Below are 56731 nucleotides of genomic sequence, written 5' to 3' on the forward strand. Positions count from 1 at the left end.
GGCCTGACCTACAACCGCTTGATCCAGGGCCTGAAGGCTGCTGCGATCGAGGTTGACCGTCGCATGCTGGCCGACCTGGCCGTCAACGACGCCGCTGCTTTCGCCGCTCTGGTGAACATCGCCAAGGCTGCACTGCCTGCTGATACCTCAGCTCCGGTAGCAAAGTAATTCTAGAAATACCCTGAAGGAACTCTCCAGTTCCTTGTTCATGAGTAGTGACTGATAAAGTCCTAATTATGAGTGAAACCGGGCGCCCGCCAGCAGAAGCAATGACCAATCCTCGAGCAGATCGTGTGAGGGACGTTGCGAAGCTGACCGGGCGCTCGGGCCGTTTAAAGCGCCGTCAGTTCCTGGCTGAAGGCCCGCAGTCCGTCCGTGAAGCGTTGCGCGCCCACCGCGAATGCCTTGCCGCTGGCGGCACAGCAGTGGTGGAAGCGTTGTACGGCACTGTTGAGAGCTTGAGGAAGTACCCGGAGCTGGTGGAAGCTGCTTCGGCGCCAGGATCCCGTGTACAGGTTCGCGTTGCCAGCGAACTTGTGTTGTCCGCCATGACTGACACCGTAGCCCCTCAGGGCATTGTTGCTGTCTGTAACTTTGTGGACGTGCCGTTGGCGGAGGTCTTTGCTGCCAAGCCGAAATTGATCGCCATGTTGTGCCGCGTGCAGGACCCGGGAAACGCCGGCACTGTGCTGCGTGCCGCTGATGCTGCCGGTGCAGACGCCGTGATCTTCTCCAACTCCAGCGTGGATGTCTACAACCCCAAAACTGTCCGCTCCACAGCGGGATCGTTGTTCCACCTCCCGGTTGTTCTTGGCGCAGATCTAGCCGAAGTGGTTGCCGCCGCCAAGGCTGCCGGTGTGGGTATCCTCGCCGCCGACGGCTATGGACAGCTGAACCTGGACCTGCTGCAGGACGAGAGCGCGGCCCGTGCCTTCGATCAGGAAATCCCGGATTCCAGCTACGAGCTGGAGCGGCCCACCCTCTGGATGTTTGGCAACGAAGCACAAGGCCTCGCAGGCGAGGAAAAGGCTCTGGCCGATCACCGCGTGGCTGTGCCCGTCTACGGCGCAGCAGAGTCACTAAACCTGGGAACGGCCGCAACCGTGTGCCTGTACGCCAGCGCAAGGGCCCAGCACCGCGCATAGGTGCAAGGCGCGTAAGCGCAAGGGCCCAGCACGGCGCCCTAGCGCACCGGGCATCAGTGCACGGATACCCGGTCAGCTGACCGCATGAGACGCGCTGCTCTTGCTGCCGAAGAACCCCTGCAGAGTCGGCACTGCAGTTCAGCTCCTCCTGCCGAACCGGACGTGCCTCTGGAGAGTTCAAAGAGAACCGTCTCCTGGCAGGTTGAACCAGCCGGAACACAGCGTTAAACAAAGGATCCCGTACCTAGTAAAACTAGCTGCGGGATCCTTTTTGTCTGCCGCTTGGGTGCAGTTTGTCGGGGACGAGTTACTTCTTGCCGGCCTTATCAAGCAGCCCGCTGAGGAGTGCGATGCCCAAGCCCAGCACGGCCAAGACGGCGCCTACCAGAGCCGGGGCGGTGTAGCCCCATCCCCATGTGATGACGAGCCCACCCACGAAGGCGCCAAGCGCGTTGGCCATGTTCAGCGCCGAGTGATTCAAGGATGAGGCCAGCGTTGGCGCCCCGGGGGAGACGTCCAAGAGGCGAGTCTGGAGCGAAGGAATCAGCATGGCACCCGAGGCGCCAATGACGAAGATCATGAGTAGCGCCATCCACTGAATATGGACCGAGGCTGCGTACAGCACCAACATGGCAGCGATGAAGGACATGACAGCGTAGATGCTGCCCATGACGGACCAGTCGGCGAGCCGTCCGCCGATGTAGTTTCCCACCACCATGCCCACCCCGTACAGACCAACAATGACGGGCAGGAACCCTGAATTAAAGCCAGCCACATCCGTCATGGTGTTGGCAACGTAGGTGTAGACGGCAAAGAAGCCACCAAAACCAACCACGCCCACCAGCAGGGTCAGCCAGACTTGACCGCGACGCAAGGCGCCAAGTTCCTTGCGCAAGCTGGCACCGGGCTGAGCCCCTTGCGTCGGAATAAACGCCGTGATGCACACCATGGTGATGACGCCAATGATGGCTACCAGCACGAACAGCCAGCGCCACCCGAACTGTTGGCCTACATAGGTGGCCAGCGGGACGCCGAGTACGTTGGCGATGGACAGACCCATCATGACCATGGAAATGGCCCGTCCTCGTTTACTAGGCGCCACCAATGAGGCGGCCAGTACTGCGGCGACACCAAAGAAGGCGCCGTGTGGCAGACCCGCAATGAAGCGTGTGACCAACAAGGTGGTGTAGTCATGAGCGAACACGGAGAGCAAGTTGCCCACGGTAAAAAGCCCCATGAGGCCCAGAGCCAGGGTTTTGCGCGGCATCTTCGCACCGATAGCGACCAACAACGGTGCACCCACCACCACGCCGAGGGCATAGGCGGAGATGACGTGGCCTGCGGTCGGCACACTGACGCCCACACCCTCGGCAACATTGGGCAGCAAGCCCATCATCGCGAATTCGGTGGTGCCAATGCCGAAGCCGCCAATGGCCAGGGCCAGGATTGCCCAGGCAACGGCGTTGGGCGAGGACGGGGTGGGACCGCGCTGGGATTTAAGCAGGGACATGGAGAATAACTTTCACAAGGTGGGTTGTGTGGATCCGCCGTTGGCGGGAGGTGCCGGCGCCACAGTGCGCAGCGGCTGGGGGCACGAAGGTGCCATCATCATTCTAGTTCGCCCTAGACTTAGCTGGTGACGACCATGAAACAAATCGTAGGCGCAGCACTCGTTGACTCGCTCGAGAATCCCCGCACATTATTGGCAGCCCGGCGGACGGCTCCTCCCGAGTTTGCGGGCATGTGGGAGTTCCCCGGCGGAAAAATTGAGCCCGGTGAAGAACCGGCACAGGCCCTGCACCGAGAAGTCCTAGAAGAGTTAGGCATCACAGTAACGTTGGGTGCAGAGTTGGCAGGCACGACGCCGGATGGCTGGCCTTTGAATTCTGGCGCCGCCATGCGCGTGTGGCTGGCGCAGACAACAAATGGCACGCCTGAACCTTTGGAAGACCACGATGCGCTGCTTTGGGTTGAGCTAGCCGGGCCTCAAATCCTGGAATTGCCGTGGATTCCCGCTGACTTGCCCATAGTGCATGCCCTGATCGCCTTCACTAGCCAACCATAATTAGCCCAATGGGTGTTGAGAATCCAATGTCCTGTGCCAGACTGGGTCCTGAAGACCCCAAGGAGGTTGTGCCATGACGAGTAATCACCACGATGATCAAACCGCCGCAGGTGCCAGCGAAGAAACGAAGGAAAAGTTTCGGCAGGCGCTAGAGAACAAGAAGAACCAGCAGCACGGCAGCGTGTCTGCCAAGGGTGGGCCCAAGATCAATGCCTCCCACGGGGCTGCAGCAGCCAAGCGCGAGTTCCGCCGCAAGAGCGGATAACCCGTTTCGGTAGCTCTACTCATGCGCAAGGTGGCAGGAACGCCAGACGTTCCTGCCACCTTCACTGCTTAAAAAGCCGCCGAACTTGCCGTCAATTGCGGGCACGGGGCGTGGAAAACGACTAGATTGGTAACCACGGTTACTGACCAAGGAGAGAACACATGAGCGAGAATAATTCCCCCACACCGCCCGTTGGGCCAACGCCTCCGGGATACAACGCACCTGAGCCCACGGGCCCCGTCCCGTATCAGCAGCCCGGCTATAGCCAGCCCGCCCAGCAGGCTCCGGCGCAGTATCAGCAGCCCGCTACTGCGCCGCAGTATCCGCAGACCCCGGCCCAGCAGCCGTACCCGCAAGCTCCTAGCCAGCAGTACCAGCAGGGTGCTGTTGACCCCGCAGGTACCGTAGTTTTGAACTACTGGCTCTCCGTGTTCTTCAGCTGGATCCCTGCACTGATCTTCTTCCTCACGGAGAAGGGCAAGAACAGCCTTGCAGATGATTTCCACCGGCAGAACTTGAACTTCTCGATCCTGCGCGTCATTGCCTTTGTCCTGACGTTCATTCCCTACTTGGGTGTTGTCTTCGGAATTGCCGGAGTGGCGCTGTTCATCATCCACATCATCGCGGCTGTGAACGCACCTCAGCAGCTCCGCAACGGGCAGACATACAAGTTCCCGTTCAACGTCCAGTTCATCAAGTAAGGCTGCACAGCGACCAAGGCAGACAGTCAGATACAGCACCAACCGCGCACACGTTGGGTTCGGCCCCAGAGCTTAGAACAAGGTGGGCTCACGGTTGAACGAGGCGGGGATCCCAGTCGGGGTCCCCGCTTTTGTCATGCCTGCATTGGCACTCTCCCTATTTGCTCCGCTGTCTGGGGCTGTAGACGAGGGTATGCCGCGGAATCCGCCGCCCGCTAGGGCACGCAGACGCTCACCATCGGCACCCGGGACGCTGGGCATACTCCCGGCTGGATATTGGGCCTCTTCCTGCCGTGGATCGTGGATGAAGCCCTGCTTGCCAAAGCCGTTGCGTGCTTTGGCCTCGTTGACCCGGGCGGCCAGCCATTGCCGGTACTCCTTGGAGGCGTAGACCCCAGAGCCGTAGAGCCGCTGGTAGCGGCCGACCAATGATGGGTGCTCGCGGGCCAGCCACTGCATGAACCACTCACGGGTGCCTGGACGCAGGTACAGAGCTCCGGCGCTCACACCCGTTGCGCCAGCCTTGGCTAAGGCGGCAAAGAGCGTGTCCAGGGCCTCTTCAGAATCGGTGAGCCACGGCAGAATGGGCATGGCCATGACACCGCAAGGCAGACCGGCATCGCGCAGCTTGCTGATCAAGGACAGGCGGGCCTTGGGAGACGGGGTGCCAGGCTCCAAGGTCTGGGCCAGAGCCTCGTCTAATAACGCCAGAGAGATCCCCATCCCAACACTGACCTGGCGTCCGGCCTCGCGCAAGACGGGGATGTCTCGCGCCAGCAGCGTGCCCTTGGTCAGAATGGAAAACGGGGTCCCGGAATCGGCCAGAGCCCTAATGATGCCGGGCATGAGCTGATAACGCCCTTCCGCCCGTTGGTAAGGATCCGTATTGGTGCCCAGCGCAACGTGGTGATGCTGCCACGAGGCCTTGAACAATTCCTTGCGCAGCACCTGAGCCACATTGACCTTGACGACAACTTGAGAGTCAAAATCCACTCCGGGATCAAAGTCCAGATAGGTGTGGCTCTTGCGCGCAAAGCAGTACACGCAAGCGTGGGAGCAGCCCCGGTACGGATTGACAGTCCATTCAAACGGCATGGTGGAGCTGGGAGGAACCTTATTTAACGCGGACTTGGACAAAACCTCATGAAAGGTAATACCGGCAAACTCGGGAGTTTGAACACTCTTGACCAGTCCAGCCAAGGGGAGCAGTGGCGCGCCGGGAGGCAGCTCAGGTGCCACCTGAGCTGGCGAAACGGCCAGCTGTTCGGGAAAAAGTGGCTGGTTGATTTGCTGATTAGTCCACCGCATTCTCTGATTAGAACATATATTCTAATTCGCAGCAAGGTATTACATGGCGGGAAATGGCTACCGGCCAGTAGCCGTGTGGTGTAAATCACGCCTTTGCAGGTTATGGTGGTGGCATGGGACGACGGCGTCTCCTGGTGTTTGATTCCCGCCATCATTGCCGATGATGGACTCTGGACCCAAGCATCTCCAGCATTAAAGGAGCACCATGACGAATCTGGCCTCAATTGTCCCCGCCTCCGCCGCAAGGAATCCGGGCGGGATTGTCATCAAACTCGATGACATAGAAATCACCTATGGCGCCCTAGAAGTGCTCAGTGCCAAGGTTGCGGCGTTGCTGGCCCAACGTGGTGTCAACCCGGGGGACCGGGTGGCACTAATTTCACCCAACCTGCCGCAGATGCCGCCCATTTATTACGGCATTCTGCGCTACGGGGCCATTGTAGTTCCTCTGAATCCGCTCTTGAAAGCCCGCGAAGTGGCCTATCACTTACAAGATTCCGGCGCCACGCTGGCCTTCGCGTGGGAAGGCGTCATGGCTGAAGTTGCCACTGGAGCCGCTGAGACCGGAACTGACATCATTCCCATTGACGCGAACTTCATGGCCCTAGTGACCCCGCTGGAGCCGATCCATGAAGTAGCTGACGCAGCCAAGGACGACACGGCCGTCATTCTGTACACCTCCGGGACCACGGGCAAGCCTAAGGGTGCCGAGCTCACCCATGAGAACCTGCGCAGCAACGCCGAAGTATCCGTCAGCCTTTTCAAGAGCCGCGACGGGGACGTGATATTCGGCGGACTGCCGTTCTTCCACATCTTTGGGCAGACCTGCGCGCTGAACTCGGCCGTCATGGCGGGGGCTGCTGTGACCCTGCTGCCCCGCTTCGATCCGGTCAAGGCACTGGAGATCATTCAGCGAGACAAGGTCACCATCTTTGAAGGTGTCCCCAGCATGTACATTGCACTGTTGCGTGCCCCCGGCCGGGAAAACTATGACCTGAGCAGTCTGAGGCTGGCGGCCTCCGGTGGCTCGGCTCTGCCAGTGGAAATCCTGCACGAATTCGAATCCACTTTCAAAGCCACCTTGCTGGAAGGCTACGGCTTGTCTGAGACCTCACCCGTGGTCAGCTTCAATCAGACCGACGGCGTTCGCAAGCCAGGTTCCGTGGGCACCGCGGTTACCGGAGCGCAACTGAGGGTCATCGATGACCAAGGAGCCGACGTCGAACCTGGCGCGGTGGGAGAAATTGCCGTGGCCGGCCCCTACGTCATGAAGGGGTATTGGAATAACCCCGAGGCGACAGCGGCCGCCATCCCTGACGGATGGTTCCGCACCGGGGATCTGGGACGCCGGGATGAGGACGGCGTGTTCTTCATTGTGGACCGGAAGAAGGACATGATCCTGCGCGGTGGCTACAACATCTACCCGCGCGAGATTGAGGAAGTTCTGTACGAACACCCAGCCGTGGCCGAGGCTGCCGTTCTTGGCAAGCCCGACGACGTCCACGGTGAGGAAGTGTGCGCCGTGGTCGCGCTGAAAGACGGTGCTGCTGGTGCCGAGAACCCCGAGGCGCTGGCCGCGGAGATTCAAGAGTTCGTCAAGGCGCGGGTGGCCGCCTACAAGTATCCGCGCAAGGTCATGATTGTTGACGCACTGCCCAAGGGTCCCACGGGTAAGATCCTCAAGCGAGAGATCAACGTTTCCTAGCGGTCACGAGCCGGCGCCGCCGCCGTCGACAGGCAGGTGAAGAGGGGCACTCGGGACGTTGCTGTCCCACCTCTCCACGGGATGGGACAGGCTAGTTCAGCAGCCACGTGGCCTGGACGGCCATCGTGACGTCGCTTTGTCCGGGTGCGATCTCCATGGCGCTGTCGCTCATCAAGGCGGCGCGGGCCATCATGGGGCGCGGCCCGCCCTGCGCCGCATTCACCTCGACGACGCCGGAGACTTCACCCAGGGTGCGGCCAGCCAGGCCAGCGTACAGTTCTGCGGCCCGGAGTGCATCGGCCCAGGCGGCGGTGCGTGCGGCGTCCTGCGCTTGTGACGGGTCGCTGACTACCGGGGTGAGCCCGTTGAGGCGGACGTTGTTGTTGCCGGTGTCCACGATGGCGGCGATGATTTCCTCCGAGCCCTTCCCATAGCCCAGCGGGACTGTCAGTGTGCTGGAGACGGTGTATCCGGTGACGATGGTGCCGGCCCCTTCCTGCCAACGGGTGTCGACGCGCACATCAAGTGAGGTAGAGCTGATCGAATTCTGGGCAACACCCTTGGCGAGCAAAGTGGCTGTCACGGCGTTGACCGCGGCACTGGCCTGTGAGTAGGCGTCCCGGACTGTTGGCTGTGACGCCTCAACGCCAATGTTGATATTGAAGAGGTCGGGTGCGGCCTGAGCACTGCCCTGCCCCGTGACGGTGATGGAGTGGCTGGTTTCGCTCATAGTTATGTCTCTTTCTGGCTCTGTCCGGCGGAAATAGCTGGTGGTTTAACAAACGCAAGACGTCGCAATTGGTTCCTCAGGGCCGGAAGCCTGGCGATGGTGGGCAGTTCGCGGTAGCCGCCCAAGGCCAGACCCGCGTTGCGTTCGAAGAAGTTGCGGCTGCCTGGATCCCCGGTGCGCCAGAGCGAGTAGGCGGCGCAGGCTCCATAGAGGGGAAAGAACGGTAAACCAAGGCACCACGCGTACTGGGTGGCGTGCCTGGATTCGTGGGCCAGCAGATCAGGGCGCGCATCAATGTGGACACGGTCTGTTCGGTAGAAGATCACGTTGCCCACGGTGAACGCGCCAGCTAGCGGCAGCCTAGGCTGGTAGTTGGTGCCAAAGATCAACCCGTGCGGGCCCTTCTCGACCCGGGTGTGCGTCAGCTTCGCCAGCAGCAACCCGGCCGCCGTCGAAAGATTGATGGCATTGGCTGCGGCGCGAAGGCGAACAGGGAAACTCACGAAGCGCTATCTGTCTGAGAAACTGTCCGGCTCTCTCTGAGGGTAAGTGCTTCTAATGCCTTGGCCGTGGCAGGTTTCAGGTGTTCACAGTTATCTAACGGCCATGTCACGTTGATGGCTTGGCTGTTGGCATTCACAAGCCACAATTCAGGCGGGACATCTGCATAGTCAAGACAGCTCCTAGCGCCGCCGCGCTCGCTGGGCACCGCCAGTGCCTCCAGAAGCGGGGAGTAGTCCCCGGATAGATGGTCCTCACTTACCGTTCCGGCCGCGAAGTCTGGCGTGCACCGGACCACATCGACAGGGACAAAGTCCTCCGGAACCCGCCCTTTGGACGGAGCGGTTGCCTGAGCGCCTGCCGGCGCTGGCAATGTCGTGGAACAGATGGCGGCGGGCTGAAGCGCCGCCGGCTCCGGCAAGTAAGTAGTGGAGCCTCCAAGAGAACTGCCACACCCAGCTAAAAGGATCACGGCGCCGGCCCATGCCGCTATCGGCAACGGGCCTAGAGACTTATTCATGTTCGCGGTCCTCATTTACTCGGCATCGGAGCTGGAATTACCTTGACATCGACAATCTTCAACGCGTCAATGGCCTTTTGGGTATCCGGCTTCCCAAGCGTCATGCCACAGGTGTCCGTGGGCCATGCAACCTGCACGGCATCCCCTGCGGCATTGACCAGCCACAGGCCCAGCCGCAATTCCATCATTGCCGCGCAAACCGTGTTGGTTTCACCCTTGTCGCTTGGTACAGCCAGCGCGGCCAGCAACGCTGTAAAGTCCCCGGCCAGTTCCTCCTGTTGAACCTGGCGGGCGGATACTCCGTCAACTGCGACTTCGGCCGGACGGCAGATGAACACCTTGTCAGGCACAAACCCGTCCGGTACGGATCCCATCAATGTCGACGGTGACTGCGGGGTCTCGGGACCGTTGGGCCAGCTGGCGTCCATCGAAAGCAGGCAGTCGACGCGTTGCTGCACCCCGGCCGGTGACGGGGTGTAGTGAGTTACCTTGCCCGTATAGATGGTGCACCCAGCCAGCACCAAAGACAGCATCAGCGCAATGCAGGCCAGCAGCGCCAGGCGGGAAGCCGGCGTCGTACTTCTGCTGCGAAGGGTGACCATGAGCGTTAGCGTAACAAGACAGCAGAGGCATTGGGTCGCGAAGCGGTAAAGACTTGGGTTCAAAGCAGGCAGGTACCGTCAACTAGAATGGTTGCGGCGGGAGGAGCTACCCCGCCGCTTACTCGCACACGAGCTTAGGTAAAAACTGTAGATGTCTGAGATGCCCCACATGACGGCAGAGATGCCTGAACCAACCAACGAACCCGCAACGGTCCCGGACCCGCTGGACGAAGTCGCCATTGGCGCAGCCGTCCAGGAAGCGCTCGCAGCCATTGACGCCGCAGCCACCCTGGACGAGCTGAAGACCGCGCGCCTGGCGCACACCGGTGAAAAGTCGCCGCTGAGCCTTGCCAACCGTGAAATCGGAGGTCTCGCCAAAGAGTTTAAGGCTGCCGCCGGAAAGCTCATGGGCGGTTCCCGTGGCCGCGTTGCCAAAGCGCTCGCAGCCCGCACCGAGGTGCTCGAAGCCGAGGATGCCGCGCGTATTCTCATCGAGGAGACCGTGGATGTCACGGCCGCTCCGCGCCGCCGTCGCGCCGGTGCCCGCCACCCGTTGTCCACCCTGCAAGACCGCGTGAGCGATATCTTCGTGGGCATGGGTTGGGAAATTGCTGAAGGCCCCGAGCTGGAATCTGAATGGTTCAACTTTGATGCCTTGAACTTCAAACCGGACCACCCGGCCCGTGAAATGCAGGACACGTTCTTCGTGGAGCCGCCCGAGGCGCACCTGCTCATGCGCACACACACCTCCCCGGTCCAGGTCCGTTCCATGCTGGAACGCGAACTGCCCATTTACGTGCTGTGCCCCGGCAAGGTGTTCCGCACCGACGAGCTGGACGCCACCCACACCCCGGTGTTCCACCAGTTCGAGGGCCTGGCCATTGACAAGAACTTGTCCATGGCGGATCTGCGCGGCACCTTGGAGCACTTTGCTCGCCTGATGTTTGGTGAAGAAGCCAGCATCCGCCTGCGCCCGAACTTCTTCCCGTTCACCGAGCCATCGGCCGAGCTGGACATCTGGCACCCCGGTGCCAAGGGTGGCCCGCGCTGGATCGAGTGGGGCGGCTGCGGCATGGTCAACCCGAACGTGCTCCGCGCTGCCGGGATTGACCCGGAGGAGTACTCCGGATTTGCCTTCGGTATGGGCATTGAACGCACTCTCATGTTCCGCAATGAAGTGGGAGACATGCACGACATGATTGAGGGCGACGTACGATTCAGCGAACACTTTGGGATGGAGATCTAAGTAAGTGCGTATTCCACTGACTTGGCTGCGCGAGTACGCGCAGGTACCGGCTGAAGCAACAGCCGAAGACGTAATGACTGACCTGGTTAAGGTCGGTTTTGAAGAAGAAGACGTGCACCGCCCGCTCGATGAAATCAGCGGCCCCATTGTGGTGGGCCAGGTTTTGTCGAAGGAGCCGGAGGCACAGACCAACGGCAAAACCATCAACTGGTGCACCGTCCGCGTAGTGCCCGAAGGTGCCACCCAGACCCTGGATATTGACGGCATTGACCCCACAGGCGTGCAGGGCATTGTCTGCGGTGCGCACAACTTCGAGGTGGGGGACAAGGTTGTTGTCACCCTGCCCGGCGCCGTGCTGCCTGGAGACTTCCGCATCACCCCGCGGAAGACTTACGGTCACGTTTCCGCCGGCATGATCGCCTCCGTGCGTGAGCTCGGCATAGGAGACGACCATGACGGCATCCTGGTGCTCTCCACTCTGGGTCTTGACCCGGAACTGGGCACCGACGCCCTTGCCCTTTTGGGCCTGGACGATGAAGCCGCCGAAATCAACGTCACCCCGGACCGCGGCTACGCGTTCAGTATCCGTGGCGTGGCCCGCGAATACGCACACGCAACAGACAGTGTGTTCACGGATCCGGCGTCGCTGGTTTCGGTGACTGCCTCCACCGGTGAGGGACACGCCGTCGTCCTTGCCGACGAGGCTCCCATATACGGGATCCCGGGCTGCGACCGTTTTGTGGCACGCACCGTGAGTGGAATTAACACGGCTTTGCCAACTCCGCCGTGGATGTCCTCGCGCCTGCGCCTGGCCGGGATCCGTTCCATTTCCCTGCCCGTGGATATCTCCAACTACGTCATGTTGGAACTGGGGCAGCCGCTGCACTTCTACGATGCTGGCAAGCTCGACGGCGCCATCACGGTTCGACGTGCCGCCGCTGGTGAGACGCTGAAGACCCTGGACGGCAAGGTCCGCAAGCTCGACGCCGAGGACCTACTGATCACCGATGGCTCCGGTCCCATTGGCGTTGCCGGTGTTATGGGCGGGGCCTCCACCGAGGTCACCTCTGCTACCAGCACGGTGCTGATTGAGGCTGCGCACTTCGAAGAAGTCTCCATTGCCCGATCACGCCGCCGTCACAAGCTGCCGTCCGAGGCGTCCAAGCGCTTTGAGCGTGGTGTGGATCCGTTGGTGGCTGACATTGCCGCCCAGCGCGCCGTCAACCTGTTGGTTGAGCTCGCTGGTGGCACTGAAGAAACCACTGCCACCGATGTGTTCACCGTGGTGGCTTCAGCTCCCGTCTTCCTGCCCTCCGGCTACACCTCGGCCCGCATCGGCATCGAGTTCACGCAGGCCCAAATCATAGGTTCGCTGACTGATCTCGGAGCGGACGTGGAAAAGGTCGACGGCGGATATTCCGTCACAGCCCCTTCTTGGCGCCACGATTTGCTCACCAAGGAAGACCTGACGGAGGAAGTAGCCCGCTTGGTGGGCTTCGATCTGATCCCGTCCAGCCTTCCCACGGCACCTCCCGGACGCGGCTACTCGCGCAAGCAGCAGCAGCGCCGCCGCGTAGTTCAGGCACTGGCGGATTCCGGTTTGACCGAGATCATGGCTTACCCGTTCGTGTCTAAGGCGTCCAATGACGCCTTTGGCGTGGCCGAAGCCGGAGCCCCGCGCACTGCCGTGAAGCTGGCCAACCCGCTCAGCGAGGAATTCGGCTTCCTGCGCACCTCCGTGCTTCCGGGCTTGATTGAGATTGCCAAGCGCAACCACTCACGCGGTTTCCACGATCTGGCGCTGTTCGAATCCGGAATTGTCTTCCTGCCCTCGGACACTCTGGGCACGGCATCGATCCCGCCGCTCGGAGTGAAGCCCTCGGATGAGGTCCTCGATGCCCTCTACGACGGTATTCCCTACCAGCCGCTCACCATGGCTGCCGTGTTCACGGGCAAGGATTCACCGGCAGCCCCGTCCCACGCACCCCGTGCCTGGGACTGGGCCGACGCCATTGACGCCGCCCGTTTGGTAGCCGATGTGGTTGGTGTGGAACTGATCATCTCGCAGGGCTCGCACCAAGCCTTCCACCCGGGCCGCGCTGCCCAATTGACACTGCGGAGCGGTGAAGTTGTTGGCTACGCCGGCGAGCTTCACCCGAAGCTGTTGAGCGAGCTGAACATGCCTGCCCGCTCGGTAGCCATGGAAATCAACGCCGAGAAGGTCTTTGCCGCAGCGGCCGACATCATCGTGGCCAAGCCCATCTCCACCTTCCCGGTGGCCACACAGGATGTTGCTTTGGTTGTTCCGGCAGAGGTTGCTGCCGCGACAGTGCTGGAGACGCTGCGTGAAGGCGCCGGTGAATTGCTCGAAGACGTGGCGCTCTTCGACGAATACCAGGGCACTGGCATTCCCGAAGGCCGCAAGTCGCTGGCCTTCGGCCTGCGCTTCCGCGCCGCTGACAGGACCCTGACCTCCGATGAAGCATCGGCAGCCCGGGCATCCGCCGTGGAGCTTGCAGCAGAACGGTTCGGCGCCACCCAGCGCTGATCCCCACCCGCTCCCCAGCCTCGTACCTCGGTCGGGGCCCCTCGCGGGCGTGGGCCCATCCACCCGACTCCCAGCCTCGGCCGGGGCCCTCGCGGGCGTGGGCCCGAGAAGTGACCCGCAGCTAACGCCGTTAACTGCGGGTCATCTTCTTTAAAATGAGGTACCGGATCATAATGGGGCATGGCATCAATTCGCGTCCGGCACCGGTACACGATCCTAGCCGCCATGGCCGTCTGTGCTTCAGCGGCATTGACGGGGTGTGCATCCAGCACGCCCGTGGCAGGAAGCCCGCCGTCACAATCGCCCGAGTCCGGTGACCCAGGGGAGTGGAAGCTTCTTGCCCCGGATCAGGTCACCCCGGAGAGCACTACGCTTCAGCTCGGTGTCTCCCGGGCGAGCTGTGCCGGAGGCGTGACGGGTGAGGTGCTGATCCCGCAGCTGACTTATGAGGCCGGCAGGATTACCATCAGGACGGACGTTGCGCCGTTGCCTGATGGTGCCTACACATGCCAAAGCAATGACTTCGTTCCCATCACAGTGGAATTGCAGGAGGCTGTGGGTAGCAGGGAACTCTTCGATGCCCTCTGCCTTGATAGCAATAGGGCGGGCCATTCGTATTGCATGGACGGCGGGGTGCGCTGGGCTCCGTGAATCTTGAACTGGAGCCGACGCGCAGGATGGGGCGCCCACGGTCAAGCCCTGCTACCAATCTCCTTACTCACTATCGTGCTCGTGCTGTTGGTGGGGCTGGTGCACTCAACTCGGCGGGTTCCGCAGCCGGCAGTGCATTTCATGTAGTTCACCTGCCCCTGAGACGTTGAGTGGCTCGATTCAAGTTCCCACACGTGGTGGAGCTCTGACGAGATAGTGGTGGACGTGAGGTCTTTGAGCGACGTTGATGGGGTCATGCATTTCACTATGCTGTAATGGTCTTATGCAACTCAACCCTTACGGCGAATATGCGGTCCTGCTCGCTGGATCGCTCGCCAATGACTTCCCTGCGGACCGTACCGGCATTTTCGAGCGGACACGTGAGTTCGGTATGACCATGAGTTTCACACAAATGCAGGATGATCATGCCTTGGTCCGCCGGGTGATCGATGACTGGCTGGATGTGGTCGACGCCCCTGATCACGGCGCACGGGCATCCTTGCTCAACGCTCACATGGCCGCCGCGAGTGCCTACCCTCGCCTGACAGACCACAATGGTGAAGGTTGGCACCTGCACTACCGGGATGAGAGCCAGACCTTGCCGCACGTTTTGCGTGCGGTGATCAGCGTGGGGACGGCCCTGCATCTGAGCACCCGAGGCATGAATCGACTGTCGCGATGCGCGGCTGGGCAGGCGCCAGGGGATCCGTGTACCGCTGTGGTCGTTGATGTAACTCGCAATGGGCGTCAGCAATATTGTTCAGTGCGCTGCAATAACCGCGCTGCGGTCCGTCGGCACCGAGCCCGCGCCGGGTCTTCCGCTTGAGTTGGGACCGTGCAGCTTAGTGTGGGGAGATGACTGAAGAAAACCTGCCCAGCGAGTGCGGTTGGCTGCCTCGCGACAACGCCAAGATTTATTGGGAGTCCAGTGGAAACCTCGACGGCGTCCCTGTCCTCTATCTGCACGGTGGGCCCGGTGGATCCCTAGGTAAGGGCGGATACCGCAAGCGCCACGATGCGGCACAGTTCCGTACCATCGGCATCGACCAACGTGGTTGCGGAAACAGCACGCCCACCGTTCAAGACGATCTGGTTCATTTGGCGGACAACACCACGGCGACGCTGATCCAAGACATTGAAGCTGTGCGTGCGCATCTGGGCATCGAGCAGTGGATTGTGACAGGTATTTCTTGGGGAAGTACCCTCGCCCTGGCCTATGCGCTGGAACATCCTGACCGCGTCCTTGGCATTGCACTCATGGCCGTCACCACCACGAACCGTGATGAGGTGGATTGGATTACCGAGGGTGTGGGCCGGATTTTCCCGGAGGCCTGGGATGAGTTCGCTGCAGCTTCGGGAGCGCTGCCGGGGGAGCGGGTGGTGGAGGCTTATGCGCGCAGGCTTGCTGGCGCCGATCGTGAGGACGCTCGGCTAGCTGCGATGGACTGGGATCGATGGGAGGCGTGGCACATTTCGTTTAGCTCTTACTGGGAGCCGGGGCCCATGTTCAATGACGAACGGTTGCGCATGACCTTCGCGCTTTTGGTGACGCACTATTGGTCGAACGACGCATTTCTTACTGGCGATAAGGAGATCATTCCTCGAATCCATCAACTCAACGGGATTCCGGGTTATCTCATTCATGGCCGACGCGACGTCAGCGGACCCGCCATCACCCCGTGGAAACTTCACCAACAGTGGAGCACCAGCAAGCTAACAATTGTGGAGGATGAGGGTCATGGCGGCCCACATTCCGTCGCTGCGCTCATCGCCGCCGTCGAAGAAATAAAGAGCGGCCTCGGGGAAACGGCATCGCGAAGCTGACGTCCGGCTGCGGTTCGCGCTGCTGCTAGGGCTCGTGTAATCGGTTTCTCCGGACAATAGTCAATACGCCGCAGCACGTATAGGGTCCAAGTCTGCCTCTCACTAACTAAATGCTCTGACCTGCGGTGATACTCAGTCCTAGATGACCGTAATTCCCCGTTTCGTGTCACTTTTCTACGGCACACATCGTCGTCCATGAGAATGGCGGCTCAAGATTTCCAGCGAGACGACCAATCTGCTTGGAATCAGGAGAGCACTAGCGAGGGTTGGGCTGGCATTGTCAGAGCCAATTCAATGGGCTCATGTGGGCCTGACTTCCTGTCCCGTATATCGCCGAATAACACCGGGCTTTTTCGCGGGCAGGTATACGGGGGAATCTGATGCCTCGGAAACACGCAGTCTCGCAAAATGCCAGAGTCGTCTGCTCAAGTTGCCGTGAAGGACCGGCTAACTGGACGGTTGAGCATCGATCTCGAGGCCACAGTTGAGTTGGGTGGTTCAACGTCTTTGTGCCGGACCGGCTTACGAGGCAATCGAGTGTTACGTCTAGGCATGCGCTTTATATCCTGTAAACTACTTTCATGACTAAACCAATAGGAGCTGCCAATTCTCTCAATGCCGTCGACCTGGCACAGCAGCGCGCGCACGCCGACGTGCGCTGGTTCCCTTGGGCATGCATCCTCATGGGCCTGCTAGTCATCCCCGGAGGACTTGTTGTTCCTTGGGACTGGCCTATGCGGCTCTATGTGTTTGGCTCGACTCTTGCCCTCATGTTCATCGTCACTTGGTTGATGGGAAGAAGGCGAGCCATGCCACGTGGAGGCAAGAACGCCCTGAACGTATCAGTCGGCTGCTGGTTAGTTCTCAACGCGGCCATCGGTGCAGTCGGTGGCGACATTGAAAGCCTCGGACTTGGCCTAGTGTTCTCCACTGTGGCATCGGCACCATTTTTCATCACGGCCGCAAAATTCCATTCAGGCGCGAAGGCCAGTTAATGTCTCATGCGCGATTTGAGTTAGATGCTCTCATTCATTCACCGGTGCGCTTTTCAATCATGGGCTACCTGCGGTCCGTTGATGAGTGTGAATTCAACATCTTGCGTGATGCCGTGGATCTATCCGACTCCAGCCTTTCCCAGAACCTCACCCGACTGGCAGAGGCGGGCTTTGTGACGATCGAAAAACGCCAATCGGGCCGCAAGGTAAGAACCTGGATCGCCAGCACCGAAGACGGCGATCAGGCACTCGAAAGCAACTTGGTTATCCTCCGTGACATAGCGGGCGCAGCACTCGAGAAACATTCAAGGCCTTAGACCCGGCATATGTTCAGGTGCAACTCCAATTCCTACCCTTGAATGAGCGATCAACCCATGGGATTCTGTCCCGGTTAGCGTTCCCCTGTGGAAGCCTGGTGATACATATTTCAACAACAAACTGCACGCCATTGGCACTTGCCTCAACGAGGCCTTAGCGCACGATTTTTTCCATTTTTCTGTTCTGATCGCAATTTCATCTAATGCTCTATTGCGATCAGTTGTATTAGTCCAGGGTTTGGCGGCATTTATGCAGGTCAGGGCTGTACTTCAGGTCTGGAGTCCTGCTGGTGAGTGTCTCGGTTCGGACTCTGCGTGGCGGTGGAAGGCCTTCTGACCTGCACTCTTGCAATCAGATTGCATCTGATGAAAGATATGTTCATCGGATGTAAGTGGTGGAGGGGGTGGTTTTGGATGGTTGGGAACAGCTTTGCACCGGGGACTGTGGGTTTGCATTTGATCGGTGATCTGCCTTTGTTGCGGCCAGAGGAGCAGGTTTTCACGGCCATGTTGGATGGCTGGCGTAACCAGCAGTTGGCCCGCAATCTGGCGTTCTCCACGATCGAGGGCCGTGAGAAGGCGGTGCGGGCGTTTGTCCTCCATGCCGACGCTTTCCCGTGGGTCTGGACGCCGCAGATGGTTGATGAGTGGATGGGCGATTTGCGGTCGGTCCGGAACCTGCACCACTCCACGCTGCGGACCTACCAGGGGACCATTCGCGCTTTCTGCGGGTTCGTGACCGACCCGGGCTATGGTTGGGCAGCCATCTGCCAGGATCGCTTCGGCACCCACCCGGTACAGGTGATCCACGAGTGGAACGCGGCTGTGCATGTTCAGGAGGCAGAGGCGGGCCCGATCAAGCGTGCTTTCACCCGTGATGAGCTGCAGGCGTTCTTTGACTATGCCGATGAACAGGTCGGACAGGTGCGCGGGCGTGGACGCAAGGGCTGGCTGCCGGCGTTCCGTGACGCGATGCTCTTCAAGACTGCCTACGCCTTCGGGCTGCGCCGCAAAGAGGCGCGGATGCTTGATGTTGTGGACTTTGGCCGCAACCCTAGGGGTCCGGAGTTCGGGGACTACGGTGTCCTCTACGTCCGCCACGGCAAGGCCATGAAGGGATCCCCACCCAAGCGCCGCAGTGTGTTGACGGTCTTTGACTGGTCGGCAGAGATCTTGCAGCAGTGGAATGAAGAGGTCCGTCCCTTGTTCTCCACGGCCGGTTCCGGGGCACTGTGGCCGTCAGAACGTTCCCCACGGGTCGGATTTACCCAGATGAATACCCGCTTCAGTACCTATCGGGACAGTCTTGGCCTAGATAGGGGTCTGGATTTCCATTCCTTTCGGCGCTCCTACGTCACGCACCTGATCGAGGACGGCTGGGATGCGAGGTTCGTTCAGGAACAAGTCGGACACGAACACGCTTCCACGACCTCGATCTACACCTGTGTCTCTTCCGACTTCCGCACCAGAACGCTCCGTCGTGCCCTGGACACCACGCTTACTGCTGCCCTTCAGCTGGAAAGGAAACCTTAATGAAACGCCAGGTAAGTTACCAATGGAGGCTGCGGGAAGTCATGGCCACCCGGGGAATTTTCAACGCCACCGATCTATCCCCGTTACTATTCCGGCGCGGCATTGAGCTGTCCTCGGTGCAGGTCTGGCGGCTGGTCGCCCAGGTCCCGGAACGGCTCTCCCTGCCAGTTCTTGCCGCGCTTTGCGACATCTTAGACGTGACACCTACAGACCTGATCGCCACCAGGGCAGAGGCCGTGACCCCGCGCCGCACCGCCGACGGTGGTGCCGAGATCGTGGACCTCGCCACCACTATCAGGCCCAAGCGTGCCAGGATCACCCCCGAACGGTGAGTCCTTCCTACGACAGCCGTGAAAAGTATGAACGATGGCATGTACGCACGTGTGCTCGCTGCGGCCGACAGGCTGCCAAAGCGGCGAACTGGTCAGATGGGCCAATCTGTCGGAACTGCCTGGATAAGGCCACCCGCACCTACGGTTCCTGCCCCAGCTGCGGTACGGAGCGTCTGTTGCCGGGCCGGGACAGCACTGGCCACCCGGTTTGCCGGGATTGTGCAGGAATTACCCGCGATTTCTTCTGCGATCGTTGCCGCTTTGAAGGACGTTTGCTCGGTGGAAGGCTGTGCGAACGCTGCACCCTCACCGACCGCCTGCGGTCAGTGCTCGATGACGGGACCGGCCGGATTCATCCACAGTTGATCCCGCTGTTTGATCAATTGCGGACCATGCCGAAGCCAGTCTTGGGACTGAGCTGGCTCCAAAGCGCCCAACCCAACACGATGCTCAGAGATCTTGCCGCCGGACGACTCACCCTGACCCATGAAGCGTTCCAGCACCTACCCAATTGGAGAACTGCTGCCTACCTACGCGATCTGCTCATGCAAAGCGGTGTCTTGCCCCTCAAAGACAGACAACTCCTCCTCTTTGAACGATGGCTGGAGACCCACCTGGGTGCCGTGGCTAATCCCGAACACGCCAAGCTGCTGCACCGTTTCGCCACCTGGCACCAACTGCGCAAACTACGGGCCAAAGCAGCCAAAGCCCCTTTGTGCGATTCGACAACCCGGGAAGCCCACGAGCAACAGATCCAGGCTTTAGCGTTCCTGACCTGGCTCAACCACCGCGGCACCGCCGTCAACGACACCCGGCAAGCTGATCTAGACGCTTGGCAAAGCGAGAACTACTTCACGCGCCGGGCATCCCACGCATTCCTGACCTGGTGCATGAACACCGGCAATATGCCCGCCCTAACCATCCATTTCCGCCAGGCGGAGCGCCAGGCGCCGATGAGTCAACACCACAGAATCCGCGCCATTCAACGACTTCTCACCGAGGAGAGCATCCCGCTGCACGCCAGAATCGCGGGCCTGCTGGTCCTGCTCTACGCCCAACCGGCAACACGCATCGTCAGGCTCACGATCAGCGACATAATCGTCAACGACGGCACCACGACAATCTGTTTTGGCGATCCGCCGACACCGGTACCCGACCCGGTGGCCCGGCTCCTGCAGGACTACCTGACGAACCGCATCAACCTGGACGCGGCAACCAATCCCGGATCCCACTGGCTCTTCCCGGGACAACGCGCCGGTCAACCCATTCACCCGGTCACCCTCCGGGCCTTCCTGCGCAAACAAGGCATCCCACCCCAACGCGGACGAACCTCCGCACTACGACACTTGGTGCTCCAAGTCCCAGCCCCCGTGCTGGCCTTGGCGCTCGGCTACCACCACACCAGCACCACCAGAATCGCCGCAGAAGCCGGATCACCCTGGGCCGGCTACGCACCAGGGACCCACGACACACCAACCGCAGCCGTGGCCCCGACACAGCACGAAAAATGGCCACTTGAATGATGGCCGCTACCCGTACCCCTACTTGGGTAAGAAGAATTCCAGCGCGATGCCGTCTGGGTCCTTGAAGTTCAGTGCCGTGCCATACGGGGCTTCGATGAGACCGCTGTGGGCTACGCCGAGACTATCCAGATGCGCGGCCCATTCGATGAGTTCCGCTGGGCTGGCTACGGAAAACCCGACATGGTCCAGGCCCGGATTGTGTTCATCGAAGCGGCCCCCGCCGGAAGCTGTTCGATGCTCTGTCAGTCCCAGTGACGCCCCTCCACCGAGATCGAATTTACGTCGGATAAACGGGCCATCGAGCATCGTACCCGAGGGCTCTGTACCCCACAGACGGGAGTAAAAAGCGACGCTGACCTCAACGTCAGTCACGGTGAGAGCAAGATGGTCAATGGCGGGCAACGCAGGCATCAGAACTCCTAAAGGGGAAGGTTGGCACGTAGTAGGGAAGTCGGGCACGAGCCTGCCAAAGTGTAGATCCACATCGTCTCACAGGCCTACGGATGCAGATTTCATCCCGGCGGTCACAACTCCCCACAACGCACGCTTACCTGCGTCTGATCCACGCCACAGCCACCGCACGCCGGCGACCTGTTTAGCCGTCGGCCTTTGAAGAGGCACAAGTATCCAAGGAGCACGGGATTTATGCTCTGTCGCCTGAACCATCATTACCGTACGCGCCGATCTTATGAGTCGAATGCCTCACTTCATCTACGGCGGCCCGTGGGCCCTGGCAGCACTTTGCCAGCGTCGGATTCTTCGGTCAGGACGACCCGAGCTATTTCTCAGATGGACGCGCGCGTCTGGATATCCGAAGGAGGTCAGCGCGGCGCGGGCACGGGCCCAAACCGTTGCAGTATCCGAACCCGGGCAAGGATCGCCATCGCGTATCGGTTCCACACCCCCGTGAAGAACAAGACAGCGGCGGAGGCGGCAATAACGGAGGCCAGTACGTCTGTGGGGTAATGCACCCCGATATACAGTCGCGAGAGGCCGACCACCACCACCATGAAGATTCCGAATACCACGGCCAGCTTTTCCCGCCCGGTGCCCCAGGCCAGATAGTACAAGGCGAAAGCCAAGGCAACAGCGAGGCAGACATGACCGCTGGGGAAACTATCAGAAGCAGATTCCGGTGCCAATGGATTAGCCAAGAGGGCCGGGTCGGGGCGATGGCGTCCCACAATGACCTTGAAGATCTGGCAAGAAAGCCACCCCACAGCGGCGACCGCTCCGAACGCAATCGCGTTCACCGGGGCCCGGCGCACGAGTAACAGGAACAGACAAACCACGGCCACCAAGATCACCCCTCCCAGGGGTCCGAACACCGTATTCAAGGCAAGAGCCACCGTGTTCAGGAAGCCGTCATGGTGGGCGCTAATGTTTTGATCCACCACCAGTTCCGCGGGCGTGTACCCGGGAATGAATTTGGCACTGAATCCCAGCGCCAAGACGAAGACAGCCATCACCGCCGGCCAGAGCACCCAGGACCCCATCTGCGGCAGGTGGGCCATGCGCATGCGTGCCTGGGCCAGCGGATCGGCTGGCGGCTCGGGGGGAGGCTGTTCAGAGGTCATGGGTGGTCTCGTTTCTAGTTCAGTGGATGTCCGCAAAGTTCCGGGATGATCCTAGCGGGCGATTTGGAGTGTTTGCCGAGAATTCTTCCTGTAAGAACAACCCGGATGAAAGTAGTGCAGTATCCTTGACTTAGGATATCAACTTCCGATATCCATCTACGATACTTGGGGATGCTAATGCGTGAATTGATGCGTGCGGCGGTTCGGCTGCATATCTTGCACCATGCCGCCGAGGAAGACATCCACGGGGCCTGGATGTCGGCGGAACTGGCGAATCACGGATACACCATTTCCCCTGGAACCCTGTACCCGACGCTGCACCGGATGGAGGACGAGGGCTTGCTGCTCTCCCGACCAGAAGTGGTCGACGGGCGCCCGCGCCGGGTCTACCGGGCCACGGAGGCCGGCTTGAACGCACTGGATGAGGGCCGCCGGTCCATTGCCGAACTTGCCGCCGAAGTCCTCCCCAAACCTCCAGAAAGAGAACACCCATGAGCAACCCCCAAGCCCTGGCTCGCCGGCTGGGCACTTTCGACGCCGTCGTGATCGGCCTCGGATCCATGATCGGGGCCGGAGTGTTCGCAGCCTTCACCCCGGCCGCGGCCGCGGCCGGTTCTGGCCTGCTGATCGGGCTCGTCGTTGCGGCCGTAGTGGCCTTTTGCAACGCGACGTCTTCCGCGCAACTCGCAGCGATCTATCCGACCTCGGGCGGGACATACATCTACGGCCGCGAACGTCTGGGGCCCTGGTCCGGCTTTCTGGCCGGGTGGGGATTCGTGATCGGCAAGACCGCCAGTGCAGCAGCCATGGCGATGACGTTTGCCGCCTATGCCGCCCCAGCCGGCTGGGAACGGCCGGTGGCGATCGCCGCCGTCGTGCTATTAGCAACAGTCAACTACCACGGAGTTACACGGACCGCGGGGCTGACACGGATCCTGATCATTGGCGTCATCGTAGCCCTGGCCATAGCCGTTGCCGCCAGTTGGGGCGGCTCATCACCAGATCCAGGGAAAATGCTGGGGGACGGGTTACTGGCACACGGCTGGTACGGGATCCTACAGTCCGCCGGGCTGTTGTTCTTCGCGTTTGCCGGCTACGCGCGCATCGCAACGATGGGCGAGGAGGTCCGCAACCCCAAGCGCACCATCCCACGCGCGATCGGGATCGCCCTGGCCATCACAGTCGTCATCTACGCCATCATCGCGGTGACGCTCCTGGCAACCATCGGACCCGAGGGAGTGTCCGGGAACCCCACACCCCTGGCAGCGGCCGTCGCGAACGGGTCCTGGGCCTGGGCTGCACCCATCGTCCGCGTGGGTGCGGCAGTGGCCGCACTCGGGGCGTTGCTGGCCCTCATTGCCGGGCTTGGCCGGACCAGCCTGGCCATGGCCCGCGAGCACGACCTACCGCACTGGCTAGCCGCCGTCCACCCCCGCTACAAAGTCCCGCACCGGGCCGAAGCCGCCCTAGCCGTGGTGATCTGCGCAGTCATAGCCGTCGCAGACCTGCGCGGCGCGATCGGATTCTCCTCCTTCGGCGTGCTCATCTACTACCTAGTAGCCAACATCGCCGCCTTCACCCAGCCCACCACGGACCGCCGCTACCCCAAAGCCCTCCAAGTGATCGGCGCACTGGCCTGCGTGGTCCTCATCGCAACCCTTCCGGCACTGTCGGTAGGGCTGGGCATCCTCATGTTCGCCGCCGGCATCATCCTGCGCCTCATCAGGCTGCGCAAAAACCATCACCCAAACATCCAAGCCCCCTGAGAACGCCCAACGGCGCGGAGCCCGGCAACCAAGCGGCGTCCCAGGCAGGTCCCGATTAAGAACCAACCAAACCAAACCCCGCAAAACACCAACGAATACAGACCACTTGAATAACGGTCCCTACCAGTACGGCGACCCCATTTAGGAGGACAAGGCACATTCTTGACATTGATCATTATGTAAAGCACACTCGACATGTAAAGTGAGCTATACATTCTCAGAGGAGCCGGCCATGACGATCCAGCAGACACGCACAAAGTGGGGACGCACAAAATTTGGAACCGGGCGCACACCAGCTATGGCGATAGCTCTTCCGTGTGGCCTTGTCCTTGGCGCACCGGGAGGTTGGTTGTCCGTACTCGTCGGCATCACAGATTCGAATCCCATAGTCGGGTTCCTAGTTTTTTCCTTATGCCTCACCATGCCAGCACTCGCACTTGTCTATGCCGTTATCGTAGACAAAAACACGCTCGAAGGTGCAGCTGAACAGCCCGATGACTCGATTGAAGCCAAGTGGTACGACAAGGCCTCGTCAAGCTCCTTTACTGACCTCATTTTGGTTCTCGGAGCCGCCTCAATAGCTCTTGCATTCTTACCAACAAACGTCTCTGTTGACCTGAAGCTTGTCCTTCCCGCAGTCCTCGCAGTCTGCTTCACATCCTTCGGCGTCCGGTACCTAATGCTGCGATGCAAAGGCTGACGTGAAGAACTTGGTCAACGAATCGCGACTACGACTCGCATGGTCACAACAGCGGCTAGCTGACGAATTGGGAGTTTCGCGGCAAACCATCATCTCTATCGAACGCGGGAGGTTCGACCCGTCACTGCCCTTGGCCTTCCGGATATCAGCGGTCTTCAACAGCACAATCGAGGAACTGTTCTTTCCCGATAACCAGCCTTAGACACAACAGATCAGTGTCCGGGTAGTTTAGGGAAGATGCCCGGGTGAATAACACCCTATGTTCTGCAGGTTGGCAAAGCCCTGCGAAAGACAGCCATTTTCGATACGAGTCAGACCTTGAACCTTGGGGAACGTCGAAGCTGTCCCGCAGGAGGTTCCCCTTCGGGCATGGGGAGCGCGGTGCAAACGTCTTCCGAAATTCTGCGCAGAGCACTTCTGAAAAACAGACGAGTGAACACGACTCCTGGCATTTGTGCACTCGCCTTCTGAAAATGAAAGTTTTGAAAATTTCAGAGGTCGTCTGCACACGCTCCGATGACGGACCCGATACGGACATGGCGGAGCTGTGCAGGCCTGTACTGAAATCTGTGCAGACGATTTCGGAAAATGACACTGGCGCAGCTGAATGGCCCAAGGCCCTGAAGTTGCCCAGGCGCCCAGAATCATGCGTTCTATTCGACGAGTTTGCCGGCGACGGAGTCGTCGGCGTTGGCCTGTGCCAGGGCACGGAAGGAGTCAGGAGCCGGGGCCAGCGCTTCGAAGCTGACCCCCTCGGCTGGAGACCAGACGAAGTTGCCCTGCAGGGCGGGATCCGTCGCAGGGAAATCCGCACGGTTGTGAGCCCCTCGGGTCTCCCGGCGTTCGAGCGCACACTCCAACGTGGCTCGTGCGGCCAGCAGGGAGCCCAGCAGGTCGAAGGCGTGGGCCAAGTCATCGAACCCGGCGATGTCTGGATGAGCAGTGACGTGCTGAGCTCGGTCCTCCAGAGCGGCCAGCTTGTCCAGCCCCTCCTGCAGCCCCTGCCCGGTGCGCACCACACCGGCATGGTCGGTCATGAGGTTGCGCAGCTCGCGCTGTAGCCGCCGCACTGACTCGGTCCCGTTGTCGTTCAGCAGTGACTGCATTTCGGTGCGGGCCAGTCCGACGGCGGCGGGATCCCGGCGGACTTCGGTGCGGGAGGTTACGTACCCGGCGACGTGCTCTCCGGTGATGCGCCCATAGACGAGCAGTTCAATCAGCGAATTGCCACCCAACCGGTTGGCGCCGTGCAGGCCCGAGGAGGCCTCTCCGATCGCGTATAGTCCGGCTACTCCCGTGCCATGGTCTTCTGGTGCTACCCAGACCCCGCCCATCGAGTAGTGAGCGGTGGGGGCGATCTCCATTTTGGTCGTAGTGATGTCCAGCATCTGCAGATCGATCAGCGTGCGGTAGACCCGCGGCAGCTTCTCCAGGATGGTTTCGCGAGGCAGGTGGGAGACATCCAGGTAGACGCCGCCCTTCTTGGTTCCGCGGCCCTCGGCCACTTCAGTGAATGCGGCAAGGGCAACGCGGTCCCGGGTGGAGAGCTCCATGCGCTCGGGATCATAGCGTTCCATGAAGCGTTCACCGAGCGCGTTGGTGAGGATGCCGCCCTCCCCGCGTGCGGCTTCGGAGACGAGGGTGCCGGCGGCGTCGTCGGGCTCTAACAGGCCCGAGGGGTGGAATTGGACCAGTTCCGCGTCGCGTATCCGAGCACCAGCCAGAGCTGCCAGCCGGAAGGAGTCCCCGGTGTTCTCGTCACGGCGGGAGGAGGTGTGGCGCCAGATGCGGGTGTGCCCGCCTGCGGCCAGGATGACCGCGTCAGCGTGGATATGCACGGGGGTGCCGTCCACGATGTCGAAGCCGTAGGCGCCGAAGATCGTACCGTCGGCGACGAGGAGGCGGGTGATGTAGACGGTGTCGATGATCGGTACATTCAGCTCGGCTGCCCGGCGCATGAGGGTGCGCTGGATCTCCAGACCGGTGTAGTCCCCGGCGTAGGCAGTGCGGCGATACTTGTGGGCGCCGAAGAAGCGCTGGGAGATGCGTCCGTCCTTCTCCCGCGCGAACGGCATCCCCCATTGTTCGAGGTCCTCGATGCCGCGGGCAGCGTTGCGCGCCACGGTTTCGACGATGGCTGGGTCGGCCAGGAGATAGGACTCGCGCAGGGTGTCGGCGGCGTGCTGTTGCCAGCTGTCCTCGGGGTCCATGGTCCCCAGTGCGGCGTTGATGCCGCCGGCTGCAAGGGTGGTGTGGGCGTCGTGCTTGCGGCGCTTGCCCACCGCCAGCACCTGAACGCCCCGTTCAGCGAGTTCGATCGAGGCGCGCAGCCCGGCGCCACCGGTGCCGATGACCAGCACTGAAGTGGACAAGAGACGTTCAGAAGTGTGGTGAAGGTTCATGTTTACAACGGTAGGCTGGTGCGCGCTATGTTTCCAATGAGTTTTTTGATTCAACATCATGCGTTTATGCTATGAGAATGAAGTTAGACCAGTTGCGTTCCTTTGAGGCGCTCGCTCGAGTGGGGCATTTCACACGCGCGGCCGAGCTACTGTATCTCGCCCAACCGTCTCTGAGCCGTCAGATCGCCGCACTTGAGGCCGATCTCGGCGCAGACCTATTTCACCGCGGACCGTCAGGGGCGACTCTGACAGATGCGGGAGAGCTACTCCTGCCCATCGCCCGGCGCATGCTCGGTGACGAGCGGACCGCCCGGGAACAGATGGACGAGCTCGCAGGGCTGCGCCGCGGACGCGTTCGGCTCGGCGCCCCGCCCACCCTGTGCGTCTCGCTGGTTGCCGATGTGCTAGCCGCCTTCCGCAGTGCTCATCCCGGGGTGGAGCTGCACGTCACGGAGGGTGGTTCACGTTTCCTGGTGGATGCCCTCAACGAAAGCGCGCTGGATCTTGCTTTGGTGGTCACCCGTGGAGTGGACCCCACTGCGCCCGGCACGGAGCTGATCCCGCTACTTTCCGAGGAGCTGGTGGTCGTTTCTGCTGCCGGATCGGCGACGCTGGAAGAACTCACGCTGGAAGAGCTGGCACACATTCCGCAGGTGGCATTCAACCGCAGCTACGACCTGCGCGTCGCCACCGATGCCGCATTCTCCGCCAGCGGACTCACCCCGACGATCGCCGTCGAGGGCGCCGAGATGGACGCCGTGCTGCGATTCGTCGAACGAGGACTGGGCGTGGCCGTGGTGCCGGCCATGGTGGTCATCGACCGCCCCGCTCTTCACAGCGCACGCCTGGTGAACCCCTCGCTGACGCGGACCGTCAATCTGGCCCGACGCAACAACGTCGAACCCTCAGCAGCCGCAGCCGCAATGCAGCAGTTCATCTTCGACACCGTGGACCGGCTCGCGGCACCGGGTACCGACCTTGCGCGTCTGGTCACGGCAACGCCACGTAACTGAAAGAAGCCAGCTCAATCCGACGGACGGCCACGAAAGCACGCTCATCGAACCCCGTAGATACTGGCCGCTACGGCACTCGGCAAAACCTAAGCGTTGGATGATTTACTTTTTTACCCCCGTCTAGGCGCCAGTTTCTTCAAAAGCCCCATTATTGTCCGTCTCACAGTCACGAATCCCGGTGGCCCGGAGTGTTCAAGGTTGTTGAATGAGGGCGCGTACGCGCGTGAGGAATAGTTCTCTTAGTTCGTCGTTGGGAGCCACGGAACTGAAGACAACTGTGAGCATCGCAGTGGTGTCCAATCGCAGAAGTGGCCATGCCGGGGTTTCCGTAGCGACGGTACCTCCCTCATTGACGTAGCCTCGTCGGAAATCGGCGTAGTTCAACCCCCAGTAATCCGGAGGACTGGAGCGTATCCAGCAAGTCGAACGTGTTGCCGCCGGGGATGGTGACAACGTCCGTGCGACGGAGGTCGCCAAGTTTGGCGGGAAGCGTGTCCCGCTGAGCCCTTACGCACAAAAAATCCCAACCCGGCAAGCCAGAGCCTTGCTACCAACGACTGTCAGGCCATCGTCGGGTCACATGAAATCCTGACTGGTGACACGCTGGTGACATCAAATCCGGGCTAGTGACACGAAGCTCCGGACCCTACAGTAGACAATCTCAACCAGCTTGAAGCGTTCGCATTGTTCTACTAGTATTGCAAACATGTTATTTCGTGTTGACGCGGCCTCGACAGTCTCGTTGGCTGATCAGATAGCGGTTCAGGTGCGCGCCGGTGTGGTCGATGGAAGTCTGGTGCCGGGTGAGCGCCTGCCACCGGCCCGTGACTTGGCCACTGCCTTGCACATCAATATGCACACAGTGCTGCGGTCCTACAAACAGTTGCGCGATGAAGGCATCATCGAAATGCGCCAAGGACGCGGTGCGTTTGTGTCCTTAGACGCCGGTCCCGGATTGCTTCGCCTCACGGAAATGGCACAACAATTATTGGCTGAAGCGCGGAAACTGGGGATGACCCAGCAGGACCTTGTGCGCATTATTGGGGGAGTTGCAAAAGCATGACTGAAGTACAGCAAAGGACCAGCGTCACCCGGCGCATCGCCGCCGGAATGGCGGGACTGCTACCGCTGGGCGTCGTTGCCGCCACGTGGCTAACATGGCACGACAGGCTGCCGGCAGAACTGGCCTCGCACTGGTCCGGAACCGGCGAACCCGATGGCTTCACCTCCACCGGGGCCGCACTCACTCTTGGTTTGCTCCTGACGGGAATCCCGGCAGTAATCGGCATCATCGCAGCATTCATTCCCAGCCTGCGCCCCGCCTTGTTGCGTGGCATCGTCGGATTCGCTGGCATGGTGTCCGGCATGGGCGCCGGCACATGGCTCATCTCGGCTGGCCTGACACTGCAAGCCGGCAGCGCCGAGCAGGCAGTTCTCGGGTGGTGGCTCGCCGCGCTCATGGCCTCATTCCTCTTCGGAGCCTTGCCCTACTTCATCGCACCGAAACCGAAATTCACCACCACCATGCACCAGACACGGATCCAACTTGGGGCCAACGAATCTGGGGCCTGGTCCAAGACCATCACCTCAAAAGTGCTGCTTTGCTTGCCGGTTGTGCTGCTCGCCGTAACCGCAATCATGTTCATCCCCGCCTTCACAGACGGCGAGTTGTCCACCTTCTGGATGGGCGGCGGCACCATGCTGCTGAGCACCGTGATCGTGGCACTCATCGCCCACATGCAAGTAACCGTCGACTGGCGCGGCCTGCGCATTGTCTCCACTCTGGGCCGCATCCCGCTCAAACGCATCCGTCTCGAGGACATTGCCGCCGTCGAGGTGACCGAATTGCGTCCCTCGGAGTGGGGTGGTTGGGGCTACCGGGTCATGCCGGGACGTTCGGCGCTCATTATGGGCGCCGGCCCCGGCCTCATCGTCACCACCACAGGGCAGAAGCAGTTTGCCGTGACGGTTGCGGATCCTGAGACAGCCGCCAGCCTCCTGCTCGCCTTGCGTGACCGGACGGACGACGGCGGCACTCGCCACGCCGGATCCGCCCAGACCGTCTAGGCACAGCTGGGGTGACGGGCCGGTCGGGAGCGGACATGGTTCGCAGCCGGCCCGAAGGTTCTTCTCGAAGCGGGAAAAGAGGGGCTAGTCGCGGTTTTCCCGCCGCGCCTGACGCTGCAGGCCACGCAACGTTGTTGGGGGAGCTGCACACTCCACACGCCACACCGTGACGGCACAACTAGTAACAGTCAGTAGGGCAATGGTTGAGAGTAACCACATCGGAAAACCGCCAATGTCACCTGCTGCTCCTGCAGGGCTCCCGAAGGACATCAACATGCCACTTGTTACGAGCGCACATACTGCCGTGAAGATACTTGCTATGGACAGCCAACGAAAGGCCCGGTTTCGCTTGAGCAAGCCTTGGGGTGCCCCCGCTATGAGGGCCAAGGGAGTTGCTAGGGCGAAAATAGCTGCCGCGATGAAGGCGGGCACGTACATAGCATCTGTGAGAGGCAAAAAGATGCCGCAGAAACCAGCCATCACAGCGAAGCCAACCGGGATCGCTTGGCGCCCGGACTTCTGTGATTTATCGACCCAATCCAATTCCATGTGAACCCCCAGGTTCCGCGCGCATCGCAGCATGCACCTTGTCAAATGACGGATGCATGCACAGCATAACCCAAGCGTCATGCTGCGCCGGGGAAGCTAGAACTCCTCGCCCTCGCCCACAACATCAGAGGCAGGGCCCACAATGTGAGGGTCAGGCATACCCACGAGTTCGTGGTCCTTGCCCGTGTAGTCAAACAAACTCAGCACGTGACGCATGGCTTCCAGGCGAGCGCGCTTTTTGTCGTTGGACTTCACCACGGTCCACGGGGCATGGCGGGTATCGGTGCGCTTGAACATGCGCTCCTTGGCTGAGGTATATGAATCCCATTTGTCCAGGGACGCCAAGTCCATGGGGGAAAGCTTCCACTGCCGCACCGGGTCAACCTGGCGAATAATGAAACGGGTCCGCTGCTCGGCCTGTGTGACTGAAAACCAAAACTTGATCACAGTCATGCCATCATTGACCAACATGCGCTCAAACAACGGCGCCTGACGGATGAATTCGTCATACTGCGCCTTGGTGCAAAATCCCATGACGCGCTCCACACCTGTCCGGTTATACCAAGACCGATCAAACAGGACCATTTCCCCGGCGCTGGGCAGGTGCGCAACATACCGCTGGAAGTACCACTGAGTGGACTCCCTGTTGCTGGGCTTCTCCAGCGCCACTACGCGGGTCCCACGAGGGTTGAGGTGTTCAGTGAAACGCTTAATGGTGCCACCCTTGCCAGCCGCATCGCGGCCTTCGAACAAGATCACCACCCGGCGCCCGCTAGCCTTGATCCATTGCTGTAATTTCAACAGTTCAATTTGCAACAACCGCTTTTGAGCGTCGTAGACGTCCCGTTCCATCCGGGATTCATAGGGGTAGCCGTCGCGCCAAGTATCCACCGGGGATCCGTCGGGGGCTAACAACACGGGATCGTCGTCGTCGTTGTCAATAACGGTAAAACCGGTAAAATCCGGAGCGGGTTCAGTCATGGCTCGATTCTAAGTGAGCAGGCAAGACGCAAGATGAACAGAAGGTGGAACTAGGGTGAACTGGCAAGGTGTCGAGGGTCTCATGAGTAGCCAGATCACGGTGCGAGCCTTCGACTTGGCTGCCGTGGATTTAAGCCTAACCGGAATGCTGGATGCGGCCGAACATGCCAGGGCCGCTGCCATCCAGAACCCCGCCACGCGCCGCGATTTCCTGGCCGGGCGGGTGGTTCAACGGCTCATGGCCGCCGAGCTTTTGGAAGCCACCCCGCAAGATCTCGTGGCCGCGTATGCCTGCCCCGAATGTGGCCCGAATCCGGTGCCTTCGCACGGGCGCCCCGGCTATGCATTGCGCGGCAAACCAGCAGCACTGTCCGTCAGCTTTTCACGCAGCAACGGCTGGGGTGTAGCCGCCATGGTGACCGCCGCGGGGGTACCGCTGGGCGTTGACGTCCAGCATCTTGCACAAGTGGGCTTTGCCGGGTTCGACGACGTGGCGCTGAGCCCCACGGAAAAGTCCACTCTGGCTGAGCTCGCCCCAGAGGAGCGGGAGCGGTGGCGGGCTGTAGTCTGGGCCCGCAAGGAAGCATTGGCCAAATTCACCGGGCAAGGGTTGCGCACCGACCCCGCCCTCATCCCAGCATTTCCTCACGCTGGAGCGGGGGAGGGAGCGGCCGCCAGGAACGTGGCGGCACAGGTGTGGGAGCTGGTTCCTGGCGAACTAGCTTTGCCGGAAGACTACGCTGCCGCTGTGGCGTGCGGTGGCAACCTTTAGCGCACGGGTAACGGTGGCAGCGGTTTGCGGAACAACCACGGGGTAAGGATGTCCGCTGCGGAGAACTGCGGGACATCGGCACAGACCAGATCTGCCAAGGCCACAAACGCTGCCGTAGACACTGAGCCGTGGCGATTCTCGGCCGTCCAGCGCTGCAGCAGGGCAAAGAAGTTGGCATCTCCACCTGCTACGCGGATGGCTTCAAGGGCCAAGGCTCCGCGCTTGTACACAACATCGTCGAACATCATGTCCGGCCCAGGAGCGCCGACGGTCAAAGCGACGGGTTGGTTGCTCAGCTTGGTGTGCGCCGCTGAAGCTCTTTCGGCAATGGTCAGTGAGCCACTTTCCTGCGACCAGACCCACTCGGCGTAGCAGGCAAAGCCTTCATGGAGCCAAATGTCTCGCCACGAGGCCAGTGTCAAGGAGTTTCCAAACCACTGGTGTGAGAGTTCATGGGCAATGAGCCGCTGTGCTTCCCACGTGGTAGTCATGTGGTTGCTGCCCAGGATGGACAGTGACTGGGCCTCGAGTGGAATCTCCAGCGCATCCTCGGTGACCACTACGGTATAGGCGTCAAAGGGATAGGGGCCAAAGGCTTCCGTGAAAACGTCCACCATCTCCCGTTGCCTGGACAGTGCGGTGGCCGCCTTGGCTTGGAGCTTTTTACTCACGGCCACCGTGATGGGCAGCTGTGTCTGGCCGTCCTTGGCTGGCAGCGCCAGCAGCTTGTACCGGCCAATCTGCACGGTGGCCAGATAGGTGGCCATGGGTGCACTCTGCTCGTAAACCCAAGTCTCACGGCTGGATTTTCTCGTATGGGAGACCAGCGTGCCGTTGCACACCGCCGTGTAGTCGGCGTCGGTGGTGACGCTCACGCGGTAGCTTGCCTTGTTATCAGGCCTGTCGTTACAGGGGAACCATGTTGGTGCGCCGGTGGGCTGGCCGGCGACCAAAACGCCGTCGTCCAGTTCTTCCCAACCAACCTCACCCCACGCACCGTCGTCAGGGGCAGGGAAACCGCTGTAGCGGATATCCATGGTGAATTTAGCGCCAGCCGCCACGGGCTCGGGTAGCTGCAACGTCAACTTTCCTGGACGTTGCGAGTGCTTTTGTACACGGGTGCCATTCACGGAAGCCTTGTCCATGCCCAGCCCCGTCAGGTCCAGCTCCACCGTGGTCAGTGGCACCAGGGCACGGGCCGTGATGCGAGCCCGGCCCTGCAACTGATTAGTGGCGAGCCGTGCCTCCAAATCCAATGCATAGTGCTCCACCTCGTAGTGGGTGCTCCCGTGCAGGGGAATATAGCTGTCCGCAGCGGCCGGGACCATGACGGTCCCGGAGGCTTGGAGAGTATCCGGCAGGGTATTGCGGCGGAATTTCATGCTGTGCTGTGTGTCCACATCGGTTGAAGGCTTAGGCACGGTCCGAGAACTCCGGTCCCTTCCAGGGGCTGATGGGGTTGCCCATCCAGTAGCTGCTGGCCGGAACGGATTCACCGCGCATGACAAGGGAAGCCGGGCCCACGGTGCCGCTGGTGGCAATCCTTGCTGCTGGCAGGATCACCCCGTGCGGACCCATGGTGGCTCCCGCTTCCAGCGTAACGGTATCGATGGCCATGACCCGGTCATGGAAGAGGTGGGTCTGGATGACACAGCCCCGGTTGATCGTGGAGCTTTCACCCAGAGTGACGAGATCTGCCTCGGGCAGCCAGTAACTTTCACACCAGGTGCCGTGCCCAATCTTGGCGCCCAGGGCACGGAGCCACCACACCATGGCCGGGGTGCCTACAGCAGCTCGGCCAAACCACGGTGCGCTGACCATCTCAATGAACGTATCCACCACTTCGTTGCGCCAGATGAAGGAGCTCCATAGCGGGTGCTCGCCGGCTTTGATACGGCCCACCAAGAGCCATTTCGCGGCCACGGAGCTGCCTGCCGCGACTGCTCCTGCCACCATCAGCACAATGCCACTGACAAGTGCGGGCACCCAGTAGCTGCTGGCCTGAGCGAGCGCATCGAGGGCCACAAGCACTGCAGCTGCGATGGCCACGGAAAGAATCATGGGCACAATCCGGCAGCATTCCCACAGGGCGCGGGCAATCTTGAGCCGCAATGGCGGATTAAACGTCAGGGACTTGTCAGTTTCCAGATTGGTGCGGCGCAGGCGGACCGGCGGGCTGCCCAACCATGAGGTTCCGGCCTTGGCCTTGGACGGCGCTGCCGAAAGCACTGCCACCAGCGAGTTGCGAGGCAAGGTGCGGCCGGCTGCCGCCATGCCGGAGTTGCCCAGGAAGGAGCGCTTGCCCACTTTGGCCGGAGCAATATGGATGTAGCCGCCGCCCAGCTCATAGGAGGCAATCATGGTGTCATCCGCCAGGAATGCCCCGGCTCCAATGGTGGTCATCTTGGGCAGCAGCAGCACCGTGGACGCCTCAACGTTCTTGCCCACCTTGGCCCCCAACAAGCGCAGCCACACAGGTGTGAACAGGCTCGAATAAATGGGGAACAACAAGTCCCGAGCCATGTCCAAGACTCGCTCGGTGGCCCACACTTGCCAGCCGATCCGGCTGCGGACAGGGTAGTGCCCTTCGCGCAGCCCCAGACCCAGCAACCGCACGGTGAGCAAGATCAGCACCAGCAAGCTCAGGAACCAGAGCATCGCGGCCAGCGGCACGGCCCACAGAAGTGTTGGAATCGCCTCTGAGAGCGATGGCTGTCCGGCGATGGCGCCAAGCACGACGGCGACTGCCGCGGCCGCTGCAACAAAGGGCAGCATGGACAGGGCCGCCGAGGCAGCGGGGAAGAGGATGCCGATCAGTCGGGAGGTAGGTGTGCGCAGATCCGGCCAGGAGTGTTTGGCCTTGCCTGTTCGCTCGGCAGGGGAGCCGGACACTGTTACGCCAGGCTTGACCTTGCCGCGCACCGCCGAGCCGGGCTCAACATGTGCACCGGCACCAATGCGAGCCCCCGGCATCAAGGTGCTGCGGGATCCCACCACGGCGCCGGCACCCACGGAAATCTCGCCAATATGGACATAGTCGCCATCGATCCACCAACCGGACAGGTCAACTTCAGGTTCAATGGAGCAGCCCTCGGCAAGGCGGAGTAATCCGGTGACCGGGGGAACCGAATGCAGGTCAACGTTTTTGCCAATTTTGGCACCCAACGCCCGAGCGTAATAAGGCACCCATGGGGCGCTGGCCAAACTGACGGCGCCAACCATGTCAGCAAATTGCTCGGCCAGCCACAACCGCAGATGGACCTTGCCGGAGCGTGGGTAGCTTCCGGGCAAGACGTCGCGGAGCAACACTCTGGCGGCCACAACGGAGATGCCCATGCGTCCCCACGGCGAGACAAAGACTAGCCATGCGGCAGCAACCCACCACCAAGAAACCGTGGGGGCGCCCGGCAGCCAACCCTGCCATGCGGCAACATTGTTGAGCGCCATCAAATACGTGAGCCAGCGCATGCCCACCAAGATGTGCAACGGCATGCCCATCACTGTCTGGAAAATTTGGGACTTGCGTTGCGTCCGCCCCACCGAACGGTGGACGGTCTCGACTGCGCCGCCAGCTGGGACGGAACCCAAGGCCAGCTCCAGCAAGGCACCGATTCGAGGGTGCGAATACACATCGGCGACGGTGATGCGTGGATAGCGCTGGCGCAAGGCCGAAACCAGCTGGGCTGCGGCCAGAGAACCACCGCCGCTGGCAAAGAAGTCCGTATCAAGAGAGCCGGGCGCACCACCCAAGACCGATTGCCACTGATCCAGTACCCGCTGCGCTTCCGGCCCCAAAGAGCCGGAGAGGGAGGCGCCGTCGTCAGTTTCTTGTTCCAGCGGCCAAGGCAAAGCCTTGCGGTCAACCTTGCCGCTAATTTTGGTGGGCAGGGAATCGGTAAAGGTGAGCAGCGGGATCAGCGCTGCCGGGAGGGACTCGGCGAGCAGCTTGCGCAGCGCGGCCGGATCGGGGGAGGTGTCAGGAGCCGCCACTAGATAGCCGACCAGCAATTGTGAGCCACCTGCCGTGTCCTGAACGGCGGCGGCAGCTCCGGAAATCTCCGGCAGGCCCTGCAACGCGGCGTCGATCTCACCGAGTTCAATGCGCCGCCCACCCAGTTTCACCTGGTCATCGGCGCGGCCCATGAAGATCAACCCTGCGCTTTCCAAGCGCACCAGGTCACCGGATCGGTAGGCCCGGTCCCAGCCGAAGGCGGGCATCGGGGCGTACTTTTCGGCATCCTTGGCAGGGTCCAGGTAGCGGGCAAGACCCACGCCAGCAATGATGAGCTCGCCCACTTCGCCCTCAACCACGGGGGCTCCGGCGGCATCCACCACGGCCAAATCCCAGCCGTTCAGGGGCAGCCCAATTCGCACCGGGCCAGGAACGCCCAGGGGGGCGGCGCAGGCCACAACTGTAGCCTCGGTGGGGCCGTAGGTGTTCCACACTTCACGGCCGCGGACGGCCAGTCGGGTGGCTAGCTCCGGCGGGCAGGCTTCGCCGCCAAAGATGAGCAGGCGCACGGATTCCAAGGCCTCGGCGGGCCAGAGCGCTGCCAGCGTGGGCACGGTGGAGACCACTGTAATGCCGTGGGAAATCAGCCAGGGGCCCAAATCCATGCCGGAGCGGACCAAGGATCGCGGGGCGGGAACCAGAGCGGCTCCGTAACGCCACGCCAACCACATTTCTTCACAGGAAGCATCAAAAGCCACGGATAAACCAGCCAACACCCGGTCATCGGGGCCAAGCGGTTCCTCTTGCAAGAAGATGCTGGCCTCGGCATCGACAAAGGCTGCCGCTGATCGATTGCTGACGGCCACGCCCTTGGGCGTGCCCGTGGAGCCCGAGGTGAAAATGATCCAGGCATCGTCTTCCGGCAAGGGTTCCCTGGGAGCGGGGAAGGGGGTTGGGCGGTCGCCTGTCAGGGTCAAGTCTTTGCCGGTGAGCGGGTCACCGAGAACGGCCGCCACCTGGGCCTCGCCAAAGACCAGAGCGGCCCGTTCCTCGGGATCATCGGCATCAACGGGCACATAGGCTGCGCCGATGGCGATGATGGCCAAGATGGATAGGTAGAGCGAAGAGGTACCGGAAGGAATCCGCACCCCGATCTTGTCACCGGGGCCGAGCCCGGCCTGTGTCAATTCTGTAGCCTTGGCGCGAACCGCCGCGAGTAGATCTTCATAGCTCAGCGCCTTGATGCCGTCATCGAGCGCTGTGGCGTCCGGGTTCAACTCCGCACTGGCCTGCAGAATATCCCACAGGGTCCGCGGCGCCGGGGCCAGATCGCTACCGGGCATTTGGGCGCTAAAGGTAACAGCCGGCAGTTGTTCACTGGTTTGGGCGGCTTGAGATTCTGGGAAATTCGATGAGGCAGGGTTCACGGCCTTACAGTGCCCCACCAAGTTGAACGGAAGGTGAATGGCGGGCAACATGTTTCATTTTTATGGCTCACTGAGTCCGGGATCACTTTCGCTGGTTGGGCTGGTACGGACAGAGCTGACGGGCACCACGGAAGTGGCGCCGCCCCTGACCTACGGCTCCAGAATGACCTTCCCGGTGGTAACCCGCCCTTGCAGAGCAGTGTGGGCGGCACCGGCCTCGGCGAGCGGGAACCGTGCACCAATCCGTGCAGTCAATGCGCCTGATCCGGCCGCGTTGAACACTTCAGTGGAGCGCCACAGCCGTTCCTTGGCATTGAGGAGGTAGTCGCCCAGTTTGGGGCGGACCACTGTCAGCGATCCGCCTGCGTTGAGGCGTTGCAGATCAAAGGGCGGCACCTGGCCTGAGGCTCCGCCGAACAAAACGAGTGTGCCTCGGGTGCGCAGCGACGCCAGGGAACCGTCGAAGGTATCCTTCCCAACGCCGTCGAACACTACATCCACACCCTCGCCATCGGTGAGTGCACGCACGGCGTCGGCGAATCCCTCATAGCGCAACACCTCATCGGCGCCGGCCGCACGGGAGAGCTCTTCCTTCTCATCCGTGGACACCGTGGTGAAGACGCGCGCTCCGCGATCCTTGAGCAGCTGGGTCAGCAGCAGGCCCACGCCGCCAGCACCGGCGTGCAGCAGCACGGTTTCGCCCGGCTCAACGTGGTAGGTGGAGTTCATTAGATAATGCGCAGTCATGCCCTGCAGGGGGAGCGCGGCGGCAACATCCAGCGGAACGCTGGAGGGGACCGGCAGAGCCTTGTTCGCCGGGAAGATGGCGTATTCGGCGTAGCAGGCTTCGCCTTCGGCCGTGGCAACCCGGTCACCGATATCGAAGGAGCTCACGTCAGGGCCCACGGCAACCACCATGCCGGCGGCCTCGGTTCCTGGCGTGAAGGGGAAGGGGACGGAGTAGATGCCCGCGCGCTGGTAACTCTCAATGAAGTTCACGCCAACGGCCGCAATCTTGACCAGCAATTCGCCGGGGCCGGGAACAGGCATAGGGACCTGGGCTGCCTGAAGTACCTCCGGACCGCCGGGGGTGGTCGCTACAATAGCCGTGCACTGCTCGGTCATGGTGAACTCCAAATCACTCGCTCGTGTAAAAGTAGGGGCTAACCCCTAACAAGATCATCATAGGACCTATGGCCAAGCAGAATTCCAAGAAAGTGTGCATAAATATCGGCACCACTGAATAATTCTGCTGTATAGTTGACGTATGACAATTTCAGTAGCAGTCTCAGGCGCCAGCGGATATGCCGGGGGAGAGGTGCTGCGCCTTCTGGCCGGCCACCCCAATGTCAGCGTTGGGGCCATTACCGCCCACAGCAACGCAGGCGAGCGGTTGGGCACACTTGCCCCGCACCTGCACGCTTTTGCCGACCGCGTCCTGGTTGATACCACTGTGGAAAATCTTTCCGGGCACGACGTCGTGTTCCTGGCACTTCCGCACGGGGCATCGGCCGCTATTGCCGCCCAGCTTCCGGCTGACACGCTCGTGATCGACGCCGGCGCTGACCACCGTCTCGAAGATGCCGCCGCGTGGGAGAAGTTCTACGGTTCAGAGCACGCCGGCACCTGGCCTTACGGCCTGCCCGAACTGCCCGGACACCGCGAACACCTCAAGGGCTCCAAGCGCATCGCCGTCCCCGGCTGTTACCCCACCAGCTCTTTGTTGGCGCTCATGCCGGGGTTCGCGGCCGGCGCACTGCTGCCCGATGACGTTGTCATTGTGGCTGCCTCAGGCACCTCCGGGGCAGGCAAGTCAGCCAAGGTCAACTTGATTGGCTCCGAGGTCATGGGCTCCATGAGCCCGTACGGTGTGGGTGGCGGGCATCGTCACACTCCCGAAATTGAGCAAGGTCTCTCCAACGCTTCAGGGTTGGACGTCAAGGTTTCCTTCACCCCCACCCTGGCGCCCATGAGCCGCGGCATCCTCACTACTGCCACGGCCAAGCTCTCTGCCGAATTCGCCGCTATGGAAAATCCCGCCGCGGTATTGCGCGACATTTGGGAAGACGCCTACGCCGAAGAACCGTTTGTGCATGTGCTGCCGGAAGGACAGTGGCCCACCACGAAATCGGTCCAAGGATCCAACCATGCAGCCATCCAAATTGCCTACGACGCGCATGTCAACCGGGTGATTGTTTGCTGTGTCATTGACAATCTCACCAAGGGCACGGCCGGCGGAGCGGTACAGTCAATGAACATTGCCCTGGGCCTTCCCGAAGCCACGGGCCTTTCCTTCCAAGGAGTAGCACCATGAGCGTGACCAAAGCACTCGGCTTCCGTGCCGCCGGCATCACTGCCGGACTGAAAAAATCAGGTAATCCAGACTTGGCCCTGGTGATCAACGACGGCCCCGACTTCAATGCCGCGGCAGTCTTCACCACCAACCGTGTGGCGGCGGCGCCCATCCATTGGTCACGCCAGGTCCTCAGCGACGGGCGAGTGGACGCTGTAGTCCTGAACTCCGGCGGCGCCAATGCCTGCACCGGCCCCGAAGGTTTCCAGAACACGCACGCAACGGCCGAGAAAGTGGCCGAGGTGCTGGGCCTCTCCGCCACCGACATTGCCGTCTGTTCCACGGGCCTCATTGGCGAGCAGCTGCCCATGGATAAGATCCTTCCCGGTGTTGAGGCGGCTGCCGCTGCTTTGACGGACGACGGCGGAGCTGCCGCGGCCACCGCGATCATGACCACCGACACGGTGCCCAAGGAATCGCTCTGGAGCTCACCGGTCAACGAGGAAGGTCAGAGCTATTCCATCGGTGGCATGGCCAAGGGCGCCGGCATGCTGGCTCCCGGCCTGGCCACCATGCTGGTGGTCATCACCACCGACGCCGGCGTTGGTGTTGAAGCGCTAGACACGGCACTGCGCGATGCGGTCCGTGTCACCTTCAACCGTGCCGATTCCGACGGTTGCATGTCCACCAATGACACCGTGCTGCTCATGGCATCCGGAGCCTCCGAGGTCATCCCGGACATGGACGAATTCACCGCCGGTCTCACCCAGGTCTGCGCCACGCTCGCCCGGGGACTCATTGCCGACGCCGAAGGCGCCAGCCACGACATCGCCATCGTCACGAAGAACGCAGACAGTGAACGCGACGCCGAGGTGGTCTCCCGAGAGGTAGCCCGCTCCAACCTGTTCAAGGCCGCCATCTTCGGAAACGACCCCAACTGGGGCCGGGTGCTCTCCGCTGTTGGCACCACCGACGCGGTCTTTGATCCGGACAAGATCAACGTGAGCATCAACGGGATCCAGATCTGCCGCAACGGCTGCATTGGCGATTCACGCGACTTGGTGGACCTTACTCCGCGTGAAGTCACCGTCGAGATCGACCTCAACGCCGGTTCGGCCGAAGCTACTATCTGGACGAACGATCTGACTCACGCGTACGTCGAAGAAAACAGCGCCTACTCCTCGTAACGCCACTGTGGGGGCCGGCTCCGCCGGTCCCCGATCCCTCGCGGGCAGTAAGATTTTCCGGCTCGTTCCTCGCCTGCAAAATCCATCCCCGCTCCGGGATCGGTGACCGGCTGCGCCGTCGCCAGCCGTGGGTGTTGCGAGAGTTGGGACGCTGCAGGATGCAATTAACAGGATTGAAGGGAAACATGATGACTTCGGTGGAAACCGCTCAGGACAAAGCCAGCACGCTCATTGAGGCGTTGCCATGGATTCAGCAATTCGCCGGGACTGTGGTGGTGGTCAAGTACGGTGGCAACGCCATGATCAACGACGAGCTGCGACGAGCGTTTGCCGAAGACATCGTGTTCATGCATCACGTGGGCATCAAGCCCGTGGTGGTGCACGGCGGCGGGCCGCAAATCAACGCCATGCTCAAGCGCCTGGATATCAAGAGCGAGTTCAAGGGTGGCTTGCGCGTCACCACTCCCGAGGCCATGGATGTTGTGCGCATGGTGCTCACCGGTCAAGTGGGCCGCGAGCTGGTGGGCCTCATCAACGAACACGGTGCCTACGCCGTGGGGCTTTCCGGTGAGGATGGCGCCCTGCTGCAGGCAGAGCGCACCGGAACCATTGTGGACGGTCTACCTGTGGATCTTGGACTCGTTGGAGAGGTAGTTGGCGTAAATCCTGGCGCCATCCTGGACCTGCTTGAAGCCGGTCGCATTCCGGTGATTTCCACCGTGGCACCCGAGGTGGGGGATGCCTCCACAGTATTGAACGTCAACGCAGACACCGCCGCAGCCGCTCTGGCTGTCGCGCTGGAGGCATCGCGCCTGGTGATCCTGACCGACGTCGAAGGTCTCTACGCGAACTGGCCGGACAAGTCCTCGCTGCTGAGCGAGATCGGCGCCAGTGCCTTACGCGCCATGCTGCCCGAGCTGGAATCAGGCATGATCCCCAAAATGGGTGCCTGCCTGGCGGCAGTCGACGGCGGGGTAGCACGAGCCGCCGTGGTGGATGGGCGCAGCGCCCACTCGGTGCTGTTGGAATTGATGACATTTGAAGGCAACGGAACACAAATTTTCCCGGACGAGGACCAAGACTGATGAGTGAGCAACACAACGATACGAACAAGGTGGCGCTCGGCTCGGCCAATGCTGCCGCCGTGACGGGGACCGGAACCAGCGCACAATGGCTGGCCCGCTACAGCGATTCCCTCATGGGCGTCTTCGGCAGCCCGCAGCGCGTGCTGGTTCGCGGCGCCGGCTCCCTGGTCTGGGATGCCGACGGCAAGGAATACCTGGACCTGCTCGGCGGCATTGCCGTGAACGCGCTGGGACACGCCCACCCCTTCGTCACCTCCGTCATTGCCAGCCAGCTGTCCACGCTGGGGCATGTTTCCAACTTCTTCACCAGCCCCACACAGATAGCCTTGGCCGAGAAATTGCTCGAACTGAGCCAGGCGCCCATGGGATCCAAAGTATTCTTCGCCAACTCCGGAACCGAAGCCAATGAAGCGGCGTTCAAGCTGGCCCGCTCCCACGGCGGCAAAGAACGCCCCACCATTTTGGCCCTCGAGGGCGCTTTCCATGGCCGCACCATGGGGGCACTGGCCATGACGGCCAAGGCTGCTTACCGTGAACCGTTTGAGCCCATGCCTGCCGGTGTCCGACACATCGCGTTCAACGACATTGACGCCCTGCGCGAAGCCATGGACAGCAGCGTCGCGGCCCTGATCATCGAACCCATTCAGGGCGAAGCCGGTGTCCGCCCGCTCTCACCGGAGTACCTGCAGGCCGCCCGCGAACTGACCCGCGAACACGGTGCCCTGCTGATCCTTGATGAGGTGCAGACAGGCGTTGGCCGCACCGGCAGCTGGTTCGCAAGCATCGCTGCAGGCGTGACACCCGATGCCATGACCCTGGCCAAGGGCTTGGGCGGCGGGTTCCCGATCGGTGCCATCATCACCTTTGGTGAAGGTCCCTCGGAACTGCTCAGCGCGGGCCAACATGGGACCACCTTTGGTGGAAACCCGGTGGCCACGGCTGCTGCGTTGGCAACTTTGCACGTTCTCGAATCTGCGGATGTGCTGGCTAATGTGCGCACCGTCAGCGAAATTTTCGCCCAAGGCCTGGCCAAGATCGACGGCGTCACTGACGTTCGCGCTTTCGGCCTGCTGATCGGTTTTGACTTGGCTGAGCCCATAGCTGCCGGCGTTGTCAGTGCAGCGTTGGAGGCAGGCTTCATTGTCAATGCTCCGCGCCCCAACACCATCCGCCTTGCACCGCCGCTGAACTTGACGGCTGCACAAGCACAGTCCTTCCTGGCGGCATTGCCCGCATTGATCGCCACAGCTACGGCCGCCCATAGCGCCGCGGCAACAAGCGCCGCCGCAACAAAAACGGAAAAGAGCTCCTGATGACCCGCCACTTTCTGGTAGATACCGATCTGAGCCCCGCCGAGCAGGCCGAGGTTCTGGAACTTGCCGTACAGCTAAAGAAGCAGCCTTACTCCAAGAGCACCTTTGCCGGTGACGGCCAGGGCGCTCAAACCGTAGCCGTCATTTTTGACAAGACCTCCACCCGAACCCGTGTCTCCTTCGCCGCCGGCGTTGCTGCCTTGGGTGGCAACCCGCTGATCATCAACCCCGGAGAGGCGCAGATCGGCCACAAGGAATCCGTGTCCGACACCGCCAAGGTCCTGGAGCGCATGGTCTCCACCATCGTGTGGCGCACGTACACCCAGGCGGGTCTGGAGGAAATGGCCGCCAATTCCAAGGTGCCCGTCATCAACGCACTCTCCGATGACTACCACCCGTGCCAGCTGCTCGCGGATCTGCTCACCATCAAGGAACACAAGGGCGAGCTTTCCGGACTGACCATGACCTACATGGGGGACTCCGCCAATAACATGGCCAACTCCTACCTGCTGGCCGGGGTCACTGCCGGCATGCACGTGCGCATCACCGGACCTGCTGGGTATTTGCCAGCTGACGCCGTCGTGAGTGCCGCACAGGAACGCGCCGCCCAGACAGGCGGTTCGGTGCTCATCACCACTGACGTTGCGCAGGCTGTTGCCGGCGCCGACGTCCTGGTCACCGACACCTGGGTATCCATGGGCCAGGAAGATGAGAAGGCTGCGCGTATGGAGCTCTTCACCGAGTACGCGCTCGACGACGCTGCCCTCGCCCAGGCTGCTCCCGACGCTATTGTGCTGCATTGCCTGCCCGCCTACCGCGGCTACGAGATTTCGGCCTCTGTCATTGACGGCCCGCAGTCCGTGGTGTGGGATGAAGCCGAGAACCGCCTGCACGCCCAGAAGGCGCTCATGGTCTGGCTGGTGGAGCAGACCGCTGCCGAAGCTGCTGCCGACACCACTGTTACCCGCGCTGCAGGAACCGGCGTTTAGTCATGAGTAAGCACTTGATCCCCGCAGGAATGCCTGCCACCAAGACGGCCAGACAGGCGCGGGTCGCGGCCCTGTTGACCAGCCGTGCGGTCCGCTCCCAGGCGGAGTTGGCCACGCTGCTGGCTGCCGACGGGCTGGTGGTTGGCCAGGCGACGTTGTCGCGGGACCTGGTGGAATTGCGGGCGGTACGAGTGCGCGGCAACGATGGCGGATTGATTTATGCCCTGCCAAAAGAGGGTGGGGACCGCAGCGTTCACGCTGCCGCTTCTCAGGAACTGCTGGATACCCGCCTGATCCGCCTGTGCGGGGAGTTGCTGGTCACGGCCGAAGGCTCGGCCAACATCGCCGTGCTCCGCACACCCCCTGGTGCGGCGAACTTCTTGGCTTTGGCCATTGACCATTCAGTCATGCCTGCCATCCTGGGCACCATTGCCGGGGATGACACCGTCATGGTCATCAGCAGGGACGCCAACGGCGGGGTGGACGTGGCCGAACGTTTCTTACAGTTTGCTGCTGAATCAAGTGCCGGGGCGTAGCCTGAGCTGGTAGGTGAGGTGTCCGCCGTCGTACTACTTGGACACGATGAATATCTTTTAGCAAGAATGCATAATCATGCATTATGCTTGGTGTAACGCAAGAAAAAACTTTGAGAAGTTATCAATTTAGGGAGACAAGAACGTGACTGAACGCATTGTATTGGCCTACTCCGGCGGCCTTGACACCTCGGTTGCCATCGGCTGGATCGGTGAAGCTACCGGCGCTGAAGTAATCGCTGTGGCAGTGGATGTAGGACAGGGTGGCGAGTCCCTCGAGGACATCCGCCAGCGCGCCCTAGCCTGTGGCGCCGTCGAAGCCTACGTTGCCGATGCTCGTGACGAATTCGCCAACGAATACGCCATGCCCACGCTGAAGGCCAACGCCCTCTACCAGGGTCACTACCCGCTGGTATCGGCCATCTCCCGCCCCGTGATCGTCAAGCACCTGGTGAAGGCTGCCCGCGAATTCGGCGCCACCACTGTTGCTCACGGTTGCACGGGTAAGGGTAACGACCAGGTTCGCTTCGAAGTCGGCATCCAGACTCTGGGCCCGGACCTGAAGTGCATTGCACCGGTTCGCGACCTGGCACTGACCCGCGACAAGGCCATCGCCTTCGCTGAGGCCAAGGGCCTGCCGATCGAAACCACCAAGAAGAACCCTTACTCCATTGACCAGAACGTCTGGGGCCGCGCGGTAGAAACCGGCTACCTTGAAGACATCTGGAACGCTCCCACCAAGGACATCTACGACTACACGGCCACCCCGGAATTCCCGCCGGCACCGGATGAAGTCATCATCTCCTTCCGCCAGGGTGTACCCGTTGCTATTGACGGCGTCAAGGTCTCCCCGCTGCAGGCAATCCAGGAACTGAACCGCCGCGCAGGCGCTCAGGGCGTTGGCCGCATTGACGTTGTTGAAGACCGCTTGGTAGGCATCAAGAGCCGCGAAATCTACGAAGCACCGGGCGCCATGGCCCTGATGACAGCCCACAAGCACCTCGAAGACATCACCATCGAGCGCGAGCAGGCCCGCTTCAAGGCAACCATCAGCCAGCGTTGGGCCGAGCTGGTCTACGACGGCCAGTGGTTCTCCCCACTGAAGCGTTCACTGGACGCCTTCATTGAAGACACCCAGCAGCACGTCAACGGTGACATCCGCATGACCCTGCACGGTGGCCAGGCCATTGTGAACGGTCGCCGCTCAGACACCTCCTTGTACGACTTCGATCTGGCCACTTACGACACCGGTGACACCTTCGATCAGTCACAGGCCAAGGGCTTCATCGAGCTGTGGGGCATGTCCTCCAAGGTTGCTTCCCAGCGCGACCAGCGCGTTCTGGGCCTGTAACCATGGCTCACGGTACGAACGAGGGTGCACTGTGGGGTGGCCGTTTTCAGGGTGGCCCCGCAGATGCCCTCGCGGCACTGAGCAAGTCCACACACTTTGACTGGCGTCTGGCACTGTATGACATTGCCGGTTCTAAGGCGCACGCCCGTGTTTTGAACACGGCAGGGCTGCTGGATGCTGCCGAGCTAGCGGGCATGCTTGCCGCACTTGACCTGCTCGAAGCCGATGTGAAGTCAGGGGCCTACGGCCCGTCCGAATCTGATGAGGACGTGCACGGCTCCCTCGAACGCGGCTTGATTGAGCGTGCGGGAACGGCTTTGGGCGGCAAGCTCCGCGCTGGCCGTTCACGCAACGATCAGGTGGCGACGCTGGGACGAATGTACCTGCGCGAACATGCCCGCATCATTGCTGCCGGCGTGCTCTCCGTCATTGATGCTCTGGTGGAGCAGGCAAAGGCGCACCACGGTGTGGCCATGCCGGGGCGGACGCACTTGCAACATGCGCAGCCGATCCTGCTCAGCCATCACCTGCTCGCTCACGCCTGGGCGCTGCTGCGTGATGTGCAGCGATTGGTCGACTGGGACAAGCGCGCAGCTGTGTCACCCTACGGGTCAGGCGCACTGGCCGGCTCCTCCTTGGGGCTGGATCCCAACGCTGTTGCTGCTGATCTGGGCTTTGACTCCGCAGTATGGAACTCCATTGACGGCACCGCTTCACGCGATGTCTTCGCCGAGTTCGCATGGGTTGCCGCCATGATTGGTGTTGACCTTTCCCGGGTTTCCGAGGAAGTCATCTTGTGGGCCACCAAGGAGTTCTCCTTTGTGACCTTGCATGATTCCTATTCCACGGGATCCTCCATCATGCCGCAGAAGAAGAACCCCGATGTGGCCGAGCTGGCCCGTGGCAAGGCAGGGCGCCTGATTGGCGATCTGACCGGGCTGCTGGCGACGCTCAAGGGTTTGCCCTTGGCCTACAACAGGGATCTGCAGGAAGACAAGGAGCCCGTCTTTGACGCGGCTGACACCTTGGAACTTCTGCTCCCGGCTGTTTCTGGCATGTTGGCAACTCTGGTGTTCAACACCGAACGCATGGAAGCACTGGCTCCCCAGGGCTTTGCACTGGCTACCGACATTGCTGAATGGCTGGTCCGTCAGGGCGTTCCGTTCCGTGACGCTCACGAGCTCTCAGGTGCAGCTGTCAAGGTTGCCGAAAGCCGCGGCGTGGAGCTGTGGGATTTGACGGACGAGGAGTACGCGGCGATCTCCGCGCACTTGACCCCCGAGGTTCGTACGGTTCTGAGCACCAATGGCTCGCTCAACAGCCGCAATGCTCAGGGCGGCACCGCGCCTTCGGCAGTACTGGCGCAGATGGCGGCACTTGAGGGGCAACTGGGCGAGGTTCGCACCTTCCTGGCCTGACCGGCGTCGTACTTCTTGAAAAGCGTGAGATCAAATGCCCGCATCCGTAGTGGATGCGGGCATTTCTTGTTCAAGGACGGATAGGCTGAACCCATGACTGAAATTTCTAACGCGCAGCTGATGGACCGCCTGAAGATTGCGGCGGACAACGTAAGCGCAAAGCTCGGGAGCCTCACGGACGCCGATGTTCTGGTTCCCACTGATCTGCCTGGCTGGACCCGGGGACACGTACTGGCGCACATCGCACATGTTTCCAATGCTGTGGCTCGCCAGGCTGAGTACGCGCTGCGCGGGGAGCTGGTTGACTTTTACGACGGCGGCCAGGGCGGGCGCACGCAGGCAATCGAGATGAACGCCGGGCACTCCGCTGACGAGCACAGGGCGTACCTCACGGCCGCTTTCACCCGGGCACTGTCCGTTCTCGACGGGCTGGACGAGTCGCAATGGTCCCTGCCTGTCAGTTACCGAAACGGTGATGTGCGGGGTGTGGCGCTGGCCTACTGGCGCGAACTCGTCATCCACCTTGCCGATCTGCAGCTGGGGCGCGGGCCTGAAACCTGGTCCAAGGAATTCTGCCTGTACCTGATCGATTTCCTCAACGCCCGTGTGCCGCAGGATATTACGCTGAAGCTGCTGCCCTTGGCCTTGCCGCCCATGACTGTCGGCTCGGGTGAGAACACCGTATCCGTGCAGGGCATGCTGACCGACATCGCCGCATGGCTGTCCGGGCGCACGCCCACCATGGGCTCGTTGCGAGCTGAGGCCGCCGCCGATTCAGTACCGTTGCCGACGCTGCTGCCTTGGCCGTCGGCGTTCGCCGCCAAGCCCTAGCGTTCCGCGCTCCGCTCCGTCCCGTCCCCGCTCGGCTCACCCGCCCCGCACCCGCTCGGCTCACCCGCGCCGTCCCGCGAAAGGTGAGTAGTTGCTAATGTTGCGCGCGAACATTAGTAACTACTCACCTTTCGCGGCGGCGATGCCGAAACTTGCCTGTGGATAACCTCAAAACGGCCTTTTTTTCGCGAAACAATGGAATATGCGCCGCTCCGAGCTCCCACAGCACCTGCGGCGGAGATCGTTCACTACGAAGTCCGCCGACCATGCCGGTGTGCCGCATTGCCGTACCTATGCCAAGGACTTGATCCGGGTCTCACGTGGCATTCTTATTCCCGCTGGGGTCTCGGTCCAAGGTGTGGCAGCACTCATGGCCTACACCGAGGCCAATCCTACCCATGTGCTCAGCCATGGGACTGCGGCGAGGTTGTGGGGGATTCCTCTTCCGTATCGCGTCCAAGAGGACTGGCGGATTCACTTGGCAAATCCCAGTTCTTCATCCTGGGCGCCGCGCCGCGTCAACGTGGTGGGGCACCGTTTGGCCCTTGCGACAGAGGAAATCTTCACGCTCGACGGCGTTCGGCTCACGAGCCCCGCACGAACGTGGTTAGATCTGGCAGCATGCCTGTCGCTCAACGAGCTCGTCGCGGCGGGTGATCACCTCATTTGCAGCCACGGAGCAGACTTTCCTGTGCCGCGCACGGCGATTTGCAGCATCGATGAGCTGGTCGCCACCTTGGCTCGTCACCCAGGAATGCGCGGCATGCGTAATGCCCGCGCTGCTTTGAGTCTTGTTCGTGTTGGCGTCGATTCGCCGCCGGAAACAATGATGCGGCTGGCGCTGATCGAGGCAGGTCTGCCGGAACCAGAGACCAACGTCGTTGTGAACGACGAATACGGCCAAGCTGCCCTGTGGCCGGACGGAGCCTACCGCCAATATCGCTTTAGCCTGCAATACGACGGAAACCATCACGATGGCCGGGATCAGTATCAGAGCGATATTCGTCGGCTGGAGATCACCAAAAGACTGGGTTGGGAGGAGATTCGAATTTCTCGCGACGATCTTCGCGGCGAACATCCACAAGTTGTGCGAAAAATTACCGCGGCGCTACGGTCGCGGGGCTGGAAGCCTCAATAACCGCCCTCGAGGATGCAGTAGTTGCTAATGTTTCGGCGAAACATTGCTCACTGCTCACCTTTCGCGGAGGCGGAGGCGGAGGAGCGCGGCAGACCGGGGGCGGCCGCTAGGAGGTGTGGTTGCCCTGGCGGATGGAACCGACCAGAATCTGTTGGACGAGGTCGGAGTCAAAGAATTGGGCCAATTGCCTGCGGACCTGAACTTTTCCGGGGTCCCCGCTCAGGTAGTCCCACAGGATTTGCTCGTCGAAATCCGGCTGGACGAGCATGCTGGCGACGAATTCGGCCTCAGCTGGCCGGTGCAAGGCGGCAAACCAGTGGTGGATCCTAGTGTTGGCCATGCGGAGGATTCCGGCCAGAACGCTGTCCAGGTCGGCGTGGCACTCCGGGCCCGCCGTGGCAATGGCGTGGAGCGCTAAAGCCGTGATGCTGGGATCCCTAGTCGGAGTTTTACCGACGCTGTGGTTACTCGGTACAAACCCGGCTTCTTCGGTCACGTCTGCGATCTTGCCGTTCATGGCGCTCCTCACGATGACACTTGGTGGTTGGCGCTTCAAGACGGCCAACCGCTAATCCGAGACTAGGTTCAAATCTTCTGTAGCGGGTGAGAATGCCTGGTCGAATCCACGTTTTGTCCCTCAAAGTGGTGACAGAATTGCCGGGGGCTTTTCCCCGGAAACGCGCCACAGGTGCAAAGTGGCATACGAGCGCCACGGCTTCAGGGATTCGGCCATGTGGCTCAACTCCGGAGCCTTGATGCGCCGTGCTTCGGCCAAGGTGTCACCGCGCAGCAGTCCATAGCCGTTGCGGACGGCAGAGTCTCCGGGCAGAAAGACGTCCCCGCTGCCCAGCACGCGCATGGCCACGTACCCCACTGTCCAGGGGCCGATGCCGGGGATAGGCAGCAGCTTTTGTGCCAATGACTCAGGGCTGTCCTCGGCATCGATCGTCAAGGTACCTTCGGCCATCAGGGCTGCGACTGCCACAATCGACTCGATCCGGCGTTGCGGACCACGAAGAATTGACCGGCCACCGGCGGCAATTTCCGCGGCGGTGGGGAACAGCTGCGTCATCGATTCATGCGGCAGCCGGCTCGGGGTAGCTAGCGCTAGCAGCTGGGTCAGTGCCGTGCGGGCTGCAGCTACAGTGATTTGCTGGCCCACCATGGCTCGAATGAGAATTTCCGCCGGATTCACACACCCCGGAAGCCTGATTCCGGGCAGCGCAGCCACACGCGGTGCGAACAGCGGGTTGCTCGCTAGGAGCTGATCTGCTGCACCGGGGTCGTGGTCAAGGTTAAACAAGTGCCGCACCATGGACACCAGCTCTTCGGCGTCGGCAGGGTCTTCGACCTGGTGCTCCAGCCAGAGTCCAGCACCGTCCCAGCTAACGTGGAACCATCCGTGGCCTCCGGCAAGAGCAACAGAACGGGCATAACTGCTGCCACTGGCTTCCTCTACCCCGGCAACAGCGCGTGCCGCCAAAAATTCGAAGATTCCAGGCTCAAACGGTTCGATGAAGTCCAATGCAACGGCCATGGAAGCATTCTCCCATGCCCAGCTGCACCGAAAAGCGGAGACCGAAAACACACCCACTGCTAAGTTGGGAAGATGAGTTCGCCCATCAACTTCCTGGAGCTGCTGCAACGCCCCGCCCCCGAGGTGGCCCCTTACTTGTTGGGCGCTTTGGTGCGGCACGAGAGTCCCCAAGGTCCCGTCGTCGTCCGTTTGAGCGAGGTGGAAGCGTACCTGGGGCCTCGCAACTCCGAGGCGCCGGACCCAGGCTCGCACAGCTACGGGGGCCGGACCGACCGGAATTCGGTCATGTTTGGCCCGCCCGGGCACCTCTACGTCTACTTCAGCTACGGCATGCACTTCAGCGCCAACATAGTTTGCCGCCCCGAGGGGTTCTCATCCGGGTGCCTCATGCGCGCCGGAGAGATTGTGGAAGGGCTTGAGCTGGCCCGCTCGCGCCGACCCACTGCCAAGCACGACGGCGAGCTGGCGCAAGGTCCGGCGCGGCTTGCCAAGGCCCTGGGGTTTGCTCGAGAACATAATGGTCTCTACGCCCTGGGCGGGCAGGTCACAGTGACTCTTCCTGACACGCCCGCCTTGAATGTTTTATCCGGGCCGCGGGTAGGTATCAGCGGCCCAGGCGGCACGTCGCAGTACCCGTGGCGATTCTGGCTGGAGGGGGACCGAACGGTCTCAAAATTCCGACCGGGAGTGGTGCGTTCTCCACATCTTCGCGCATCAACTGCTCCGAATACTCGATGAGTTCAGTCACTTCAGGAAGTAGATCCGCAGGGGTCAATCGCTGGACCAGGCTTGAACGCGACGCCGGCCATTCATAGCCCAGCAGCGAGTAGACGCAGGTGTCCACGCGCGTTCCGTCAGGGCCACGTCGGTAGCCACGCAGCACCCCGTCCAAAGAGGCTCCCAGTTTCGCAATGGCGGCCGCGCTGCGCACGTTGCGGGCATCGCAGCGCAAGGTCACCCGGTACACGAGCAACTCCTCGAAGGCGAACGTCAGCAACGCCAGTTTCGAGGCGGCATTGACGTTGCGACCCCAGTATTTCCGGCCGAAAAACGTCATTCCAAGCTCAACCCGGGATTGCTCCGGCACATAGTCGTAGAGGCTCGTGGTTCCGGCGACGGTGCCGGTCTCTTCGTCGATGACGGCGAAGGCAATGACGGAGGGATCGGCGATCCGGGCCGCGAAGAGCCGTTCCAAAGCACGTTTGGACGTAGGCCGCTCGGAGGCCATACCAGCCCACATATCTACATCGATGTAGGGGTACAAATCTGCCGCGTGACGACGCCGTAACGGCACAAGCCGGACACCATGTCCGGGGAGTGAAATGTTGTGTTGCACGGAAGATATATAAGCACCTTTTTTCAGTTCGCAAAAGCCCCCAACTTTGACGCTGTACCGTTGAAGGGTGAACGAGAGATTAAGTGCCCCCGAAACACCCATTTCCGCCCCCAGCCAAGGCGTCGAAACCCCGCAGGTTTCCGCTGTTCTTGATGCGTTGTGCGCCACCGTAGAGAACTACCCATCAGAGGGCATTGTTTTCAAAGATTTAACCCCCGTTTTTGCTGACGGAGCGGCGTTCAAACTCATGGTTGATTCGATCGTGAGTGCTTACGCCGGAAAGTTCGACGCCGTTGCCGGAATTGAGGCTCGAGGATTCCTCTTAGCTGCGGCTGCTGCATACGCCACGGGCACCGGTGTGATCACCATCCGTAAGGCAGGAAAACTGCCCCGCGAGGTGTTCGCCGAAAGCTATGCGTTGGAATACGGCGAGGCAACTCTTGAGTTGCACAAGGAAGACGTACCAGTTGGCACACGTGTGCTAGTTCTCGATGATGTTCTGGCTACCGGCGGAACCATTGGCGCAGCCGCTGCCCTGTTGGAGCGCTCTGGCGCCGTGGTGGCCGGTGTTGGCTTAGTGCTTGAAATTGGTGCCTTGCCGGGGCGGGAAAACCTGGCCGGGTACAACGTGGTTTCGCTTCAAGTCGTTTGACGTTCTGTGCCCCGGCCAGCAGCCACGCCGTTGACGGGATAGACTAGACGGTCCGCCTTTTGGCGGTATGCCTTACATTTCAGGAGCCTTGCATGTATGACGACGAGTTGGCCCACGAACGCAGCTATGTTGACGGCCTTTACGGTCGCCTGGATGAACTCCGCGCCGAAAAGGTTGAGCAGCTGGCGGAGGTGCGCCAGGCAAAGTCCATGGGTACGCACCAGAACCGGTCCGAACGTGACGCATTTGCCACACTCTATGAGAACCGGCTGGCACAACTAAACGCCGTTGATGACCGGCTGGTATTTGGCCGGCTCGATCTTGACGACGGTCAGGCCCGCTATATTGGTCGGATCGGGCTGCTGTCGCAGGATCTGCGCCAGCTGCTCATTGACTGGCGTGCGCCCGAGGCGGGCACGTTCTATCAGGCAACGGCCTTTGAGCGCATGGGGGTGCGCCGCCGTCGGCATTTGCTGTTGAAAGGGCGCACCGTCAAGGCTATTGAGGACGACGTCCTGGACCACACCATGCTGGTGCACGGCGAACACGTTCAAGGTGAAGGTGCCCTGCTGGCTGCGCTAAATTCCAAGCGCACCGGTCGCATGAGCGATATTGTCGGCACCATTCAGGCCGAGCAGGACCGGATCATCCGCTCACCTCTCAGCGGTGCGTTGGTGGTCCAGGGCGGGCCAGGAACGGGAAAGACTGCCGTGGCACTGCACCGAGCCGCGTACTTGCTCTACACCCATCGCGAACGCCTGCAGTCCTCCGGCGTGCTGCTGGTGGGCCCCTCCAACGCCTTCATGAAATACATTGAGCGCGTGCTGCCCTCCCTCGGTGAGACCGGCGTGGTCATGGCCAGCGTGGGCAACTTGTTCCCCGGGGTGCAGGCTGTGGCGTCAGAAACGGCGGAAACTGCTGAGCTCAAGGGCCGTCTGGACATGGTCCGCGTGGTGGCCAACGCCGTGGCAAACCGTCAACGTGTGCCAGAAGGCGATGTCAGGCTCGACGTCGAAGGCACCCGTTTGGTGCTAACCGTTCGCCAGGTGCGTCGCGCCAGGGAACGGGCGCAGGCCACTGGGCTACCTCACAATGAGGCGCGCGTTGGCTTTGTCAAGACCCTGCTGCGCGAACTCACTGAACAGCTGCGCGAGCACATTGAATCGGCAGGAGCTGGCAACAACGCCGACAGGTCCTACCTGGCCGAGGACGTCCGCTCGTCCCGCGATGTGCGCGTGATGCTCAACCTGTGCTGGATGCCGATGACGGCTGCGCAGCTCGTTGACGACATGTTCAGCAAGCCGGAAATCCTGCGGGCTGTCACACCCAATCTCAGCGACGCGCAGCGCAGCCTGCTCCTTCGTAGCCCCGGCTCGCCCTGGAGCGAATCGGATGTGCCGCTCCTGGATGAAGCTGCTGAGCTCTTGGGCGAGATGGACGCTAGCGGCGGCCGTGCCCAGGCAAGCGCCGAATCACAGCGCAAGCGGGATTTGGTCAACGCTGAAAAGGCCATTTACAACGTGAACCAGCTACTGGAGGACTCCGGTGTGGATGGCATGCTGACAGCTGAGCAACTGGCCGATTTCAACGTTGTCCAAGCCGCGTCCCAGACAAGTGCTGAGCGCGCCTTGACGGACCGCAACTGGGCCTACGGTCATGTGGTCATTGATGAGGCGCAGGAGCTTTCACCCATGCAGTGGCGCGTACTGATCCGCCGCTGCCCTGTGAAGTCCTTCACCATTGTGGGCGATATTGCCCAGACCAGCTCCGCGTCAGGGGCCACCTCTTGGCACCAGGCGCTCTCTCCGTTCCTGGGGGAGCGGTGGAATGTTGAGGAGCTCACGGTCAACTACCGCACGCCCATGCAAATTGCTGAAGCTGCCGTGCGGATGGCCAATGCCGCCGGTCAGGTGGTCTCTGCTCCCAAGGCAGTGCGCGACGGTGAATGGGAACCCCTTGTTGATCGGGTGGCTGCTGCCGAGGTGGTTGCTCAGGTAGTTGCGGTCATGCCGGAGGAGACTGCCGCTGTGGGTGGGGGACTGGTAGCTGTCATTGCCCCTCCGTCTATGGTGGCCGAAACCTCAACAGCCCTGCGTGCCGTCTATGGTTCACGGATCGGCCACGGTGCCGGTTCGCTGGAGCAGGACATTGTAGTGATTGACCCGCACGAAGCCAAGGGTTTGGAGTTCGACGGCGTCATCATCGTGGAGCCGGCAGCGCTGCTGGCTGGTGCCAATGGGCGCGTGGGTGACCTGTACGTGGCCATGACCCGTCCCACCCAGCGGCTGCGCCTGATCACCTCGGCACCGCTTCCGGCGGGGATCGAAAAGTAGCACGCTCCTGTCCTTGTCGCTTGCCCTTGTCGTTGTAGCCGCCACTGCGGTGGCTACAACGACAAGTCCAGCAAGGGCGCAATGGCGAAGAAATGCCGTGATGCTGGTAATTTTGTGGTGTGTCTTTGCAAACTGAACTCCGCGCCCCCGAGAACGATTCCAGCTTCGCCAATGTTTGGCAGGAGCTCAAGTGGCGAGGCCTGGTCCAGGTCTCCACCGATGAAGCAGCCCTTGAGGAACTGCTCGCCGGCGAACCGATCACGTACTATTGCGGCTTTGACCCGACCGCCCCCAGCCTCCACTTGGGCAACTTGGTCCAGCTGCTGACCATGCGCCGCATGCAGCTCGCCGGCCATAAGCCACTGGGTCTTGTGGGCGGTTCCACAGGCCTGGTAGGGGACCCACGTCCCACGGCTGAGCGCACCATGAACTCCAAAGAGACAGTTACCGAATGGGTTGGCTACCTACAGGGCCAGGTGCAGCGCTTCCTGTCTTTCGAGGGTGAGAACGCCGCCCGTATGGTCAACAATCTCGACTGGACGGCGCCCATGAGCGCTATCGATTTCCTGCGTGATATCGGCAAGTACTTCCGTGTCGGCACCATGATCAAAAAGGACATTGTTGCTTCCCGCTTGAATTCCGACGAGGGCATCAGCTACGCCGAATTCAGCTACCAGATCTTGCAGGGCATGGACTACCTGGAGCTGTACCGCCAGTACGGCTGTGTATTGCAGCAGGGGGGCTCCGACCAGTGGGGCAACCTCACCAGCGGAACTGACCTGATCCGGAAGGTGGAAGGCGCATCCGTGCACGCACTGGGAACGCCGCTAATCACCAACTCCGACGGCACCAAGTTTGGCAAGAGCGAAGGCAACGCCATCTGGCTCGACGCCACCATGTGCAGCCCGTTTGACATGTACCAGTTCTGGCTCAACACGGCAGATGCCGATGTAGCGGACCGCCTGAAGGTCTTCACCTTCCTCTCCCGCGAGGAGATTGCTGCAGTTGCGGCTGCCGT

The 56731-nt window shown here is 61.4% G+C and carries 53 protein-coding genes and 1 pseudogene (2 of these 54 running past the window's edge); 38 read left to right on the plus strand and 16 right to left on the minus strand.

The window, feature by feature from the left end; translation table 11 throughout:
• Together rplT and CXQ93_RS03700 are read left to right on the plus strand one after the other, a co-directional pair.
• A protein-coding gene (rplT, locus tag CXQ93_RS03695) for a 50S ribosomal protein L20 (protein ID WP_103466429.1) crosses the window boundary here: on the plus strand, nt 1-168 show its final stretch. Its footprint begins 216 nt before the window's first position; only the last 168 of its 384 coding nucleotides appear in the window; its start codon lies off the left edge, out of view; its stop codon occupies nt 166-168.
• 68 nt (nt 169-236) lie between these two features.
• Complete coding sequence (locus tag CXQ93_RS03700; protein ID WP_104109074.1) at nt 237-1145, plus strand: RNA methyltransferase; 909 nt, start codon at nt 237-239, stop codon at nt 1143-1145.
• Nucleotides 1146-1452: 307 nt separating this feature from the next.
• Here the strand turns inward: CXQ93_RS03700 and CXQ93_RS03705 are convergent, their stop codons facing one another.
• Nucleotides 1453-2655 (minus strand): MFS transporter, encoded by a 1203-nt coding sequence (locus CXQ93_RS03705; RefSeq protein ID WP_104109075.1) that lies wholly within the window; start codon nt 2653-2655, stop codon nt 1453-1455.
• A 135-nt stretch (nt 2656-2790) separates the two neighbouring features.
• Between CXQ93_RS03705 and CXQ93_RS03710 the strand changes: the two genes are divergently transcribed.
• From CXQ93_RS03710 to CXQ93_RS03720, 3 genes are all read left to right on the plus strand, one after another.
• Entirely contained in the window at nt 2791-3210 is a 420-nt protein-coding gene (locus CXQ93_RS03710) for a (deoxy)nucleoside triphosphate pyrophosphohydrolase (protein WP_104109076.1), read from the plus strand.
• Nucleotides 3211-3283: 73 nt separating this feature from the next.
• Entirely contained in the window at nt 3284-3475 is a 192-nt protein-coding gene (locus CXQ93_RS03715) for a DUF5302 domain-containing protein (RefSeq protein WP_062290587.1), read from the plus strand.
• A gap of 161 nt (nt 3476-3636) precedes the next feature.
• Nucleotides 3637-4176: a DUF4870 domain-containing protein gene (locus CXQ93_RS03720; protein WP_104109077.1), complete on the plus strand. Its 540-nt coding sequence runs from the start codon at nt 3637-3639 to the stop codon at nt 4174-4176.
• A gap of 72 nt (nt 4177-4248) precedes the next feature.
• Here CXQ93_RS03720 and CXQ93_RS03725 read toward each other — a convergent pair whose 3' ends face one another.
• The gene (locus CXQ93_RS03725) at nt 4249-5484 is read right to left on the minus strand and encodes an Rv2578c family radical SAM protein (protein WP_104109078.1); all 1236 of its coding nucleotides are present in this window, start codon (nt 5482-5484) and stop codon (nt 4249-4251) included.
• Nucleotides 5485-5689: 205 nt separating this feature from the next.
• On the opposite strand from CXQ93_RS03725, the gene CXQ93_RS03730 reads away from it, so the two are divergent.
• Nucleotides 5690-7189: a long-chain fatty acid--CoA ligase gene (locus tag CXQ93_RS03730; RefSeq protein WP_104109079.1), complete on the plus strand. Its 1500-nt coding sequence runs from the start codon at nt 5690-5692 to the stop codon at nt 7187-7189.
• Between the two features lie 91 nt (nt 7190-7280).
• Here CXQ93_RS03730 and CXQ93_RS03735 read toward each other — a convergent pair whose 3' ends face one another.
• From CXQ93_RS03735 to CXQ93_RS03750, 3 genes are all read right to left on the minus strand, one after another.
• Entirely contained in the window at nt 7281-7919 is a 639-nt protein-coding gene (locus CXQ93_RS03735) for an SIMPL domain-containing protein (protein ID WP_104109080.1), read from the minus strand.
• Nucleotides 7920-7921: 2 nt separating this feature from the next.
• Nucleotides 7922-8422 (minus strand): hypothetical protein, encoded by a 501-nt coding sequence (locus CXQ93_RS03740; RefSeq protein WP_258068565.1) that lies wholly within the window; start codon nt 8420-8422, stop codon nt 7922-7924.
• Nucleotides 8423-8951: 529 nt separating this feature from the next.
• Entirely contained in the window at nt 8952-9542 is a 591-nt protein-coding gene (locus CXQ93_RS03750; RefSeq protein ID WP_104109082.1) for a hypothetical protein, read from the minus strand.
• Between the two features lie 151 nt (nt 9543-9693).
• Between CXQ93_RS03750 and pheS the strand changes: the two genes are divergently transcribed.
• The 10 genes from pheS (at nt 9694) to CXQ93_RS03805 (ending at nt 20511) form a co-directional block, all read left to right on the plus strand.
• Nucleotides 9694-10788, plus strand: coding sequence for a phenylalanine--tRNA ligase subunit alpha (gene pheS, locus CXQ93_RS03755; protein WP_374953376.1), 1095 nt, complete (start codon nt 9694-9696; stop codon nt 10786-10788).
• Nucleotides 10789-10792: 4 nt separating this feature from the next.
• Entirely contained in the window at nt 10793-13336 is a 2544-nt protein-coding gene (gene pheT / locus CXQ93_RS03760) for a phenylalanine--tRNA ligase subunit beta (RefSeq protein WP_104109083.1), read from the plus strand.
• Between the two features lie 180 nt (nt 13337-13516).
• Nucleotides 13517-13987: a hypothetical protein gene (locus CXQ93_RS03765; protein WP_104109084.1), complete on the plus strand. Its 471-nt coding sequence runs from the start codon at nt 13517-13519 to the stop codon at nt 13985-13987.
• A gap of 283 nt (nt 13988-14270) precedes the next feature.
• Nucleotides 14271-14813, plus strand: coding sequence for a CGNR zinc finger domain-containing protein (locus CXQ93_RS03775; protein WP_104109086.1), 543 nt, complete (start codon nt 14271-14273; stop codon nt 14811-14813).
• Between the two features lie 29 nt (nt 14814-14842).
• A complete protein-coding gene (locus tag CXQ93_RS03780; protein WP_104109087.1) occupies nt 14843-15811 on the plus strand; it encodes an alpha/beta fold hydrolase in 969 nt (322 codons plus the stop codon).
• 581 nt (nt 15812-16392) lie between these two features.
• Complete coding sequence (locus CXQ93_RS03785) at nt 16393-16806, plus strand: hypothetical protein (RefSeq protein WP_104109088.1); 414 nt, start codon at nt 16393-16395, stop codon at nt 16804-16806.
• Nucleotides 16806-17123 carry a transcriptional regulator gene (locus CXQ93_RS03790; RefSeq protein ID WP_104109089.1) on the plus strand — a complete coding sequence of 106 codons (318 nt, stop codon included), beginning with the start codon at nt 16806-16808 and terminating at the stop codon, nt 17121-17123. Before CXQ93_RS03785 ends, CXQ93_RS03790 begins: the two co-directional genes overlap by 1 nt.
• Nucleotides 17124-17537: 414 nt before the next feature.
• Entirely contained in the window at nt 17538-18656 is a 1119-nt protein-coding gene (locus CXQ93_RS03795; RefSeq protein ID WP_104109090.1) for a site-specific integrase, read from the plus strand.
• The gene (locus CXQ93_RS03800) at nt 18656-18988 is read left to right on the plus strand and encodes a helix-turn-helix transcriptional regulator (protein ID WP_104109091.1); all 333 of its coding nucleotides are present in this window, start codon (nt 18656-18658) and stop codon (nt 18986-18988) included. Before CXQ93_RS03795 ends, CXQ93_RS03800 begins: the two co-directional genes overlap by 1 nt.
• A 392-nt stretch (nt 18989-19380) precedes the next feature.
• Entirely contained in the window at nt 19381-20511 is a 1131-nt protein-coding gene (locus CXQ93_RS03805) for a phage integrase family protein (RefSeq protein WP_146073152.1), read from the plus strand.
• Nucleotides 20512-20529: 18 nt separating this feature from the next.
• Here CXQ93_RS03805 and CXQ93_RS03810 read toward each other — a convergent pair whose 3' ends face one another.
• Together CXQ93_RS03810 and CXQ93_RS03815 are read right to left on the minus strand one after the other, a co-directional pair.
• Nucleotides 20530-20922: a VOC family protein gene (locus CXQ93_RS03810; RefSeq protein WP_104109093.1), complete on the minus strand. Its 393-nt coding sequence runs from the start codon at nt 20920-20922 to the stop codon at nt 20530-20532.
• 410 nt (nt 20923-21332) lie between these two features.
• Entirely contained in the window at nt 21333-22088 is a 756-nt protein-coding gene (locus CXQ93_RS03815; RefSeq protein ID WP_245346487.1) for a phosphatase PAP2 family protein, read from the minus strand.
• 177 nt (nt 22089-22265) lie between these two features.
• Between CXQ93_RS03815 and CXQ93_RS03820 the strand changes: the two genes are divergently transcribed.
• The 4 genes from CXQ93_RS03820 (at nt 22266) to CXQ93_RS03835 (ending at nt 24756) form a co-directional block, all read left to right on the plus strand.
• Nucleotides 22266-22583 (plus strand): PadR family transcriptional regulator, encoded by a 318-nt coding sequence (locus CXQ93_RS03820; protein WP_104109094.1) that lies wholly within the window; start codon nt 22266-22268, stop codon nt 22581-22583.
• Nucleotides 22580-23854, plus strand: coding sequence for an APC family permease (locus CXQ93_RS03825; RefSeq protein ID WP_104109095.1), 1275 nt, complete (start codon nt 22580-22582; stop codon nt 23852-23854). The genes CXQ93_RS03820 and CXQ93_RS03825 overlap by 4 nt, the downstream gene beginning before the upstream one ends.
• 232 nt (nt 23855-24086) lie before the next feature.
• Entirely contained in the window at nt 24087-24554 is a 468-nt protein-coding gene (locus CXQ93_RS03830) for a hypothetical protein (RefSeq protein ID WP_104109096.1), read from the plus strand.
• Nucleotide 24555: 1 nt separating this feature from the next.
• Complete coding sequence (locus CXQ93_RS03835) at nt 24556-24756, plus strand: helix-turn-helix transcriptional regulator (RefSeq protein ID WP_104109097.1); 201 nt, start codon at nt 24556-24558, stop codon at nt 24754-24756.
• 451 nt (nt 24757-25207) lie between these two features.
• Here the strand turns inward: CXQ93_RS03835 and CXQ93_RS03840 are convergent, their stop codons facing one another.
• A complete protein-coding gene (locus CXQ93_RS03840) occupies nt 25208-26956 on the minus strand; it encodes an L-aspartate oxidase (protein WP_104109098.1) in 1749 nt (582 codons plus the stop codon).
• 71 nt (nt 26957-27027) lie between these two features.
• Here CXQ93_RS03840 and CXQ93_RS03845 point away from each other — a divergent pair, with 71 nt between their 5' ends.
• The 3 genes from CXQ93_RS03845 (at nt 27028) to CXQ93_RS03855 (ending at nt 30036) form a co-directional block, all read left to right on the plus strand.
• Nucleotides 27028-27969, plus strand: coding sequence for a LysR family transcriptional regulator (locus CXQ93_RS03845; protein WP_104109099.1), 942 nt, complete (start codon nt 27028-27030; stop codon nt 27967-27969).
• Between the two features lie 706 nt (nt 27970-28675).
• Entirely contained in the window at nt 28676-29032 is a 357-nt protein-coding gene (locus tag CXQ93_RS03850) for a GntR family transcriptional regulator (protein ID WP_104109100.1), read from the plus strand.
• On the plus strand, nt 29029-30036 hold the full coding sequence (locus tag CXQ93_RS03855) for a DUF1648 domain-containing protein (protein ID WP_104109101.1): 1008 nt from the start codon (nt 29029-29031) through the stop codon (nt 30034-30036). Before CXQ93_RS03850 ends, CXQ93_RS03855 begins: the two co-directional genes overlap by 4 nt.
• An 84-nt stretch (nt 30037-30120) precedes the next feature.
• On the opposite strand, the gene CXQ93_RS03860 is transcribed toward CXQ93_RS03855, so the two are convergent.
• A complete protein-coding gene (locus CXQ93_RS03860) occupies nt 30121-30585 on the minus strand; it encodes a hypothetical protein (protein WP_146073153.1) in 465 nt (154 codons plus the stop codon).
• 96 nt (nt 30586-30681) lie between these two features.
• Nucleotides 30682-31566 carry a polyphosphate kinase 2 gene (gene ppk2 / locus CXQ93_RS03865; protein WP_104109103.1) on the minus strand — a complete coding sequence of 295 codons (885 nt, stop codon included), beginning with the start codon at nt 31564-31566 and terminating at the stop codon, nt 30682-30684.
• An 82-nt stretch (nt 31567-31648) separates the two neighbouring features.
• Here ppk2 and CXQ93_RS03870 point away from each other — a divergent pair, with 82 nt between their 5' ends.
• Nucleotides 31649-32338, plus strand: coding sequence for a 4'-phosphopantetheinyl transferase superfamily protein (locus CXQ93_RS03870; RefSeq protein ID WP_146073154.1), 690 nt, complete (start codon nt 31649-31651; stop codon nt 32336-32338).
• Here CXQ93_RS03870 and CXQ93_RS03875 read toward each other — a convergent pair.
• The 3 genes from CXQ93_RS03875 to CXQ93_RS03885 all read right to left on the minus strand — a co-directional run bounded on the left by CXQ93_RS03875 (nt 32335) and on the right by CXQ93_RS03885 (nt 38842).
• Nucleotides 32335-33666 carry a M1 family metallopeptidase gene (locus CXQ93_RS03875; protein ID WP_104109217.1) on the minus strand — a complete coding sequence of 444 codons (1332 nt, stop codon included), beginning with the start codon at nt 33664-33666 and terminating at the stop codon, nt 32335-32337. The genes CXQ93_RS03870 and CXQ93_RS03875 overlap by 4 nt on opposite strands.
• 85 nt (nt 33667-33751) lie before the next feature.
• Nucleotides 33752-37633, minus strand: a complete 3882-nt coding sequence (locus CXQ93_RS03880) for a Pls/PosA family non-ribosomal peptide synthetase (RefSeq protein ID WP_258068581.1) — start codon at nt 37631-37633, stop codon at nt 33752-33754.
• A 234-nt stretch (nt 37634-37867) separates the two neighbouring features.
• Nucleotides 37868-38842, minus strand: a complete 975-nt coding sequence (locus CXQ93_RS03885; protein WP_104109106.1) for a quinone oxidoreductase — start codon at nt 38840-38842, stop codon at nt 37868-37870.
• A gap of 142 nt (nt 38843-38984) precedes the next feature.
• Here CXQ93_RS03885 and argC point away from each other — a divergent pair, with 142 nt between their 5' ends.
• The 10 genes from argC to CXQ93_RS03935 all read left to right on the plus strand — a co-directional run bounded on the left by argC (nt 38985) and on the right by CXQ93_RS03935 (nt 49855).
• Nucleotides 38985-40031 carry an N-acetyl-gamma-glutamyl-phosphate reductase gene (gene argC, locus CXQ93_RS03890; RefSeq protein ID WP_104109107.1) on the plus strand — a complete coding sequence of 349 codons (1047 nt, stop codon included), beginning with the start codon at nt 38985-38987 and terminating at the stop codon, nt 40029-40031.
• Nucleotides 40028-41197 (plus strand): bifunctional glutamate N-acetyltransferase/amino-acid acetyltransferase ArgJ, encoded by a 1170-nt coding sequence (argJ, locus tag CXQ93_RS03895; RefSeq protein ID WP_104109108.1) that lies wholly within the window; start codon nt 40028-40030, stop codon nt 41195-41197. Before argC ends, argJ begins: the two co-directional genes overlap by 4 nt.
• A 188-nt stretch (nt 41198-41385) precedes the next feature.
• Nucleotides 41386-42282, plus strand: a complete 897-nt coding sequence (gene argB / locus CXQ93_RS03900; protein WP_104109218.1) for an acetylglutamate kinase — start codon at nt 41386-41388, stop codon at nt 42280-42282.
• Nucleotides 42282-43595, plus strand: a complete 1314-nt coding sequence (locus CXQ93_RS03905; protein ID WP_104109109.1) for an acetylornithine transaminase — start codon at nt 42282-42284, stop codon at nt 43593-43595. Before argB ends, CXQ93_RS03905 begins: the two co-directional genes overlap by 1 nt.
• Nucleotides 43595-44584: an ornithine carbamoyltransferase gene (gene argF / locus CXQ93_RS03910; RefSeq protein WP_104109110.1), complete on the plus strand. Its 990-nt coding sequence runs from the start codon at nt 43595-43597 to the stop codon at nt 44582-44584. Before CXQ93_RS03905 ends, argF begins: the two co-directional genes overlap by 1 nt.
• A 2-nt stretch (nt 44585-44586) precedes the next feature.
• Nucleotides 44587-45120, plus strand: a complete 534-nt coding sequence (locus CXQ93_RS03915; protein ID WP_104109111.1) for an arginine repressor — start codon at nt 44587-44589, stop codon at nt 45118-45120.
• A 142-nt stretch (nt 45121-45262) separates the two neighbouring features.
• Entirely contained in the window at nt 45263-46468 is a 1206-nt protein-coding gene (locus tag CXQ93_RS03920; RefSeq protein WP_062290517.1) for an argininosuccinate synthase, read from the plus strand.
• 2 nt (nt 46469-46470) lie between these two features.
• Nucleotides 46471-47886 carry an argininosuccinate lyase gene (argH, locus tag CXQ93_RS03925; protein ID WP_104109112.1) on the plus strand — a complete coding sequence of 472 codons (1416 nt, stop codon included), beginning with the start codon at nt 46471-46473 and terminating at the stop codon, nt 47884-47886.
• Nucleotides 47887-47979: 93 nt separating this feature from the next.
• Nucleotides 47980-48717, plus strand: coding sequence for a maleylpyruvate isomerase family mycothiol-dependent enzyme (locus CXQ93_RS03930; RefSeq protein WP_104109113.1), 738 nt, complete (start codon nt 47980-47982; stop codon nt 48715-48717).
• A gap of 370 nt (nt 48718-49087) precedes the next feature.
• Nucleotides 49088-49855: a hypothetical protein gene (locus CXQ93_RS03935; RefSeq protein ID WP_258068566.1), complete on the plus strand. Its 768-nt coding sequence runs from the start codon at nt 49088-49090 to the stop codon at nt 49853-49855.
• Between the two features lie 106 nt (nt 49856-49961).
• On the opposite strand, the gene CXQ93_RS03940 is transcribed toward CXQ93_RS03935, so the two are convergent.
• A complete protein-coding gene (locus CXQ93_RS03940; RefSeq protein ID WP_104109115.1) occupies nt 49962-50372 on the minus strand; it encodes a hypothetical protein in 411 nt (136 codons plus the stop codon).
• Nucleotides 50373-50492: 120 nt separating this feature from the next.
• Complete coding sequence (locus CXQ93_RS03945; RefSeq protein WP_104109116.1) at nt 50493-51392, minus strand: DNA-3-methyladenine glycosylase; 900 nt, start codon at nt 51390-51392, stop codon at nt 50493-50495.
• 72 nt (nt 51393-51464) lie between these two features.
• On the opposite strand from CXQ93_RS03945, the gene CXQ93_RS21020 reads away from it, so the two are divergent.
• On the plus strand, nt 51465-52130 hold the full coding sequence (locus CXQ93_RS21020; RefSeq protein WP_104109117.1) for a DNA-3-methyladenine glycosylase: 666 nt from the start codon (nt 51465-51467) through the stop codon (nt 52128-52130).
• A 169-nt stretch (nt 52131-52299) separates the two neighbouring features.
• Here CXQ93_RS21020 and CXQ93_RS21025 read toward each other — a convergent pair.
• Nucleotides 52300-52830 (minus strand): annotated as a pseudogene (locus CXQ93_RS21025) (GNAT family N-acetyltransferase); the annotation flags it as partial.
• On the opposite strand from CXQ93_RS21025, the gene CXQ93_RS03960 reads away from it, so the two are divergent.
• The 3 genes from CXQ93_RS03960 to tyrS form a co-directional block, all read left to right on the plus strand.
• Entirely contained in the window at nt 52829-53380 is a 552-nt protein-coding gene (locus CXQ93_RS03960; RefSeq protein WP_104109219.1) for an adenine phosphoribosyltransferase, read from the plus strand. The pseudogene CXQ93_RS21025 and the gene CXQ93_RS03960 overlap by 2 nt on opposite strands.
• Nucleotides 53381-53472: 92 nt before the next feature.
• Nucleotides 53473-55713: a UvrD-helicase domain-containing protein gene (locus tag CXQ93_RS03965; RefSeq protein ID WP_104109119.1), complete on the plus strand. Its 2241-nt coding sequence runs from the start codon at nt 53473-53475 to the stop codon at nt 55711-55713.
• A 119-nt stretch (nt 55714-55832) separates the two neighbouring features.
• On the plus strand, nt 55833-56731 hold the 5' portion of the coding sequence (gene tyrS / locus CXQ93_RS03970) for a tyrosine--tRNA ligase (protein WP_104109120.1). It continues 412 nt past the right edge of the window; only the first 899 of its 1311 coding nucleotides appear in the window; the start codon lies at nt 55833-55835; the stop codon falls past the right edge of the window.

Origin of the sequence: Arthrobacter sp. N199823 (assembly GCF_002929705.1) — a bacterium.
Lineage (GTDB): Bacteria > Actinomycetota > Actinomycetes > Actinomycetales > Micrococcaceae > Specibacter.

Excerpts from the sequence above, each read along its gene's own strand:
- CXQ93_RS03700 (WP_104109074.1), top strand. The coding sequence starts at position 237 with ATGAGTGAAACCGGGCGCCCGCCAGCAGAAGCAATGACCAATCCTCGA.
- CXQ93_RS03705 (WP_104109075.1), bottom strand. The coding sequence starts at position 2,655 with ATGTCCCTGCTTAAATCCCAGCGCGGTCCCACCCCGTCCTCGCCCAAC.
- CXQ93_RS03710 (WP_104109076.1), top strand. The coding sequence starts at position 2,791 with ATGAAACAAATCGTAGGCGCAGCACTCGTTGACTCGCTCGAGAATCCC.
- CXQ93_RS03715 (WP_062290587.1), top strand. The coding sequence starts at position 3,284 with ATGACGAGTAATCACCACGATGATCAAACCGCCGCAGGTGCCAGCGAA.
- CXQ93_RS03720 (WP_104109077.1), top strand. The coding sequence starts at position 3,637 with ATGAGCGAGAATAATTCCCCCACACCGCCCGTTGGGCCAACGCCTCCG.
- CXQ93_RS03725 (WP_104109078.1), bottom strand. The coding sequence starts at position 5,484 with ATGCGGTGGACTAATCAGCAAATCAACCAGCCACTTTTTCCCGAACAG.
- CXQ93_RS03730 (WP_104109079.1), top strand. The coding sequence starts at position 5,690 with ATGACGAATCTGGCCTCAATTGTCCCCGCCTCCGCCGCAAGGAATCCG.
- CXQ93_RS03735 (WP_104109080.1), bottom strand. The coding sequence starts at position 7,919 with ATGAGCGAAACCAGCCACTCCATCACCGTCACGGGGCAGGGCAGTGCT.
- CXQ93_RS03750 (WP_104109082.1), bottom strand. The coding sequence starts at position 9,542 with ATGGTCACCCTTCGCAGCAGAAGTACGACGCCGGCTTCCCGCCTGGCG.
- pheS (WP_374953376.1), top strand. The coding sequence starts at position 9,694 with ATGTCTGAGATGCCCCACATGACGGCAGAGATGCCTGAACCAACCAAC.
- CXQ93_RS03765 (WP_104109084.1), top strand. The coding sequence starts at position 13,517 with ATGGCATCAATTCGCGTCCGGCACCGGTACACGATCCTAGCCGCCATG.
- CXQ93_RS03775 (WP_104109086.1), top strand. The coding sequence starts at position 14,271 with ATGCAACTCAACCCTTACGGCGAATATGCGGTCCTGCTCGCTGGATCG.
- CXQ93_RS03780 (WP_104109087.1), top strand. The coding sequence starts at position 14,843 with ATGACTGAAGAAAACCTGCCCAGCGAGTGCGGTTGGCTGCCTCGCGAC.
- CXQ93_RS03785 (WP_104109088.1), top strand. The coding sequence starts at position 16,393 with ATGACTAAACCAATAGGAGCTGCCAATTCTCTCAATGCCGTCGACCTG.
- CXQ93_RS03790 (WP_104109089.1), top strand. The coding sequence starts at position 16,806 with ATGTCTCATGCGCGATTTGAGTTAGATGCTCTCATTCATTCACCGGTG.
- CXQ93_RS03795 (WP_104109090.1), top strand. The coding sequence starts at position 17,538 with ATGGTTGGGAACAGCTTTGCACCGGGGACTGTGGGTTTGCATTTGATC.
- CXQ93_RS03800 (WP_104109091.1), top strand. The coding sequence starts at position 18,656 with ATGAAACGCCAGGTAAGTTACCAATGGAGGCTGCGGGAAGTCATGGCC.
- CXQ93_RS03805 (WP_146073152.1), top strand. The coding sequence starts at position 19,381 with ATGCCGAAGCCAGTCTTGGGACTGAGCTGGCTCCAAAGCGCCCAACCC.
- CXQ93_RS03810 (WP_104109093.1), bottom strand. The coding sequence starts at position 20,922 with ATGCCTGCGTTGCCCGCCATTGACCATCTTGCTCTCACCGTGACTGAC.
- CXQ93_RS03815 (WP_245346487.1), bottom strand. The coding sequence starts at position 22,088 with ATGACCTCTGAACAGCCTCCCCCCGAGCCGCCAGCCGATCCGCTGGCC.
- CXQ93_RS03820 (WP_104109094.1), top strand. The coding sequence starts at position 22,266 with ATGCGTGAATTGATGCGTGCGGCGGTTCGGCTGCATATCTTGCACCAT.
- CXQ93_RS03825 (WP_104109095.1), top strand. The coding sequence starts at position 22,580 with ATGAGCAACCCCCAAGCCCTGGCTCGCCGGCTGGGCACTTTCGACGCC.
- CXQ93_RS03830 (WP_104109096.1), top strand. The coding sequence starts at position 24,087 with ATGACGATCCAGCAGACACGCACAAAGTGGGGACGCACAAAATTTGGA.
- CXQ93_RS03840 (WP_104109098.1), bottom strand. The coding sequence starts at position 26,956 with ATGAACCTTCACCACACTTCTGAACGTCTCTTGTCCACTTCAGTGCTG.
- CXQ93_RS03845 (WP_104109099.1), top strand. The coding sequence starts at position 27,028 with ATGAGAATGAAGTTAGACCAGTTGCGTTCCTTTGAGGCGCTCGCTCGA.
- CXQ93_RS03850 (WP_104109100.1), top strand. The coding sequence starts at position 28,676 with ATGTTATTTCGTGTTGACGCGGCCTCGACAGTCTCGTTGGCTGATCAG.
- CXQ93_RS03855 (WP_104109101.1), top strand. The coding sequence starts at position 29,029 with ATGACTGAAGTACAGCAAAGGACCAGCGTCACCCGGCGCATCGCCGCC.
- CXQ93_RS03860 (WP_146073153.1), bottom strand. The coding sequence starts at position 30,585 with ATGGAATTGGATTGGGTCGATAAATCACAGAAGTCCGGGCGCCAAGCG.
- ppk2 (WP_104109103.1), bottom strand. The coding sequence starts at position 31,566 with ATGACTGAACCCGCTCCGGATTTTACCGGTTTTACCGTTATTGACAAC.
- CXQ93_RS03870 (WP_146073154.1), top strand. The coding sequence starts at position 31,649 with ATGAGTAGCCAGATCACGGTGCGAGCCTTCGACTTGGCTGCCGTGGAT.
- CXQ93_RS03875 (WP_104109217.1), bottom strand. The coding sequence starts at position 33,666 with ATGGTCCCGGCCGCTGCGGACAGCTATATTCCCCTGCACGGGAGCACC.
- CXQ93_RS03880 (WP_258068581.1), bottom strand. The coding sequence starts at position 37,633 with ATGCCCGGTAGCGATCTGGCCCCGGCGCCGCGGACCCTGTGGGATATT.
- CXQ93_RS03885 (WP_104109106.1), bottom strand. The coding sequence starts at position 38,842 with ATGACCGAGCAGTGCACGGCTATTGTAGCGACCACCCCCGGCGGTCCG.
- argC (WP_104109107.1), top strand. The coding sequence starts at position 38,985 with ATGACAATTTCAGTAGCAGTCTCAGGCGCCAGCGGATATGCCGGGGGA.
- argJ (WP_104109108.1), top strand. The coding sequence starts at position 40,028 with ATGAGCGTGACCAAAGCACTCGGCTTCCGTGCCGCCGGCATCACTGCC.
- argB (WP_104109218.1), top strand. The coding sequence starts at position 41,386 with ATGACTTCGGTGGAAACCGCTCAGGACAAAGCCAGCACGCTCATTGAG.
- CXQ93_RS03905 (WP_104109109.1), top strand. The coding sequence starts at position 42,282 with ATGAGTGAGCAACACAACGATACGAACAAGGTGGCGCTCGGCTCGGCC.
- argF (WP_104109110.1), top strand. The coding sequence starts at position 43,595 with ATGACCCGCCACTTTCTGGTAGATACCGATCTGAGCCCCGCCGAGCAG.
- CXQ93_RS03915 (WP_104109111.1), top strand. The coding sequence starts at position 44,587 with ATGAGTAAGCACTTGATCCCCGCAGGAATGCCTGCCACCAAGACGGCC.
- argH (WP_104109112.1), top strand. The coding sequence starts at position 46,471 with ATGGCTCACGGTACGAACGAGGGTGCACTGTGGGGTGGCCGTTTTCAG.
- CXQ93_RS03930 (WP_104109113.1), top strand. The coding sequence starts at position 47,980 with ATGACTGAAATTTCTAACGCGCAGCTGATGGACCGCCTGAAGATTGCG.
- CXQ93_RS03935 (WP_258068566.1), top strand. The coding sequence starts at position 49,088 with ATGGCCTACACCGAGGCCAATCCTACCCATGTGCTCAGCCATGGGACT.
- CXQ93_RS03940 (WP_104109115.1), bottom strand. The coding sequence starts at position 50,372 with ATGAACGGCAAGATCGCAGACGTGACCGAAGAAGCCGGGTTTGTACCG.
- CXQ93_RS03945 (WP_104109116.1), bottom strand. The coding sequence starts at position 51,392 with ATGGCCGTTGCATTGGACTTCATCGAACCGTTTGAGCCTGGAATCTTC.
- CXQ93_RS21020 (WP_104109117.1), top strand. The coding sequence starts at position 51,465 with ATGAGTTCGCCCATCAACTTCCTGGAGCTGCTGCAACGCCCCGCCCCC.
- CXQ93_RS03965 (WP_104109119.1), top strand. The coding sequence starts at position 53,473 with ATGTATGACGACGAGTTGGCCCACGAACGCAGCTATGTTGACGGCCTT.